Annotated in this window: 46 protein-coding genes and 1 pseudogene; 25 read left to right on the plus strand and 22 right to left on the minus strand. The window is 60.5% G+C overall.

Annotated features, from left to right (window positions below; all coding sequences use genetic code 11):
* The coding region (locus VGL22_RS13600) for a LacI family DNA-binding transcriptional regulator (protein ID WP_465267475.1) at positions 1 to 1,078 on the minus strand (1,078 nt) is incomplete at its 3' end.
* 177 nt (positions 1,079 to 1,255) lie between these two features.
* Here VGL22_RS13600 and VGL22_RS13605 point away from each other — a divergent pair.
* Positions 1,256 to 4,888, plus strand: a complete 3,633-nt coding sequence (locus VGL22_RS13605) for an outer membrane beta-barrel protein (RefSeq protein ID WP_465267476.1) — start codon at positions 1,256 to 1,258, stop codon at positions 4,886 to 4,888.
* 370 nt (positions 4,889 to 5,258) lie between these two features.
* Here the strand turns inward: VGL22_RS13605 and VGL22_RS13610 are convergent, their stop codons facing one another.
* Positions 5,259 to 6,335 carry a GGDEF domain-containing protein gene (locus VGL22_RS13610; RefSeq protein WP_465267477.1) on the minus strand — a complete coding sequence of 359 codons (1,077 nt, stop codon included), beginning with the start codon at positions 6,333 to 6,335 and terminating at the stop codon, positions 5,259 to 5,261.
* Between the two features lie 484 nt (positions 6,336 to 6,819).
* Here VGL22_RS13610 and smc point away from each other — a divergent pair, with 484 nt between their 5' ends.
* Positions 6,820 to 10,641, plus strand: coding sequence for a chromosome segregation protein SMC (gene smc, locus VGL22_RS13615; RefSeq protein WP_465267478.1), 3,822 nt, complete (start codon positions 6,820 to 6,822; stop codon positions 10,639 to 10,641).
* Positions 10,642 to 10,760: 119 nt separating this feature from the next.
* Here smc and VGL22_RS13620 read toward each other — a convergent pair whose 3' ends face one another.
* Positions 10,761 to 11,081 (minus strand): hypothetical protein, encoded by a 321-nt coding sequence (locus VGL22_RS13620; protein WP_465267479.1) that lies wholly within the window; start codon positions 11,079 to 11,081, stop codon positions 10,761 to 10,763.
* Positions 11,082 to 11,088: 7 nt separating this feature from the next.
* Between VGL22_RS13620 and VGL22_RS13625 the strand changes: the two genes are divergently transcribed.
* Positions 11,089 to 11,232, plus strand: a complete 144-nt coding sequence (locus VGL22_RS13625) for a DUF6496 domain-containing protein (RefSeq protein WP_465267480.1) — start codon at positions 11,089 to 11,091, stop codon at positions 11,230 to 11,232.
* Between the two features lie 82 nt (positions 11,233 to 11,314).
* Here the strand turns inward: VGL22_RS13625 and VGL22_RS13630 are convergent, their stop codons facing one another.
* Both VGL22_RS13630 and VGL22_RS13635 read right to left on the minus strand, forming a co-directional pair.
* Positions 11,315 to 11,665, minus strand: a complete 351-nt coding sequence (locus tag VGL22_RS13630; RefSeq protein WP_465267481.1) for an energy transducer TonB — start codon at positions 11,663 to 11,665, stop codon at positions 11,315 to 11,317.
* Between the two features lie 99 nt (positions 11,666 to 11,764).
* Entirely contained in the window at positions 11,765 to 12,361 is a 597-nt protein-coding gene (locus tag VGL22_RS13635) for a class IV adenylate cyclase (RefSeq protein WP_465267482.1), read from the minus strand.
* A gap of 101 nt (positions 12,362 to 12,462) precedes the next feature.
* Between VGL22_RS13635 and VGL22_RS13640 the strand changes: the two genes are divergently transcribed.
* Positions 12,463 to 13,509 carry an L-threonylcarbamoyladenylate synthase gene (locus tag VGL22_RS13640; protein WP_465267483.1) on the plus strand — a complete coding sequence of 349 codons (1,047 nt, stop codon included), beginning with the start codon at positions 12,463 to 12,465 and terminating at the stop codon, positions 13,507 to 13,509.
* Positions 13,510 to 13,632: 123 nt separating this feature from the next.
* Here VGL22_RS13640 and VGL22_RS13645 read toward each other — a convergent pair whose 3' ends face one another.
* The 7 genes and pseudogenes from VGL22_RS13645 to VGL22_RS13675 form a co-directional block, all read right to left on the minus strand.
* A complete protein-coding gene (locus tag VGL22_RS13645) occupies positions 13,633 to 13,986 on the minus strand; it encodes an RNA chaperone Hfq (RefSeq protein ID WP_465267484.1) in 354 nt (117 codons plus the stop codon).
* 327 nt (positions 13,987 to 14,313) lie between these two features.
* Positions 14,314 to 15,414: a DNA polymerase III subunit gene (locus VGL22_RS13650; RefSeq protein ID WP_465267485.1), complete on the minus strand. Its 1,101-nt coding sequence runs from the start codon at positions 15,412 to 15,414 to the stop codon at positions 14,314 to 14,316.
* 162 nt (positions 15,415 to 15,576) lie between these two features.
* A complete protein-coding gene (purU, locus tag VGL22_RS13655) occupies positions 15,577 to 16,446 on the minus strand; it encodes a formyltetrahydrofolate deformylase (protein ID WP_465267486.1) in 870 nt (289 codons plus the stop codon).
* A 151-nt stretch (positions 16,447 to 16,597) separates the two neighbouring features.
* Positions 16,598 to 17,113 (minus strand): hypothetical protein, encoded by a 516-nt coding sequence (locus VGL22_RS13660; protein ID WP_465267487.1) that lies wholly within the window; start codon positions 17,111 to 17,113, stop codon positions 16,598 to 16,600.
* Positions 17,114 to 17,287: 174 nt separating this feature from the next.
* On the minus strand, positions 17,288 to 17,446 hold the full coding sequence (locus tag VGL22_RS13665; RefSeq protein WP_465267522.1) for a helix-turn-helix domain-containing protein: 159 nt from the start codon (positions 17,444 to 17,446) through the stop codon (positions 17,288 to 17,290).
* Between the two features lie 72 nt (positions 17,447 to 17,518).
* A pseudogene (locus tag VGL22_RS13670) lies at positions 17,519 to 18,742 on the minus strand (sigma-54-dependent transcriptional regulator); the annotation flags it as partial.
* A gap of 66 nt (positions 18,743 to 18,808) precedes the next feature.
* Complete coding sequence (locus VGL22_RS13675; RefSeq protein WP_465267488.1) at positions 18,809 to 19,675, minus strand: sensor histidine kinase; 867 nt, start codon at positions 19,673 to 19,675, stop codon at positions 18,809 to 18,811.
* Between the two features lie 353 nt (positions 19,676 to 20,028).
* On the opposite strand from VGL22_RS13675, the gene rph reads away from it, so the two are divergent.
* A complete protein-coding gene (gene rph, locus VGL22_RS13680) occupies positions 20,029 to 20,784 on the plus strand; it encodes a ribonuclease PH (RefSeq protein WP_465267489.1) in 756 nt (251 codons plus the stop codon).
* A gap of 60 nt (positions 20,785 to 20,844) precedes the next feature.
* The gene (locus tag VGL22_RS13685; RefSeq protein ID WP_465267490.1) at positions 20,845 to 21,402 is read left to right on the plus strand and encodes a cupin domain-containing protein; all 558 of its coding nucleotides are present in this window, start codon (positions 20,845 to 20,847) and stop codon (positions 21,400 to 21,402) included.
* An 84-nt stretch (positions 21,403 to 21,486) separates the two neighbouring features.
* On the opposite strand, the gene VGL22_RS13690 is transcribed toward VGL22_RS13685, so the two are convergent.
* From VGL22_RS13690 to VGL22_RS13700, 3 genes are all read right to left on the minus strand, one after another.
* On the minus strand, positions 21,487 to 22,680 hold the full coding sequence (locus VGL22_RS13690) for a zinc-dependent alcohol dehydrogenase (protein WP_465267491.1): 1,194 nt from the start codon (positions 22,678 to 22,680) through the stop codon (positions 21,487 to 21,489).
* 95 nt (positions 22,681 to 22,775) lie between these two features.
* The gene (locus VGL22_RS13695; protein ID WP_465267492.1) at positions 22,776 to 23,423 is read right to left on the minus strand and encodes an SRPBCC family protein; all 648 of its coding nucleotides are present in this window, start codon (positions 23,421 to 23,423) and stop codon (positions 22,776 to 22,778) included.
* A 73-nt stretch (positions 23,424 to 23,496) separates the two neighbouring features.
* Positions 23,497 to 24,279, minus strand: a complete 783-nt coding sequence (locus VGL22_RS13700; RefSeq protein WP_465267523.1) for an SDR family NAD(P)-dependent oxidoreductase — start codon at positions 24,277 to 24,279, stop codon at positions 23,497 to 23,499.
* Positions 24,280 to 24,359: 80 nt separating this feature from the next.
* Here VGL22_RS13700 and VGL22_RS13705 point away from each other — a divergent pair, with 80 nt between their 5' ends.
* From VGL22_RS13705 to VGL22_RS13720, 4 genes are all read left to right on the plus strand, one after another.
* The gene (locus VGL22_RS13705) at positions 24,360 to 25,379 is read left to right on the plus strand and encodes a DUF72 domain-containing protein (protein WP_465267493.1); all 1,020 of its coding nucleotides are present in this window, start codon (positions 24,360 to 24,362) and stop codon (positions 25,377 to 25,379) included.
* A gap of 72 nt (positions 25,380 to 25,451) precedes the next feature.
* Positions 25,452 to 26,222, plus strand: a complete 771-nt coding sequence (locus VGL22_RS13710) for an SDR family NAD(P)-dependent oxidoreductase (protein WP_465267494.1) — start codon at positions 25,452 to 25,454, stop codon at positions 26,220 to 26,222.
* Between the two features lie 2 nt (positions 26,223 to 26,224).
* Positions 26,225 to 28,063 carry a glycoside hydrolase family 15 protein gene (locus VGL22_RS13715; protein WP_465267495.1) on the plus strand — a complete coding sequence of 613 codons (1,839 nt, stop codon included), beginning with the start codon at positions 26,225 to 26,227 and terminating at the stop codon, positions 28,061 to 28,063.
* Between the two features lie 259 nt (positions 28,064 to 28,322).
* On the plus strand, positions 28,323 to 30,272 hold the full coding sequence (locus tag VGL22_RS13720; RefSeq protein ID WP_465267496.1) for a CocE/NonD family hydrolase: 1,950 nt from the start codon (positions 28,323 to 28,325) through the stop codon (positions 30,270 to 30,272).
* Between the two features lie 88 nt (positions 30,273 to 30,360).
* Here the strand turns inward: VGL22_RS13720 and VGL22_RS13725 are convergent, their stop codons facing one another.
* Positions 30,361 to 31,248 carry a winged helix-turn-helix domain-containing protein gene (locus tag VGL22_RS13725; RefSeq protein WP_465267497.1) on the minus strand — a complete coding sequence of 296 codons (888 nt, stop codon included), beginning with the start codon at positions 31,246 to 31,248 and terminating at the stop codon, positions 30,361 to 30,363.
* A 165-nt stretch (positions 31,249 to 31,413) separates the two neighbouring features.
* Here VGL22_RS13725 and VGL22_RS13730 point away from each other — a divergent pair, with 165 nt between their 5' ends.
* A complete protein-coding gene (locus VGL22_RS13730) occupies positions 31,414 to 32,241 on the plus strand; it encodes a hypothetical protein (protein ID WP_465267498.1) in 828 nt (275 codons plus the stop codon).
* The gene (locus VGL22_RS13735; RefSeq protein ID WP_465267499.1) at positions 32,238 to 32,936 is read left to right on the plus strand and encodes a CDP-alcohol phosphatidyltransferase family protein; all 699 of its coding nucleotides are present in this window, start codon (positions 32,238 to 32,240) and stop codon (positions 32,934 to 32,936) included. Before VGL22_RS13730 ends, VGL22_RS13735 begins: the two co-directional genes overlap by 4 nt.
* Before the next feature lie 66 nt (positions 32,937 to 33,002).
* On the opposite strand, the gene VGL22_RS13740 is transcribed toward VGL22_RS13735, so the two are convergent.
* Together VGL22_RS13740 and lysA are read right to left on the minus strand one after the other, a co-directional pair.
* Entirely contained in the window at positions 33,003 to 34,571 is a 1,569-nt protein-coding gene (locus tag VGL22_RS13740; protein ID WP_465267500.1) for a carboxylesterase/lipase family protein, read from the minus strand.
* Positions 34,572 to 34,737: 166 nt separating this feature from the next.
* Positions 34,738 to 36,033, minus strand: a complete 1,296-nt coding sequence (gene lysA, locus VGL22_RS13745; RefSeq protein WP_465267501.1) for a diaminopimelate decarboxylase — start codon at positions 36,031 to 36,033, stop codon at positions 34,738 to 34,740.
* A 71-nt stretch (positions 36,034 to 36,104) separates the two neighbouring features.
* On the opposite strand from lysA, the gene VGL22_RS13750 reads away from it, so the two are divergent.
* Together VGL22_RS13750 and VGL22_RS13755 are read left to right on the plus strand one after the other, a co-directional pair.
* The gene (locus VGL22_RS13750; RefSeq protein WP_465267502.1) at positions 36,105 to 37,172 is read left to right on the plus strand and encodes a hypothetical protein; all 1,068 of its coding nucleotides are present in this window, start codon (positions 36,105 to 36,107) and stop codon (positions 37,170 to 37,172) included.
* A gap of 737 nt (positions 37,173 to 37,909) precedes the next feature.
* Positions 37,910 to 38,944 (plus strand): hypothetical protein, encoded by a 1,035-nt coding sequence (locus tag VGL22_RS13755; protein WP_465267503.1) that lies wholly within the window; start codon positions 37,910 to 37,912, stop codon positions 38,942 to 38,944.
* 149 nt (positions 38,945 to 39,093) lie between these two features.
* Here the strand turns inward: VGL22_RS13755 and VGL22_RS13760 are convergent, their stop codons facing one another.
* Complete coding sequence (locus VGL22_RS13760) at positions 39,094 to 39,963, minus strand: DUF4097 family beta strand repeat-containing protein (protein WP_465267504.1); 870 nt, start codon at positions 39,961 to 39,963, stop codon at positions 39,094 to 39,096.
* 401 nt (positions 39,964 to 40,364) lie between these two features.
* On the opposite strand from VGL22_RS13760, the gene VGL22_RS13765 reads away from it, so the two are divergent.
* The 4 genes from VGL22_RS13765 (at position 40,365) to VGL22_RS13780 (ending at position 44,665) form a co-directional block, all read left to right on the plus strand.
* Positions 40,365 to 41,453 carry a hydrogenase small subunit gene (locus tag VGL22_RS13765; RefSeq protein ID WP_465267505.1) on the plus strand — a complete coding sequence of 363 codons (1,089 nt, stop codon included), beginning with the start codon at positions 40,365 to 40,367 and terminating at the stop codon, positions 41,451 to 41,453.
* 6 nt (positions 41,454 to 41,459) lie between these two features.
* Positions 41,460 to 43,172 carry a nickel-dependent hydrogenase large subunit gene (locus VGL22_RS13770; RefSeq protein WP_465267506.1) on the plus strand — a complete coding sequence of 571 codons (1,713 nt, stop codon included), beginning with the start codon at positions 41,460 to 41,462 and terminating at the stop codon, positions 43,170 to 43,172.
* A gap of 4 nt (positions 43,173 to 43,176) precedes the next feature.
* Positions 43,177 to 43,893 carry a Ni/Fe-hydrogenase, b-type cytochrome subunit gene (gene cybH, locus VGL22_RS13775; RefSeq protein WP_465267507.1) on the plus strand — a complete coding sequence of 239 codons (717 nt, stop codon included), beginning with the start codon at positions 43,177 to 43,179 and terminating at the stop codon, positions 43,891 to 43,893.
* Positions 43,894 to 44,122: 229 nt separating this feature from the next.
* Positions 44,123 to 44,665 carry a hydrogenase maturation protease gene (locus VGL22_RS13780; protein ID WP_465267524.1) on the plus strand — a complete coding sequence of 181 codons (543 nt, stop codon included), beginning with the start codon at positions 44,123 to 44,125 and terminating at the stop codon, positions 44,663 to 44,665.
* A gap of 347 nt (positions 44,666 to 45,012) precedes the next feature.
* On the opposite strand, the gene VGL22_RS13785 is transcribed toward VGL22_RS13780, so the two are convergent.
* Entirely contained in the window at positions 45,013 to 46,380 is a 1,368-nt protein-coding gene (locus VGL22_RS13785; RefSeq protein WP_465267508.1) for a hemolysin family protein, read from the minus strand.
* Positions 46,381 to 46,610: 230 nt separating this feature from the next.
* Between VGL22_RS13785 and VGL22_RS13790 the strand changes: the two genes are divergently transcribed.
* A complete protein-coding gene (locus VGL22_RS13790) occupies positions 46,611 to 47,813 on the plus strand; it encodes an efflux RND transporter periplasmic adaptor subunit (protein ID WP_465267509.1) in 1,203 nt (400 codons plus the stop codon).
* A gap of 359 nt (positions 47,814 to 48,172) precedes the next feature.
* Entirely contained in the window at positions 48,173 to 49,006 is an 834-nt protein-coding gene (locus VGL22_RS13795) for a DUF4097 family beta strand repeat-containing protein (protein WP_465267510.1), read from the plus strand.
* Between the two features lie 87 nt (positions 49,007 to 49,093).
* Here the strand turns inward: VGL22_RS13795 and VGL22_RS13800 are convergent, their stop codons facing one another.
* Positions 49,094 to 49,462: a HesB/IscA family protein gene (locus VGL22_RS13800; protein WP_465267511.1), complete on the minus strand. Its 369-nt coding sequence runs from the start codon at positions 49,460 to 49,462 to the stop codon at positions 49,094 to 49,096.
* Positions 49,463 to 49,828: 366 nt separating this feature from the next.
* Between VGL22_RS13800 and VGL22_RS13805 the strand changes: the two genes are divergently transcribed.
* Positions 49,829 to 50,101 (plus strand): hypothetical protein, encoded by a 273-nt coding sequence (locus VGL22_RS13805; protein WP_465267512.1) that lies wholly within the window; start codon positions 49,829 to 49,831, stop codon positions 50,099 to 50,101.
* A 206-nt stretch (positions 50,102 to 50,307) separates the two neighbouring features.
* Here VGL22_RS13805 and VGL22_RS13810 read toward each other — a convergent pair whose 3' ends face one another.
* Positions 50,308 to 51,474: a VWA domain-containing protein gene (locus tag VGL22_RS13810; protein WP_465267513.1), complete on the minus strand. Its 1,167-nt coding sequence runs from the start codon at positions 51,472 to 51,474 to the stop codon at positions 50,308 to 50,310.
* Between the two features lie 128 nt (positions 51,475 to 51,602).
* Here VGL22_RS13810 and VGL22_RS13815 point away from each other — a divergent pair, with 128 nt between their 5' ends.
* From VGL22_RS13815 to VGL22_RS13830, 4 genes are all read left to right on the plus strand, one after another.
* Positions 51,603 to 53,522, plus strand: coding sequence for a SpoIVB peptidase S55 (locus VGL22_RS13815; protein WP_465267514.1), 1,920 nt, complete (start codon positions 51,603 to 51,605; stop codon positions 53,520 to 53,522).
* A 102-nt stretch (positions 53,523 to 53,624) separates the two neighbouring features.
* Positions 53,625 to 54,632 carry an NAD(P)-dependent alcohol dehydrogenase gene (locus VGL22_RS13820; RefSeq protein ID WP_465267515.1) on the plus strand — a complete coding sequence of 336 codons (1,008 nt, stop codon included), beginning with the start codon at positions 53,625 to 53,627 and terminating at the stop codon, positions 54,630 to 54,632.
* Between the two features lie 165 nt (positions 54,633 to 54,797).
* Positions 54,798 to 55,169, plus strand: coding sequence for an RNA-binding S4 domain-containing protein (locus tag VGL22_RS13825; RefSeq protein WP_465267516.1), 372 nt, complete (start codon positions 54,798 to 54,800; stop codon positions 55,167 to 55,169).
* A gap of 169 nt (positions 55,170 to 55,338) precedes the next feature.
* On the plus strand, positions 55,339 to 57,591 hold the full coding sequence (locus tag VGL22_RS13830) for a hypothetical protein (RefSeq protein ID WP_465267517.1): 2,253 nt from the start codon (positions 55,339 to 55,341) through the stop codon (positions 57,589 to 57,591).
* Positions 57,592 to 57,671 lie beyond the last annotated feature (80 nt).

The raw sequence follows: 57,671 nt of genomic DNA on the forward strand, positions 1-57,671 counted from the left end.
TCGCGGCCGCGGGTCCGGTAGACATCCGAACTACCAGTTCGGGGGCCGGCATGTGGAGGCGCGGCTCGTCCGGCCTGGTCGCTCCTGTTGCGCTGCCCCGTGCAATCCCGTTGAGGGCCCATTCCGCCACTTCGATGCCCATCTCTTTGAGCGGCTGGCGGATGGTGGAAATCGAGGGGGTAGCTACTTCAGAAGGGAGAATGTCATCGAAACCCATTACAGAACAGTCCTGGGGCACGCGGATACCGGCTGCAGTGAGTCCGCGGACCACACCAAGCGCGGTGAGGTCGTCGAACGCCAGCACAGCCGTGAATGGCCGGCCGGAGGCCAGCATCTGGCGCGTGATGTGCAGACCTCCTTCGAATCCGGAAGCTGGATCGGCGAGAGCGGGAAGTTCGAAAACGAGTTGCGGGGCGATGGTGATGCCTTGTTCCCGGGCCACACGCTGGATTCCCTGCCAGCGCGGCTCGGAGTCACACATCTGCTGCGGGCCGCGAATCACGGCAATGCGGGTGTGGCCTAATTCGCGGAGATGGCGCATCGCGAGTGCTCCCCCGGCTTCATTGTCGACCAGCACCGAGTTGATGCCGCGGGCGGTCAGGTCGCGGCCAAGAATAACAATGGGCACATTGTTTTTGCGGACATCGCCGAGCAGGTTGGTTTCTTCAAAGACCCAACTGGCGATGACGATCACGGCTTCAGCGCGGCGCTGCAGGGTGAGGTGGAGATAGTTGTCGAACAGGTCCCGCCTGGCCTGTGCGTCCATGGTGAGCGGGAGGTAGCCAGTCTGGTCGAGGCGCTGATGGATGCCGCGCAGCACGGGGATGCAGAAGGGGTCGGATAGATCGAAGGCGAGGATACCGATGGTCTGGGTGCTGCGTCGGCGCAGGGATTGCGCATAGGCGTCGGGGTGGTAGCCAAGCTTTTTGGCAATTTCGCGGATGTGCTTGCGGGTTTTCGGCGCGACCTTCAGGGAAAGCGGAGTTTCGCGGAGAACGATGGAGACGGTGGACACGGAGAACCCGCTGGTGCGGGCGATGTCGAGCAGCGTGACATGACCGGACTTTTGTTGGCTCACAACCCACTCCCTTCAGAGGTTCCTTCCGTGGTTGAGACTGAAATGTTGCGCGGCGAAAAGGGGATTTGTTTTGAAACGATATCGACGAGAAGCCTCTTGACACTTCATACACCGGGACATATATTCAGTCAACGTTATTCAAACGTTTGAATATACACCGGGAGACGCACAATGAGAATGAAAAAACAAGAGCAGAAATCAATTCTCCACTTCTTCCTTATCATCCCTCTGCTCCTTGGAATGACTACTTCTCTCAGCTCGCAGGGCGGTCGCGGAGGCCTCAGCGGCCTCGTCTCCGATACCACGGGCGCCATCATTCCCGGGGCTGCGGTAACCGCGACCAGCGTCAGCGGTGGAACCACGCTCACCACCCAAAGCACGGCCGCCGGATTGTATTCGTTCGTCTCGCTGGCCCCAGGAGCGTACGAAGTCCGCGCCAGTGCGAAGGGCTTTGAGACGATGGTGCAGAAGAAGGTAACGGTGAGTTTGGACCAGGTGACCACGGTCAACTTCTCCATGCGGGTGGGCTCCGTGAGCGAAGTGGTAACGGTGACGGAATCGACCGCTCTGGTGGACACTAGCAACTCGACGGTGGGTCAGTTGATCGGCGCTGAGACTATCGACCGCGTGCCGCTGCTGACGCGCAATGTGTTCGACCTGGTGCAGTTGAGCGCGGGCGTAACGCCGGCCAATGGGGCGCCCAACTCGTCGAGTTCGCAGCAGATTACGAGCATCTCGAACGGCCGACCGGGTATCGATGTGTCTTCCTACACCATCAACGGCGCCATTGTGGGCTCGGTGTATTACATGGTTGACGGCAGTCCGCTGGGGATTGCAGAGAACAACGCGGGTGCGATCATGCCAGCCTTGGAACTTCCCGAGGACGCAGTCGAAGAGACACGCGTGGAAACGCAGAATACACCCGCTTCGTACCAGAGCGGCGGCGCGGGCGTGATCAGTCTTGCCAGCAAGTCAGGCGGCGAGAAGTTTCACGGCACCGCCTTCGGCGTCTTCCGCCCGAACATCATGGCCGCAAATGAATTCTTCAACAAGCAGACCGGCGCCGGCACCCCGGACTTCCATCGCTACCAGGAGGGCGGCTCCATCGGCGGCCCCATCAAGAAGGGCAAGCTCTTCTTCTTTGGCGACTACGAGGCCACGCAGCAGCAGTCCTACGATGGTTCGAACTTCTTCACGGTGCCAACAACGGCGGAGCGCACGGGCGACTTTTCCGCGGATCCGTTTACGATCTATGACCCTACGCGCCCTGACAATCCCGATGGCACACGGCAACCCTTCGCGGGGAACAAAATCCCCAATCCAAATGCGACGGCGCTGGCTTTCCTTCAGAATTTTCCCAAGTGCAATTTCCCTAGCCCGGACACCTGCGACGCACACGGGGGGGTTATCCCCAACTTCTTCGCGCCGGGCACCGATCCGTTCGACGCGCATAGGTTTGATGTCCGCATGGACTGGCTCCAGAGCGACAAACAGCGCATCTTCGGGCGCTTCTCATTCGACCGGCTGTTCACGGCTGGCGTGAATGCGTTCAACAATATGTGGGATCTGTATTACGCGCAGAACATCACCAACGGCCGCAACATCCTGATTGCCGACGATCTGACGCTGAATCCAACAACCGTGGTGCAACTGCGGTACTCATTTACCCGCCACTATGAGAACCAAAGCGGCGATCCACGGCAGAACGGCTTCGACATCACCACGCTGGGCTTCCCGGCGTCCCTGGCCGCGGAACAGCACTACAAGACCCTGCCGATTATCGAGTTCTGGGATGTGGGCGGCGGAATTGGCGGGACAGCGAACTGGAATACGTTCCAGTATGCCAGCCAAAACAGCGATGCCACTGCCTCCATTACCAAGATGTGGGGCAAGCATGAGTTCAACACCGGGTTCGAATGGATGAAGCGGTACCTGAATGTTGGACAGCCCCCGGCGTCGTCTGGTGATTATGCCTTTGACATTTCCGCCACCGATGATTCAGTGAGCACCGCGAACGGCGGCAGCGACTTCGCATCTTTCCTTGTCGGCATGGGATCGACGCCGGGCAGCGAAGGTTACAACTTCACCAAGGACCTGTTTGTTGCTGAAACCAGCCCCTATTACGCGACCTTCGTGCAGGACACGTGGAGACCGAGCCCGGCTCTCACCGTGACCGCCGGGCTGCGGTGGGACATTTTCGGCAGCCGCAACGAGCGGCACAACCGCTTGGAGTACTTTGAGCCAGACGTGACGAGCACCGCGAACGGCGTGCAGTACAAAGGCGCCGAAGTGTATGTGAACGGCGGCAACCGAGCGCCGTTCGACACCAACCTGGGCGACTTCGGACCCAAGCTCGGAATCGCGTGGCAGCCGATCAAGCGGCTCGTGGTGCGCGCAGGCGGCGGCTTCTACTACGGTCCCAGCACGCACATGGTGGCGGGCGCTTCGCAGAATAGTGACGGCTTCGCCTCAGTCACCAACTGGCAATCCACCTGCTACAACGCGGACGGCAACACCGTCTTCAACGGGTCGGCGGCATGCGGAACCAACCTCTCAAGTGGCGCGGACAACTTCACAGTGCCCTACTCGGTGAGTAATCCTTTTCCTGACGGAGTGGTTCCGGTGTTCACCTCCGCTCCCGCCGGACTGGCCAACAACCTTGGCCAATCGCTGAGCACCGTGCTTCATACGCAGCGCACGGTCACCACCTATGACTACAACTTCGGATTGGAGTATGAATTTCCGCATCAATTTGTGTTGAGCGCAGCATACGTGGGCAGCCGCGGGCTGTTTCTGCCGCTGGGCGGAGCGGATCTGAATATGCTCGACCTGGGCACGATCGGAAAATATGGGGCTTCACTTTGCGTCGACACGTCCGACCCGGCCTGCCAGATGTTGCCGAACCAGTGGGGCTCGATTCTGCCGCCCACGAACGCGAACTATGGATCCGACACTGTTCCCTTGTGGGTTTCGCTACAAGAGTATCCGCAGTTCGGTAATGGCAGTTATGGCGGCGGCAACGGCGTCAACGTCTCCGGCTATCCAGGAGGCGATTCGTCTTACAACTCAATGCAGACTAAGCTGCAGAAGCGGCTCACCAGCCACTTCACGCTGCTGACCTCATTTACATGGGCCAAGCTGATGACGGACGATGGCAATCCGCCGTTGAGCTTTGTAGGCTCGCACAACGGGGCACCCCAGGACTGGAAGAACCTGAGCCTTGAGCATTCGGTTAGCCCGCAGGACGTGAAGTATCAGTTCACCAGCACGGCATCTTACGATCTGCCGGTAGGCAAGGGGCGCGCTGTAGATCTCGGCAGCCTAGGCAATGGCTTCGTGGGCGGATGGACCGGCAATTACATTCTCTATCTCAGCACCGGCATTCCCATCGCGTCGCCAGGCTCGGGCGTGCAACCTTCCTACTTCAACCAGCGCGCCGACATGACGTGCGATCCGAGCAAGGGCGCTCCGCACTCGCAGTCCCACTGGTTCAACTCCAACTGCTTTGCCGTCCCCAACAGCCCGTTTGTGGCGGGGAGCGCGCCTGCCTATATGGATCATGTCCGGACCATGGGAGCGCAGAACCTCGACCTCTCCCTTTACAAGAAGTTTTCGTTTGGAGAATCGAAAGACCTGCGCTTCGAAATCGCTTCCTACAACGTGACCAATCACGCGCAGCTCGGCATGCCGGGCGTGCCCAGCATCACGGACGTGCAGACGCAGCCGGATATTGCGGCGGCGTTCGGGCAGATCACGTCCACCGTAAACAGCCCGCGACAGTTCCAGTTCGCCGCGCGGTTTACGTTCTGAGCACCTGCTTTATTGGTGAAAAGGCATCGCACACGCAGCGAGGCCTTCTCTTTGGTAGGCGGGTCAGGCGGTACCGAGCTTCGAAACAGGACCATCACCGATCATCCTGGGAACTCGTGGAAGCAGTCTCGCTGGGATAGTTGTCGGCAAGGATCAGTGCGCGCCCTGCCCATCTACGTGCGCCACGCGCACTCTGCCATCATTCTCGTAACGCCAGGGGCTGGTAAAGCCGAGTTGGTTGAAGTAGAAGCCCACCGAAACCCGACGTCGGTTACATGCAGGACGGGCGGGCGAACCAGTCTGTCATCCTCCTCCTACTGTACCGGCAGACGCACGAACTAACTCGAGAAAGCTCCGGCTCAGCGATTTATCAGCCTGCGTTGGACTCCACGCGGTTGCGACCAGCGGTCTTAGCCGCGTAGAGAGCTGCGTCTGCGCGCTCGATTAGCCGCGGGGATTCCTTGTCTTCGCGGCTGGGCTGTTCGCAGGCCACGCCAATGCTAATGGTAACCGAAAGTCCAGCACACGGAGTGTCGGCGACGGTACGACGCAAACCTTCTGCCAGGCCTGCAGCCTCAGCTAGGCCCGTGGCGGGCAGCAGGATGGCGAACTCCTCGCCACCATAGCGGGCGCACGTGTCGCTGCCCCGAATGGTGCGATCAAGCGCCCGACCAATGCGGCTGAGCACCTCGTCACCGGTCGCATGCCCGTGCTGATCGTTGATGGCCTTGAAGTGATCAACGTCGATCATGAGGAGCGACAGCGGTATGTGGAGGCGCTGGGCCAGTTTCCACTCTTTCCGAAGGCGCTCTTCGAAAAGGCGCCGATTACCCAAGCCGGTTAAAGCGTCCGTACGCACCATTTTGCGCAGGCGGTCCTGGCTCTCGCGGAGGCGTATTTCGGTCTGTGTGTGCCGGCGAGCGGCCTCTTCGAGTTCCTGCACTTGTTTCCGGATCAGAAAAAGCGAGGCTACTTGGCGGGCGAGAACGCGCAAGGCGACGGCGTCTTCGTCCGAGAGTTCGCGCGGCTGGCGATCAATCACGCAGAGGGTGCCCAGATTGTGTCCCCCGGGGCCTGTGATGGGCATGCCGGCGTAGAAGCGGATTCCCGGATCTCCCGTCACAAGTGGGTTGGTGCTAAAGCGGTCGTCCTCACGGGCATCCGGAACAACGAACACCTTGTCGTCGAGAATGGCATGTGCGCAGAACGAGACCGAACGAGGGGTCTCCGCTGCTCCCAGACCCACCCTCGCCTTGAACCACTGGCGATCTTCATCGACCAGGCTGATGAAAGCGAGCGGAACCTGGCACACGAACGCGGCGAGTTGGGCAAGATCGTCGTAAGCGGCCTCCTGCGGCGTATCGAGGATCGCGAGGCTGCGCAGGTCTTGGAGACGAGCCTGCTCATCAAGTGGGACGGGAGCAGCAGTCAGGGCAGAGCCTTCCAAAGTAGATATCGAGAGATTCTCGTTATTGTGATCCTAAATGGAGGGGACTAAAGTCGGCGTCATTATGGGGTGAGCAAGCAATCGTTTGCCGGCCCCCAATGCGTCTCTTGCATGCGTCCGTCTCTTCACCATTGGGGGTAACCAACATGAGTCCGCTACCCGCGGTGCCCTGTTGAAAACCTGGGCGGAATTCAGGTACAAGAGCGGTAGAGAAGCCTAAACTAGACCTAATCTGCCGGAACTTTGATTCCGTACTACCTTATCCACAAAAACCCGCTTGAGACCAGTTGACCCGACGTTTGGGGCTTCGTAGAGTCTCAATCAAAGGCAATCCGAACCTTCATTGAGTGGAATAGAGGTTGCCTGGCGGGCGTTGCGAAAACCTGGGCCCGAAAAAGCATCGACATTGGCAGCGGAAGACCTGCCCTGACACATTTGCCGAAAATCAGCGAGAGCACTTAACCGACATCCCCATGGAGTAGACATGCTGAAACTGAAAAAAGTCCAGATCCTCGGCTTCAAAAGCTTTTGCGACCGCACTGAATTAACAGTAGCGGGCACGGGCATGGCCGTGGTTGTGGGGCCTAACGGTTGCGGCAAGTCAAACATCCTGGACGCCGTGAGCTGGGTCCTCGGCGAGCAAAGCGCCAAAACGCTGCGCGGCACGCACATGTCCGACGTGATTTTTGCCGGTACCAGAGATCGCAAGGCTTTGGGCATGGCGGAAGTCACGCTAACCATGGTGGACCCCGAAGCGTATGAGGGTCCGGTACCGGTGCAACCGGAGATCATAATTGATCACGACGGGGCCGACTGGGACGAGGAGGAGCTGCGTCGGAAACGGGCAGCCGAATCCGAAGAGGCTGCGTCGGCCGAGCAGCCGGGACAGGTTCGGGACGAGGACGGCGAGGAGACGGTTCCGCAGGCAGTGGAGAGCTCCCAGGAGGGCCCTCAGCCCGTTGTGTTGAAGATCCGCCGCCGCAAGTTTCAGCGGTCGTTTGCCAAGGGCGAAGTCGTGATCACGCGGCGGCTGTTCCGTACCGGCGAGAGCGAATATCTGCTGAATGGCAAACTATGCCGCCTGCGCGATATCCAGGACATCTTCATGGGTACGGGGCTGGGTCCGGAGAGTTACGCGATCATCGGACAGGAGCGGATCGGGCAGCTATTGAGCTCCAAGCCGCACGACCGGCGCTCCATCATCGAAGAAGCGGCGGGCATTACGCGCTTCAAGACCAAAAAACGGTTAGCCGAATTGCGGCTGGAATCCGCCAAGCAGAACCTCGCGCGCATTGACGACATTTTCGAAGAAGTTACGCGCCAGATGAACTCGCTGAAACGGCAGGCGGCCAAAGCCGAGCGGTTTGGGCAGGTTCGCGATGAGTTGCGCGCCAAGCTGCGCGTGGTGCTGGCCAGCCGCATGGCGCACATGGATGAGGAGCAGGCGCGGCTTGACCGCGAGATCGCGGAGCTGACGGAGAAGATCAACCTGTCCGCGGGCGAAATTGGCGACATGGAAGCCAGCCAGCACTCCATGACGGAACGCGGATATGAGATTGAGAAGAGTGGACATGAGGTCCAGACGCGCGCCAACAGCGCGGCGGTTGAGTTGGAGCGCGCCGCGGCGCGGGAGCGCTCCAACACCGAGCGCATAGCGGAACTTGAAGCCCGCATGGCCGCCACCGCTGCCGAAGGCGAGCAGACGCGCACCCAGCTCGGCGGCCTCGTTGAAGAGCGCGCCCAGCAAAAGGAGTTTCTGGAGACCGCGGCGCACGAAGCGCGTGAGTTCCGCGAAAAGGTGGCAGCGCGACAGCAGGAAGCACGCGGCGCGCAGGAAGAGGTCTTCAGCTCCGAGCGGCAGGTAGAGGCCCTGCGGCGGCAGGTGATGCAGCTTCTTTCCCTGGCAAACAATGCGCGGAGTTCAACGGCACAGGGCGAAGAGAGCCTGGCAGCGCTGGAGCGCGAAGCAGAGCGGCTGGATGCCGAAATGCAGCAGTCCCGGAATGAGCTGGAAAGCCTGGGCGTGCAAAAGGGTCAGGCCCGGTTGAGCTTCGATAACGCCACGCAATCGCTGAAGGAAATTGAGGCGGACATCGTCGCCATTCGCGAGTCCCTGCAAGCCAGGCGCGGCGAAGAAAATGCGCTGCGCACGAAGGCAAACCAATTGCGCAGCGAGCACGCTTCCCTTTCCGGACGGCGGAACTCGCTGGAGAATCTCATTCGCAATCACAGCTACTCAACCAATACCGTGCGGCAATTGCTCAAGCCGGGTGCGCTCGGCAACGGAATGGCGCCGGCTGGAACGCTAGCAGATTTTCTTGAAGTGAGTGGCGAGCATGAAGACGTGGTGGATGAGTTTCTGCGCGAAGAACTGAATTACCTGGTAGTGCATAGCTGGACCGCGGCCGAAAGCGGAGTAAACCTTCTAAAGTCCGGCGTGGATGGACGCGCAACCTTCCTGGTCCATCCCGAGAATCCCGCGGCATTGGAAGCGCGCGCGGATGCGGAAGAGTCAGTGAACGAGCCCGGCGTGACCCCGTTGAAGGATACGATCCGCGTTCTGAACGGCTTTGGACGATCGCTGGAAGCAATTCTGCCGAAGCTGAAGAACGGCTACATCGTAGAAGAGACGGCCGTGGCACAACGGCTTTCAGAGCAGTATTCAAAGGCGTTCTTCCTGACGCCGGGAGGCGAGTGCTTCCACAACACCACGGTTACTGGCGGCAAGCCGGCATCAGAAGGGCCGCTGGCGTTGAAGCGCGATCTGCGCGAGACCGAGAAGAAAATGGAAGCGCTCGAAGTACGGCTGCGCGAGGCCGATGTGCAATCCGCGGAATTGACTCACAGCATTGAAGACCTCACTCGACGGCTCGAAGTGCGCAACGAGGAACGGCGACAGGCGGAGCGAGACACGGCGAACCAGGGCGCGGCATTGAAACAGATGGAAGCCGAGGTGCAGCGCATCGACCGCCGGGTGCAGGAATGGACGCTGCAGGCCGCGCGAAACAAAGACGCGCGCGAGTCCAAGCGGGCGCTGATCGACCAGAAGCACGAGGAACTGCGGCGTCTGGAGGCGGAACACAGCCAGGCAGAGCTGGCACTGGATACGCAGCAGGCAGCGCTTACGGAGATTCGCGAAAAGCGCGAAGGGCTCCAACAGGACGCCGCGCAGCTCACCGCAGAGCTGGCCGGTTTTGAAGAGCGACGGCGGGGAGCTGAAGCTTCGTATCAGCGCATCGAGCGGCTGTATGCTGATCTCGAACGGCGCATCCAGTCAATTGAGCAGCAGCGTGCAGCTTCCGAAGCTGAGCGCGAGCAACGCATTCGCGAGAGTGAAACGCTGGCAGCCAGGCAGGAAGAGCTCACAGCGGTGCGGAACGAAGCAACGGCACAGGCCGAGGCACTGGCAACCGAGGCGCAGGACCTGCGTCATCAGCTTGCTGGTTTTGAAGCCCAGCTGAAAACGGGACGCTTGGCGCTGGATCAGTTGCGCGATGATCGTTCGAATCGGGCCAGCACGCTGGCCAAGCTGAAGTCCGATCTCGAGCATTTGGAAGCGAGCTGCCTCGCAGAAGCGAATGTGGAAGCCGTGGTGCTGCGTGAAGCCAAAGAGATTACGCACATCGAGGGAGAGGCGCTGGCTCAACAGGAAGACGAGTGCCGCGCGCTCAAGCAGAGAATGGATCAGATGGGCCCCGTTAACATGATGGCCCTGGATGAGTATAAGGAAACGGCGGAGCGGCACGGGTTCCTTGAAACGCAGCGTAAAGATCTTGTCGAGTCGATTGAGAACACGCAGGAGACAATCAAGGAGATCGATCTGATCTCGCGGCAGAAATTCGACGAGGCGTTTGCGCGCATCAATGAGAACTTCGCCAATGTATTCACGAAGCTATTTCACGGGGGACAGGCATTTTTGCGGCTCACGGATGCCGAAAATTCTGCGGAGAGCGGATTGGACATCGTGGCTTCCCCTCCAGGCAAGAAACTACAGAACGTGCTTTTGCTGTCGGGCGGTGAAAAGGCCCTTACTGCAATCTCATTGCTTGTTGGTATCTTCCAGTTCCAGCCCAGCCCTTTCTGCGTGCTCGACGAAGTAGATGCAGCGTTAGACGAGACCAACGTGGGACGACTCGCCGACCTTCTGCACGGGCTCAGCAAGGATACGCAGTTCCTGTTGGTGACGCACTCCAAACGCATGATGCATTCAGCGGATATGATCTACGGCGTAACAATGCAGGAGCCGGGCGTTTCAAAGGTGGTGAGCGTGCAATTGAGCCATCATGAGCAGCGGGCCACGGCATAACTCACAGCTTGTTCACACAAACGTGGTGAGATTGCTCCGCGGCTCACCTCCTTTGTGCACATTTCAAACTGGTTGCCTGACCACCATACAACTGTGTCGAATCGCGAGACCATCTGATTTCAAGGGAGGATAGTCATGGCAACCACGAAAGCAGCCAAAAAGAAATCGACGAGCGCAAGAAAAGCATCAAGCACAAAGAAATCATCAAACGCGAAAAAGTCGAGCGCGCGCAAAAGCTCCAGTCCGAAGAAGAGCAGTGCAAAGAAGAGCAGTGCAAAGAAGGCCTCCAGTTCGCGGAAGAGCACGAGTGCAAAGAAGAGTTCGGCACGCAAGAGTTCAAGCGCGAGAAAGAGCTCGACGAGAAAATCCGCGTCGAAGAAAGCGTCGAGCAAATCATCATCCCGGCGCAAGTACTCGCCGTCGGCAGGCCAGGATGTCAAACGCGAGATGCACGAGCTCAAACGCGGCCGGCTGAAGTCGGGACGCAGCGGCAAGAAGGTGACGAACCCGAAGCAGGCAATCGCGATCGGCCTGTCAGAGGCTCGGCGCGAAGGCAAGAAGGTCCCGCCACCCAAGCGGAGTGCGGCATAGGAGCTGATCAGCGCAATGCGAAGGGCGGCATCGGAAAAACAGTGCCGCCCTCTTCGCGATTGCAGCCTTCACCTCAGAATTGCTACTGATTGATCTCGAACTTCACCGACACGTCGACGTGAGTCACGTCGGGCCCCGGCACAAACTTCCATTTGCGGACGGCGTCTTCCGCCGCGGGACTCAAAGACTTGCTGCCGCTGATAGCCTTGGCATCGGTCACCTTGCCATCCGGATCGACTGTGGCTTCCACCTTCACTTCTCCAGTGATCTTCATGCGCTTGGCGATTTCAGGATAGACGGGCGACACGCGCGTTTTGACGGCGCGCTCATCTCCGTGGGCTGGAAGACTCAGGGTCAGAAGCAATACCACAGCGGCAGCATTGCAAAGGGCAGCCGCAACGTGTCGAACAGAGTGAAAGCCATACGGTCTCATGAAAATCCTCCGCGTAAATGTTGATATGCGGAATACATCGACCGCGCGCGCGGGAACATGAGATAAATCAGAGCTGCGCGATAGATGAATGAGCGGATTCTAAGAGGGCGCAGGAAGGGAGTCGCTTCCCTTAATAGCGTCAAAGGTGAGGTGCTCCGCCGTTGAGTGATGCTCATCACGCCACAGTTCGAAGAGGCGCCCGTAGCTCAGAGTCATGGTCTCATGATCGGCAATCCCTAGGCGCGCTGCAACGCGATCGATCCAATCGGGGGAACCCTCGAGTTCAGCGAAGTTGCCGATCGGCGTCTCGTCGATGACACAATGACCTTCGCCATCGCTCCACTCGCTACGCCACTTCTCGTAGTGGAAGGCAGGCATCAGGCCGAGGGAGCGGAAGACCTCCGCGAGCGCATTGCCATCCGCCACTTCAGTCTCAGTCTCGATGCGATGCTTGTGGCGGTCCTCGCCGGGGCGGTCATCGGGAAGCCGCTTGTGCGTGAGTACGTACCGGCCGTTGTAAGTGCGGATGCGGAGGATTTCAGTCCGGCCGCGCATCTGGCGATCGGCCGTGTCGTAGAGCACGTTGCTCTCGAACGATCGAGGTGTATCGAGGTGGAAGCCTGCGGCCTGAAGGCGGGATGCAAGGCCAGCGGTGTCTTGCACGCGGAATTTGATCTCGGTTTCCACGGCTACCATCCTGTGAGTATACGGGACGGCGGGCGGTTGCCTGCCCAGCGACCAAGGGACAGGAAGGATGATAGAGGGAACAATCGGGCGCGGCAGGCGAGAATGGAACAGTGAAGACTTTGCGGCTGGTTCTAAACCCGCAACAACTGAATGGGACCGAGGCCCGCGCGGCCATTGCGCTGGCTGCGGAAATTCTACGCGCCGGCGGCCTGGTAGCGTTGCCGACCGAGACCGTTTACGGGTTGGGTGCGAATGCTCTGGATGCCGATGCTGTGGCCCGGATCTTCGCCGCAAAGCAGAGGCCGGCGTGGGATCCGGTGATCGTGCATGTTGCGGGACCTGTCGAAGACAATGCCATGCTGAGGCCGCTGGTGACTGACATACCAGAGGCAGCACAGAAGTTGATGAACGCCTTCTGGCCGGGCCCCTTAACCCTGCTGCTTCCCCGGTCGACGTCACTACCGGACGCCGTAACCGCGGGACGGCCGCTGGTCGGTGTGCGGATGCCGGCGCACCCGGTGGCGCTTGAGTTGATCAGGCAGGCAGGCTTGCCCGTGGCAGCGCCCAGCGCAAACCTGTTCAGCCACACAAGCCCTACGACGGCAGAGCATGTTCTCGACGATCTCGACGGCTGCATCGATGCAATTCTTGATGCAGGGCCGACAGAGCATGGCGTGGAATCAACCGTCATCGACCCCTGTCAGACACCGACGATGATCTACAGACCCGGTGCAATTACGGCCGAGCAGATCAGGCTCGTAGCCGGCGCCGTGGAAATGCATCGCGCACCTCTCAGGGAGGCTCATGCGGATCGCACGGCCCTGCCGTCCCCCGGCGTTGGGATCCGGCACTATGCGCCGCGGGCGAAGTTGGTACTTGTGGAAGGGTCAGCCATAGCTTTGATGGCTGCGATCCGGCAATTTGGCGGGAACCGAGTGGGAGCGATGTTGCCTTCCGGCTGGAGCGCTCCGCAAGAGGCCTCCGTGTTCGCCTGGGGGCGATGGGACGAGCCAGAGGAACTGGCGGCAAAGCTATATGCGGGACTGCGAGCCTTGGATGCGGTGAAGTGCGAGGTGATCGTCTGTCCCGTGCCGCAGGGGGATGGAATCGCGGTGGCGATCCGGGATCGATTGCGGAAGGCCGCTTTCAGCGCCTAGCGCAGGAGCGGCTCACCTCCCCCTCACCCCCGGAGCGCGAAAACCTCGGAGCGTGGGTGCGGGAGACAGAGGTGAAGGCGCGGGCACCAACGCGCTTTTGGGTGTATAAGGAGCATGGCTCCGCTACATACCGCCATTTTCACCGTGCTTGTACATGTATTTGATAGCGGATTTGAACACCAGAACGCGTTGGCGGCCGCGGACCTTCAACGTGTGGCGGTCGTACCACTCAATGCAGCCCTCAATCTGCTCGCCATCTTCGAGGACAATGACCATCGGGGTCTGCGACTGGATTTGCTTCTGGAGATAGAAAAGTTCGGCCTGACGGTGCTCGGCATCTTCATGGCCGAGGAACGAATATGCGGAAAACCGCGAGCCCGTGGCCGGCACGGCGTGCCTGTTCTTGCGCACATATGGGCGAACTTCACGCGCCAAGGCTACGCCCGCGTCGGCCACAGAAGTAAAGGTCGTACTCATATGTTCTCTTCCTTCCTGAACATGTGAAATGCCAAATGAGCTTTCGCTCCACGGCGGGAATTGAGGGATAAGATGCGGTTCCAGCCGAGGGCGTGAACCCACAAAACGGGGAAAATATTCGCGATGCGAACCCGGACCTCTTCGGAGTGTAGAAACGTCCATGCACGCACGAGCAATCCGCGAGCGGGGAACGTACAGTAGGGTGCTTGTACTAGAAAGATGCGGAACCACGGAGTGAAGTTGTTCTTAATCTTAAGGGGAATTCGAAGCGGCGGGACAAGAACGTTGTGAACCGGCCAGAAACAGCCCAGATCCGGCCGCTATCCTTCAGCGGGCTTCAAGGCTTACGGCCATGGCGTCCAGCGACAGGGAGCGCAGCAGGTTGCGGCGCATGCCGGATTCCACTTGCCCTAGCGCGCGCGCGGCTCCTTCAATCCACTCGACACTGAGGCCCGCGGCCAGCCGCTCCAGTTCCGTGGCCATATCGAGGTTGCGGACGAGGTGTGGCGTTCCGGCGATGACGAGCAGCAAATCCTCCGTTAGAGCGCCCAACGCACGGAGAAGTTTGACGGTTTTCTCCTGCCCGTCGGCACCGGCCCGGTAGGTCTCGGTGGACCGAAACAGCGCCGAATAGTCAGGGTCGCGCAACGCAGTCCGCACGATAATAAGGGCATCCTGGCGGCTGGCGAGGTAGGCTGGCAGATCGAGTTTCAGGGCGCGGCCCACGGCGCCTTCCGCCAGTCGGGCAACGAGCTTGCGATCGCTCGACTTGAGCTCAGGCCGGCGCTGGGCGAGCAAGGCTTCAATTTCGCCGGCCGGGATGGCGCCAAGCCGGTGCAGGACTGCGCGTGAGCGGATAGTAGGCAGAAGTTCCTGGGGGTTCTCGGCCAACAAAATCAGCGATGTGTAGGAGGGTGGCTCTTCGAGGACTTTCAAGAGGCTGTTGGCAGCCTCTTTCATGAAGGCGGAGCAAGTAAAGATCGTGAAGGAGTGCCGCGCTTCGACGGGCGGCCGGAAATAGGCGGCGTGAATGACGTCGCGCACCTGGCCCAGCTTGATCATAAGCTGCGGCGGATCAGGGGGCACCACCAGGACGTCGGGGTGCGTCTGGATCATGATGCGGGTGTCGCGCTTATCGGCGTCGCGCAGGTCATCTTTGGCGGCGACAGCTTCGGCGACGCGCTCTTCGAGGTCACGGGCCGCCTCAATGCGGGTGCAGTTATTGCAACGGCCGCAGAAGTCAGGCAGTCCGTCAGACTCCGTTGGGTTCAGACAGTTCACCGCCTGTGCCAGCATCAGAGCCAGACTGTACTTGCCTGCCCCTTGCGGTCCGGCAAGGATCATGGCCTGCGGGACAAGCCCGCTGCGCACGCCTTCCCGAAGACGGGTGACCGTAACCGTGTTGCCGACGAAGTCGCGAAAGCTCACAGTCTGAGTCTAGTGCATGTGCGGTGCGGATCCCAGCCTCTGCCAGGCGAGCTTGATTGACCGTCAACGTCGTCCATCTTCACCGTGAACCCTGCAGCAGCCGAAGGCAGGCAAGCACGTTGCACGGAGAAATCTCAACCGGGGTGGATGTATTTCCGCAGCTCAATCAAAAACCACGGTCTTGTTGCCATAGCGGAGGATCCTTCGCTCGAGGTGCCATTTGACTCCGCGGGAAAGCACCACTCGCTCCAGGTCGCGGCCCTTGGCAACCAGATCCTCGACCTGCTCGCGATGAGAGATGCGGGCCACGTCCTGCTCGATGATGGGGCCGTCATCGAGGACCTCCGTGACGTAATGGCTGGTGGCGCCAATGAGCTTGACGCCTCGGCTGTGGGCCGCGTGATAAGGGCGCGCTCCGGTAAATGCAGGCAGAAACGAGTGGTGCACGTTGATAATGCCGGAGGGATAATGGGCCACAAACCGCGGCGAAAGTACCTGCATATAGCGGGCGAGAACCACGAGCTCGATCGCATTCAAAGCGAGGAGATCGAGTTCATGAGCCTCGGCTTCGTCCCGGGAGGCAATGGTGACGGGAACGTATTCGAAGGAGATACCGTAGAAGGCTGCCAGCGGCTCCACATCGCGGTGATTAGAGACGATCAGCGGGATTTCGCAGTGCAGCTCGCCGGTATACCAGCGGTGGAGCAGGTCGGCCATGCAGTGCAGGTAACGCGAGCAGAACAGGGCGACGCGCGGTCGCTGGGCGCTTGAGGTCAGACTCCAGTTCATCTCGAGCTCGGCGGCCAAGGGTGTGAAGGCGCTGCGGAAAGCGGCGAGATCGAAAGCGGCTCCGTTGCCGCTGGAGACGTGCAGCGCCCATTCCACGCGCATGAAGAACAGGCCGAGTTCCTCGTCGCGGTGCTGGTCAGCATGCAGGATGTTGGCGCCCTGCTCGTAGAGCACCGAGGAGACACGGGCTACGAGGCCGCGTCGGTCGGGGCAGTCAATCAGGAGAACGGCGGAATCAGGCATGTAGCAATAGATTAAGCCAGAGATCGGGCCACGGGGCGCCGAAAAAAAGGCCGGGATTTCGGGAGCAACATTGAAATCCCGGCCAAGGCGCGTGCTTCAGATCAGCATCATCGCAGCCTCTCGTAGGCATCGCGATTGGCCGCAAAGGAGGTCACTGCAACGATGTCTCGCGGACGGCAGTGGGCGCGGCCAGCTGGCGGCGAAGGTTGCCCGCCAGGTCGGCCACTATACGCAGGCGCTCGGCGACGGGCGAACCGGCGTCACTTCCGGAGAGGGCCAGCTGAGACTGCAGAAGAAGCCCAGCTACGGTGGATTTAAGTTCGGATTCGATGGCGGCGGCGGCGGCCTTGCGGGCGAGACTCTTTTCGCGATCGCGGCGCGTCAGCGCGGCTCGGATGTCGCGGATGACCCGGGCGGCGCCGGAGAGGGCAAAGTTGATCTGCAGTGGAATAGCAAGGCCAGCGCGCTCCCAAATGGCTTCAGCCCCCGCGGGATCGCATTCTGCAATAGTGTCGTCAATCACCACAGCGGAGTACTCTCTCTGGCGCAGGAGGTTCAGGGCCGTCTTGCGTCCTTCGGCCACTTCCACATCCATGCCCAGGTTCTTCGCGATTACGTCTGCGCAGTTGCGCGCGCCTTCCATGCCAGTTACCAGAAGAATGCTCATTTTGAATCCCCAGTCTTCAGTCGACAGTGATCAGTGGTCAGTTATCTCGGGACAGCTCGCAGCCCCGGGGTGAGCCGTCAGCCTTCGGGCGTCAGCCAATACGCTGCACGTTCAAAGTGCAGCGGAGCTGACAGCCTGAGGGCCGTCTCTACTCTTCCTGCCTGAGGGCCGTCTCTACTCTTCCTGCAGTGGGTCGGTGATGCCGTACTCTTTGAGCTTGCGATAGAGAGTGGTTTTGCCGATTCCGAGGAGGCAAGCGGCTTGTAGCTTGTCGCCGTTGAGAGTGCGGATGGCGGAGAGAATGGCCTGTCTCTCCATCTCGGCGAGTGTCATCAGCTCGGACCCGGCAGGCTGCTCCGCGCTATCCCCAGTGGCGGCGCGGCGAACCTCAATGCCATGGTTCTGCAGTTGCGTGGGCAGATCGCCCAGGTGCAGAATCGGTCCGGAGGACATGGTGCAGGCGCGCTCGACCGCGTGTTCGAGCTCACGCACATTTCCCGGCCAGTCATAGCGCATCATCGTGCGCAGGGCCTCGTCACTCAGGGTGAACTTGTGGCCGTGCTCGCGGCTGATGCGGTCGAGAAAGTGTGCAGCCAGCAGAGGGATGTCTTCGCGGCGATCGCGCAGCGACGGAAGCCGCAGGTTCACTACATTCAGGCGATAGAACAGATCTTTGCGGAACTCCCCGCGTTCAACCATGGTAGCGAGATCGCGGTTGGTGGCGGCCACAATGCGAGCCTTGATTGGCACCCGGTGCGTGGCGCCCACCGGTCGGACTTCGCGCTCCTGCAACGCGCGCAGCAGCTTGGCCTGCAAATCGAGCGAGAGTTCGCCGATCTCGTCCAGAAAGACGGTGCCGCCTTCCGCCGAGACCAGCAGCCCATCCTAGGAGCGGTTGGCCCCCGTGAAGGCACCCTTGACATGGCCGAAGAGTTCGCTCTCGATCAGGGTGGGGACGAAAGATCCGCAGTCGACCGGCAGGAACGGTTTTTGCGAATTGGGACCGTAGGCGTGAATGGTGCGAGCGACAAGTTCTTTGCCCGTGCCGCTCTCCCCCAGGATCAGGACGGGATGGGAGCTCTGCGCCACTTTCGACAGGATCCGATAGAGCTTTTCCATTTCACCGGAGTGGCCGATCATGGCGCCGAGTCCCTGCGTAAGGCGGAGTTGTTCGCGCAGCTGGCGGGTTGCCGTATCGGTGAGCAGCGAAGAGGCGGCGCGGTCGAGCACGGTCGAGAGCTCGTCCATGGCGAAGGGCTTCGTGAGGTAATCCGAGGCGCCACAGCGCATTGCTTCGACGGCCGCATTGACCGAGCTGGAGGCCGTCATGGCCACAACGGCAGTCTGCGGATAGAGCAGCTTTACCTCGGAGATCAGTTCCAGCCCGGCCGTGGACGTGTGCGGCAGGTTGGCCAGCAGGATATCAGCGGCATGGCCGCGCAGCATGCTGCGCGCATGGCCAAGGTCGCCCGTGGATTCAACGACATAGCCCAGAGTTGAGGCGATCTCCGCGCAGGCAGAGCGAACGGCAGGGTCGGAATCGACCACAAGCAGATGCAGCGGGGCAGCCGGCTCGCCGGCAACGGACAGAAACTCCAGTGTTTTTGTGTTCAAGACAGTTGCCAGCATTCTATTCGCCTCGTAACTTCCAGATTTGTGACGGTGAGTACGGTTGTTCAGCGGGTTCACGGCGAACTACGCGCTGCAGATTGGCAGCTCAATGGTGAAGCGGGCGCCCCCGCCGGGGTGGTTGCAGGCGCGGATCGTGCCTCCTGCGGCATCAATGAGCGAACGGGTGATGGCGAGTCCCAACCCGTGGTGGGTGAGCGGCCAGCCGCTATCCGACACGGGGTCGCAGCTCGCAGCGCGGGTGGTGTAGCCCGATTCGAAGATGGTCTCGAGCATCTCCTCGCAGATGCCGGGACCTGAGTCTTCAACGCGTATGGCCACGCGGACCGCCCCCGCTCCAGCATCCGGCAGTTCCCGCAAAGCAATATCAATCGCTCCGGCATTGCGCATGGCCTCAGAGGCGTTCTTCACCAGATTGATGAGAACCCGGGTCAGATCTGCGCGGCTAAGCGACACGGGCAGCGCGCCTCCCTCCGTGCGCACCCTGAGGTGAACAGACGCGCCGGTCATGGCACTCAGCAGATCGCGGTTGGCAAGGAGTTCCTTTTCCAGGTTCTCAATGGCGGATTCCGGCAGACTGCCCGCCTGGCTGGTTGTCCCGGCAGGCAGTCGGTTCTGAGGCAGTGATATCGAAACGGGAGCGGAGCCGACCATCTCGTTCTGGTCGAGCACCATAAGCTTCTCGACCAGCCGGCGACTGGCAGCTGCCACAAGGCGCAGTTCGTCGGCGTAATGCCCGTACCCGTTCCTGAGGACCCCGGGTTCGGAAAGCAAATCGCAGTAGAGCGCCAGGGCGGTGACCATGTTACGAGCATCGTGCGCCAATTCAGGAACGGTGCCGCCACGGTATCCCATGCTGGCGAGGGGCTCAACGACCGCTCCGATGCGCCGTTTGGATCGTTTGGTGGTGTAGGTGAAATCAGTGGCTTGCATGAGCTGTTCCTTCCCTTCCACCCTGACTGGCATTTCTGCTGTCGTTTCCCGTTTCCGGCTATTTGCTGCGAGTGGCTGTCCACTCCTAATACACGTGGTGTGCCAAACTAGAACAGTTCCCCTAAGCAGTTTGTAAACAGAACCTTAGAACGCATGAAGCGGCAAAACGGGGCAGAACGGTTTCGCGTGATTTGTTCCAGAATGGAACGCCTTTTGAAGCCATTCAAGATCATGTCATTTAGAATCAGCCGTTTACATGCCTAAACGGAATTGGACTGAAACGGGAACGCCTTTCCCGGATCGGGAAGCATTCCAGGATCGGGCAGGAAGCGCCGCCACTTACAATCGGAATTATGCAAACCACTTACTTCAGGCCCGGCGGCCGGACCCCGCTGCAGCTTCGGCCACTGACCTTAACTCCCAATTTCGTGCAGACCGCGGAAGGCTCGGTACTTGTGAGTCTCGGCAATACCCGGGTGCTGACCAACGCCACCATTGAGCAAGGGGTACCGGGGTGGCTGCGGAACTCGGGGCGGGGCTGGGTGACGGCGGAGTACTCCATGCTGCCGCGGTCGACGGTGACGCGCACTCCCCGGGAGAGCGAGAAGGGCAAAATCGGCGGGCGCACGCACGAGATCCAGCGGCTGATCGGGCGCAGCCTTCGCGGCGTGGTGGACATGCAGGCCCTAGGCGAGCGCACCGTGATATTGGACTGCGATGTCATCCAGGCAGACGGCGGAACCCGCACGGCGGCCATCACCGGCGCGGCTGTAGCGCTGGCGCTTGCGCTGAATGCACTGGTGAAGGCGGGTACGCTGAAAACATCTCCGCTGAAGCAGCTGGTGGCGGCCACCTCGGTGGGAATCGTGGAAGGAACGCCGCTGCTGGACCTATGTTACGAAGAAGACTCGCAGGCCGAAGTCGACATGAACGTGGTGATGACAGCCGACGGAGGCCTGGTGGAGACGCAAGCTACAGCCGAGCGCGGGGCGTTCTCGCGAGCACAGCTAAACCACATGATTGACCTTGCCGAGGCCGGGCTGAAGGAGATCTTCGCAGCCCAGCAAGCGGTTCTGATGCCCAGTGACGGCCAGAAATCTGGTGCTTGACCGCCGGGCACCCTGCTAGACTCCGTGCATTCCCGGAATCCAGACAGGACAAACCCGCCTATGCGCCGTCGATCCTTTCTTCGCGCTGCTCCGGCCGCCGCTCTTGCGAATCTGATCGCGCACCCGGCATTGGCGGCGCAAATCGCCACTCCAATTCCCTCCCCTGATCTTCACCCCGTGGCGTCGGGCGAAGACCGCTTCGGCGCGCTGCACTCGCTCGGCTTTAGCGATCTGGCCTTCAAGGTGGGCACGCAGGAGACCGGCGGTAACCTGTTCATGATTGAACACCGCAATCTGCGTCCCGGCGGCCCGGCGCTGCACCTGCACCTGAACCAGGAAGAGTGGTTTTACGTGATGGAAGGCGAGATTGCGTTCGTGGTGGGCGAAAAGAAGCTCACTCTGAAAGCCGGCGAATCCATCCTGGCCCCAAGGCGCATTCCGCACACGTTTTCATCCGTTGTTGCGGCCGGCCATTTGCTGATCGGCTTCGCGCCCGCAGGGAAGATGGAACAGTATTTCCGGGATGCCAAACAGGACGGCGCGCTCGCCGCCACCCCCGAATACATGAACCGATACGACATGCAGTGGATCGGCCCGTCCCCGTTCCGCCAGGAATAAAAATCCCCAATCTTTACGCACAAAATTTGAAAGGCTCCTCAATCAGTCGTGAGGAGCCCTTCTGTTTCCAATGGCAACGCCTGTTTACGCCGCCTTTCTCTCCGCCCAGGGATCAATGACGATCTTCGTCACCTGATCCTTCTTATCGCGCCAGATCTTGTACATATCGGGCGCTTCGTCGAGCGTGATCCTGTGCGAGATGAGAAAGGTCGGATCGATCTGTCCCTTCTCGATCCGCTCCAGCAGGGGTTTCATGTACTTGTGCATGTGCGTCTGCCCCATCTTCATGTTCACGCCCTTGCCGAAGGCCGCGCCGAACGGCACCTTATCCAGGAACCCGCCGTATACGCCCGGAATCGAAAGGGTACCGCCCTTGCGTACTGCCTGGATCGCCTGCCGCAACACGCCCGGCCGGTCGGTCTCCATGAACAATGCCGTCTTGATCTTGTCGTACACGTGCTGCGCATCATTGAAGTGCGATTCGAGTCCGACCGCATCGATGGCCCCATCCGGCCCGATACCTCCGGTCAGATCCTTCAGCGCTGTCAGCACGCTCACGTCTTCCTCGCTATAGTCGACCGTGATCGCGCCGAGGTTCCGCGCCAGTTCCAGACGCTCCGGGAAGCGGTCAATCGCGATGACCCGCGCCGCCCCCATCATAAACGCGCTGGCAATCGCGAAAAGCCCCACAGGCCCGCAGCCCCACACCGCCACGATGTCGCCTTCCTGAATATTTGCGTTCTCCGCGGCCATGTAACCAGTCGGAAAAATGTCCGAGAGGAACAGCACCTTGTCATCGGGGAGATCGCTTTCGATCTTCAGCGGCCCCACGTTGGCAAACGGCACGCGTACATACTGCGCCTGCCCGCCGGCGTAGCCCCCCATCATATGGGAGTAGCCAAACAGCCCCGAACCGGAGTATCCGTACATCGTTTCCATCAGGTGCGCATTGGGATTCGTGTTGTCACAGGCGGACCACAGCTTCTTGCGGCAGAAAAGGCAATTCCCGCACGCAATGGTAAATGGAACCACCACACGGTCGCCGCGCTTCAGGTTCGTGACATCGCGGCCCACTTCCTCCACCACGCCCATGAACTCATGGCCCAGAATGTCGCCCTGCTCCATGGTCGGAATGAATCCATCGAACAGGTGCAGGTCCGACCCGCATATCGCCGTACGCGTGATCTTCAGAATCGCATCATGCGGGTTGAGCAGCGTCGGATCCGGCACATTCAACGTCTCCACCTTGCTCGTTCCCATCCAGCAAACTGCCTTCATCGTTCACTCCTTTTGCAACTCGTTGTCGATCCTGACCCGCTCCGCCCGCCAACTTGTCATCCTGAGCGCAGCGAAGGACCAGCTTTTCCCCTCGACTAACTCGCTCGCTTCAGTCCCGGCGGTGTCTCGATGTGTTCGCCGTAGACCTCAGCCTTGAGATTGCCGCTCATGCCGCGCGGACCGTGCGACTGGCCCTGGACGCGCGGAATCTCGCCCGTCTCCATGAACGCCTTGAAGTGGCGCAGGTTTTCGATAACCGACTGCTTGGGATTGCGATTGCGCACCGTGTCCAGAGCGGTCTTCAGCTTGCCCTGTCCAAACTGCTGCAGGTGAGTAATCAGACATCCACGGGCACCCGGCGCTCCTTCAAAGATCACCTCGCCTGCGTTGTAGGAGTCGCCCTCCACCGTGCGCCATGCGATGCGTTTGCCGGGCTCATCCTGCATCAGCTCTTCGTCCCACTCAATACTCTTTCCATCCACTTCCATCACCCAGTGCGAGATCTTGGGCCCCGTGATACGGACCTCCTTGATCTGTTCCTGCCACATGGGTATGGCGTTGTAGTTCCGCCACAACTCGTAGCAGTCCAGCGGGCTGGCCTGCACCAGCGCCGCTGTGCGCACCCAGGTCTTGCCGTCCTTATCCGCCGGTGGGGGCATGTAACGCCCGTTTTCCATCACTCCGGCGCTGCCCACCCGCGGCAGCCCCTCACGATTTGGAGTCTCCTTCAATGCATCTGCCATAACGTCTCCACAAACCAGATTTGTCATTTTGGGCGGCAGCGAAGAACCCGCTTTTCACCCGCCCGGCTTGCCCTCACTTCTCGTTCAGCGGCTTGGCCATCTTCTCGTGCATGGCTCCCTTCATCTCTCCGGGAATCGCATTGGCCATCTTGCCTTCAATCTTGGTCTTCAGCGACGCCGAGTACACGTGATCCTTGCCCGCGAACAGCGCCTCAATACCTTCCTTCGCCACGTCCTCCGGCTGGCTTTCCTTCTTGCCTCCGCTGCCCACCTGGGTGTTGTCCATTCCGGCGCGATGAAAGAAATCCGTATCTGTCGGGCCAGGCTGCAGAGCCGTGACCGTCACGCCCGTGTCCTTCAGCTCGAAGCGGAGGCTATGCGCAAACGACAGCACGAACGCCTTGGTAGCCGCATACACCGCCTCCCGCGGCGCCACCATCTCGCCCGCAATGGACGAAGTGAATAAAATCTTCCCCTCACCGCGCTCGCTCATCTGCTGCACCACATACTTGGCCAGGTGCACGGTGCTTGCGCAGTTCAGGTTCACCATGTTCAGCTCTTCATCCAGGTCCGTATCCTTGAACAATCCGCCCAGGCCCACGCCGGCGTTGATGCAGGCTACGTCTACCGGCCGGCCCAGTTGCTCCACCTGCTCCCAAAGCTCGTCCACCCCATCGGGAGTGGCCAGATCCACACTCGCCTCCACCACGTTGCGCCCGAAGGCCCGCAGGTTCTGTGCCGCCTGAGCCAGCCGCTCTCCCGCAGAGGCCACCACAAGGTCGTATCCCCTCCGCGCCAGCTCGCCAGCCAGCTCATATCCGATTCCGCTCGAAGCACCTGTCACAACAGCAAGCATGCGCACTCTCCCTCTCCTGCGATCCACACAACCGAATGCTTCCCGGTTCGTGCATTTTCCAATTCCATTCGCTGTGATGCATGAAGCTCGAAAAGAGCAGCCACCCCAATCAATGCCAGCGGCTGACATCTCTGTGGCCGCGCTTTCCCGCGATTCCGCAACAACTTACCCGCATCCAAATTTGGGAGATGGCAACCTTTCTGGCAGCTCAGGGTGACATTCGCATCGGCATCTCCGGCTGGCGCTACAAAGGCTGGCGCGGCAGCTTTTACCCCCCCGGTCTGCCCCAGCGCGCCGAGCTCGAATACGCGGCCCGCAAATTCAACTCCATCGAACTCAACGGATCGTTCTATTCACTACAACGCCCCGAGCACTTTGCTCGCTGGTACGACGAAACCCCGCCCGGCTTTATCTTCTCGGTCAAAGGCTCCCGCTACGTGACCCACATGCTTCGCCTGCTGCGGATCGAAAGTGCGCTGGCAAACTTCTTCGCGCAGGGCGTGTTACGGCTGAATGAAAAACTGGGCCCCATCCTCTGGCAGTTCCCGCCCCAGATGAAGTTTGATCCAACTCGCTTTGACGCCTTCTTCTCGCTCCTGCCGCGAACCCAAAACGAAGCCGCCGATCTGGGCCGCCTGCACGATCACCGTCTCGATGGCCGCTCCTGGCTCGACGTCGCCAAAGATCGCCCCATCCGCCACTGCGTGGAAATCCGCCATGACAGCTTCGTCTGCGCGGATTTCATCGCCCTGCTACGCAAGCACCGCATCGGCCTTGTCGTTGCCGATACCGTCGACTGGCCCCTCCTTATGGATATCACTGCCGATTTCGTCTATTGCCGCCTGCACGGTAGCGAGCAGCTCTACGCCAGCGGCTATGAGTCCAAAGCCATCGCCCAATGGACCGACCGCGTCTACCGCTGGGCCACCGGCCAGGAGGTCCATGACGGCCAAAAAGCCTGCCTCAAAGACGCCCGCCCGCGCCGCACCCGGGACGTTTACGTTTTCTTCGACAACGACGCCAAGGTACGAGCGCCGTTCGATGCTCAGGCACTCATCAAAGCCGTCTCACAGAAAAAGCCCTTTCCGCTTGCATCGTAATGCGATGCTTCCCCGAACCTCCATGCATCTAAACACGAGGTAGCATTCATCCCTCGTTCTTGAGGAGTAACTATGCGTGGTCTGAAAGCAAAGGTCGCCATCGTCACCGGAGCTGGCTCCGGCATCGGCCAGGGAATCGCAAAGCGCCTCGGCTGCGAAGGCGCCAAGGTCATCGTCGACTACGTTGGCACCCCGGAAGGTGCCGAGGAGACCGAGCGCGCCATCCAGGCAACCGGCGGCGAAGGCGAAATTGTCCGCGCCGACATCACCCGACTCGACGACGTCAACTGCCTTATCGATACTGCCTGGGACCGCTTCGGCTCCGCCGACATCCTCATCAACAACGCCGGTGTCGAAAAGAAGTCCGAATTCTGGGAAACCACCGAAAAAGACTTCGACGAGGTCATGAACGTCAACCTCCGCGGCGCCTTCTTCCTCACTCAGGCCTTCGTACGCCGGCTGCGAGATGCCAAAAAGCCCGGCCGCATCGTCAACATCAGCTCCGTGCATGAAGATATGGTCTTCCCCGGTTTCGATTCCTACGTCTGCAGCAAGGGCGCCTTGCGCATGCTCATGCGCAACCTCGCCGTCGAGCTTGGGCCCCTCGGCATCACTGTCAACAATGTCGCCCCCGGCGCCATTGCCACCCCCATCAACAAGTCTCTGCTTGAAAACAAGCAGCAGCTCAGCGCGCTCCTCAACAACATTCCGCTGGCTCGCATGGGCACGCCGGATGACGTCGCCGGCCTCGTCGCTTTCCTCGTCTCCGACGACGCCTCTTACATCTCCGGGTCCACGTTCGTCGTCGATGGCGGCCTCATGCGCAATTACCGCGAACAGTAACCATGCCCGCACGCATCGAGAACTACGCGCTCATTGGCGATTGCGAATCCGCCGCTCTGGTCGACAATCGCGGCTCGATCGATTGGCTCTGCTGGCCCAACTTCGCCTCAGAGGCCTGCTTCGCCGCCCTGCTCGGCACCCAGAACAACGGCTACTGGTGGATCCGTCCCGATGATGGCGAGTGGACCACCACGCGCCGCTACCGCGACCACACCCTCATCCTTGAAACCACGTTTCAACACGCCGAAGGTGAATTCCGCCTCATCGATTTCATGCCCATCCGCGAACGCCACTCGGATGTAGTTCGAGTCGTCGAGGGCCTCGAGGGAAACGTACGTTTGCGCATGGATCTGGCCCTGCGCTTCGACTACGGCCGCACCGTTCCCTGGGTCACGCGCCTTCAAGACGGCGTGCGCGCCGTCGCCGGCCCGAACCTCACCACGCTGCACGCTTCCGTTCCCGTGCACGGTGAAAACCTCACCACCGTCGCCGAATTCAACGTCAGGAAAGGCGATCGCATCTGGTTCACTCTCACTTACGGTGAATCACACGACCCCGACCCCGATCCCATCGACGCCGAACAGGCCCTCAAAGACGCAGAGCAATTCTGGTCCTCCTGGGCCGGCCGGCTCCAGTACGAAGGTAATCATCGCAACATCGTGGAGCGCTCGCTGATCGCGCTCAAAGCCATGACCTTCCGCCCCACGGGCGGGGTGGTCGCCGCCATGACGACTTCCCTTCCCGAATTCATCGGCGGAGTGCGAAACTGGGACTATCGCTACTGCTGGCTCCGCGACACCACCTTCACGCTGCTCGCACTCACCGCCGGAGGCTATTACGAAGAGGCTGGCGCATGGCAGGACTGGCTCCTGCGCGCCCTCGCCGGCAGCCCTGATCAGGTGCAGATCATGTACGGCCTGCGCGGCGAACGCCAGCTCGTGGAGTGGGAGGCCAACTGGCTCCCCGGCTATGAGAACTCCAGCCCCGTGCGCATCGGCAACGCCGCCTCCGGCCAGGTCCAGCTCGACATCTATGGCGAAGTCCTCGACTGCTTCTTCCACGCGCAACGCAGCATGGGCCGTCACAGCGAACAGGATTTCCGCATCCTCGTACTCCTCCTCGAGCACCTGGAAACCATCTGGACCGAACCCGATGAAGGCATTTGGGAAACACGCGGCGGCCCGCAGCAGTTCACTTACTCCAAAATGATGGCCTGGGTAGCATTCGATCGCGCCGTCAAGCTGGCCGAAAACCTTAGCTACCGAGCCCCTCTCGACAAGTGGAAGCAGATCCGCGATCAGATCCACCAGCAGGTCTGCCATCGAGCCTTCAACAAGAAGAAGGGCTGCTTCGTCCAGTCCTACGGCTCTGACCAGCTCGACGCCGCTCTGTTGCTCATGCCACAGGTGGGCTTTCTCCCCGGAAGCGATCACCGCGTACGGGCCACGGTCGAAGCCATCGAGCGCGAACTCATGCCCGACGGCTTCGTTCTCCGCTATGACACATCCAAGGTCAACGACGGACTTCCCCCCGGCGAAGGAGTCTTCCTCGCCTGCAGCTTCTGGATGGTCTCCAGCCTCAAAGCCATCGGCCGCGAAAGCGATGCGCGCAAGCTCTTCGAACGCCTCCTCACGCTGTGCAACGATCTAGGCTTTCTTTCCGAGGAGTACGACCCGAAGCATAGGCGCCTGGTGGGCAACTTCCCCCAGGCCTTCTCCCACATCTCTCTCGTAGTCGCCGCCAACGACCTCGAGCGCCGCGACGAAAGCTCCAGCCGCTGCCCCGATACCCCCTCCACCTCCTCGACCGCCGCACCTTCCTCCCAGACTTTGTCATCTTGAGGAGCGCAGCGACAAAGGACCCGCTTTCGATAGTTTTGTCATCCTGAGCCGCAGGCGAAGGACCCGCTTCGCTTTGTTCTTTCCGGACTCAGCGCGGACTTCGCCTGCCCCATCCTGTCGCCTTTTTTCTGGCGACAGGTGGGAAACCAAGCTTCACCAGCCGGTGGCCTTGTTCTGCCTAAACTCCCGATCCATTGCCCGCGCCTCCCTGCGATAATCTCGAACAAAGCAGCAGCCACTCCAGCCGAGGTCCCGCCCGATGCCCGACTGTCGCACCTCTATCGTCCTAGCCTTTGCGCTCCTCCTGCCTTGCGCCGCCATCCAGAGCCAGACCGACAAGGCCCAATACCCCGACTACCCCAGCGAAACCCCCGCCAACCTCCAGCCCGTCACGTCGAGCTTCAACTACGACCGCCGCACAGCCGAAATCCCCATGCGCGACGGCGTGAAGCTGCATACCGTCATCCTCATCCCCAAAGGCGCCGCGCACGCGCCCATCCTCCTAACCCGCACCCCCTACAGCGCCGACGCCCAAACCACCTACGCGCCGAGCACGCACATGGAATCCATCCTCTGGGGCTATGACAATGCCGTCGATGTGATCGTGCAGGGCGGCTACATCCGCGTCATTCAGGACATCCGCGGCAAATACGGCTCTGAAGGCGACTACGTCATGAACCGTCCCATGCACGGCCCGCAGAACCCCACCCCCGTCGACGAATCAACCGACACCTACGACTCCATCGACTGGCTGGTGAAGAACACCCCCGAATCCAACGGCAAAGTCGGCATCCTCGGCATCAGCTACGACGGCTTCCTGGCTCTCACGCCGCTGATCCACCCGCATCCCGCTCTCAAAGTCGCAGCTCCCATGAACCCCATGGTCGACGGCTGGATGGGCGATGACTGGTTTCATAACGGCGCCTTCCGCCAGCAGAACATGCCTTACATCTACGAGCAGGCCGCCACCCGCGCAAACACCGCCAAGTGGTGGAGTGGCAGCTTCGACGACTACGACGTCTACATGCGTCCCGGCTCCGCAGGCGAACTCGGCAAACAGCGTGGCCTCGAGCAGATCGGCTTCTGGAAAAAAGTCCTCGCCCATCCCGCATACGACGCGTTCTGGTCTGACCAGGCCATGGACAAACTCCTCGCCGCCGACTTCAAAGCCGAAGGCATCAAGGTCCCCTTCATGCTCGTCCATGGCCTCTGGGACCAGGAAGACATCTACGGCCCCATGGCGGTTTATAAGGCCGTCAAACCGCTCGACAAAGACAACAAAGTCTTCCTGACCCTCGGCCCCTGGTATCACGGCCAGCAGATCGCCAAGGGCAGCTCACTCGCCGCCGTGCAGTTCGGCAGCGACACCGCCGCTTGGTGGCGTATGCACGTCCTCGCTCCTTTCCTGGCGCACTATCTCAAGGACGATGCCAGCTCCATGAATGTCGCCCCGGTGACCGCATATGAAACCGGCGAAGATGACTGGCAGAAACTGAACGCTTGGCCCGTTGCACCGAAGATGAAACCCCTCTACCTGCAGTCGGATTTCAAGCTGAGCTTTACCGCGAACGCAACTAACTCCGCTGCCTTCGACGAATACATCTCCGACCCCGCCAAGCCGGTCCCCTTTCGTGCCCGCCCCAACCAGCCCGTCGGCTATGAGCCCCCCGTCACCACCTGGGAGTACTGGCTCGTCGACGACCAGCGCGAACCCTCTGGCCGCAGCGACGTCCTCACCTATACCACGGACGTTCTCACTGCACCCGTCCACATCCAGGGACAGCCCCTAGTCAACCTCATCGCCTCGACCTCCGGTACCGACTCCGACTGGGTCGTCAAGCTCATCGACGTTTACCCCGACGAGTACCCCGCCAACCCGCAGATGGGCGGATACCAGCTCCCCATTGGCATGGACATCATCCGCGGCCGTTATCGCGAGAGCTTCACTACTCCCAAACCCATCGAGTCCAACAAGCCCCTCGCGTACCGCTTCAACCTGCCGCCCGCCAACCACGTATTCCTGCCCGGCCACCGCATTATGGTGCAGGTGCAATCCAGTTGGTTCCCTCTCTACGACCGCAACCCGCAAACGTACGTCGAGAACATCTTCTGGGCCAAACCCGACGACTACAAAAAAGCCACCCAGCGCGTCTATCACGAGCCAAGCAACGCCAGCGCTGTAGAACTGCCTGTTGTCGATCAGCCCTGACTGACTGGATTTGTTATTCCCACACCTGCTCGCATCCACGACGGGGGCCTTAGGAATGCGACCCGCCCAAAGCCCGTTGCGCTCTGATTCAGGCAACACTTTCCTGCGCGGCTCCAGCCCCCATCAACACCAGCGAGCGCTGCACGAACGGCGCGTAAACCAGCAGCGCCGTGCAGGCCAGGGCCAGGCCGAAGTTGATGTGGTGCAGCAGCAGGAAGGGCGAGAGCGACCAGAGGACGTCGGCAAATACAAGGAACACCCAGATCTTCAGGAAACGCGCGCGGAAGCCGGGGGCTCGAAACAGAACCGCGCAAAGCAAGAAGGCGCGCGCCGGGATGAGGATCGCGGCCGACACTACGAGCACAACATACACGTGCACGGCGCGTGGAAGCGGCGCCAGCAGGTCCTGGATTTCAGCCAGATTGGCTAGCGCGCCAATGTAGAACCCCAGGTACATGAGTTGGAACAGGAGAAACAGTGCCTGCACGACCGGCCGGGAGGCTCTTGGCAAGTCGCGTGGAGTGGTCAGAATTCCCGAGAAAGCAGGCTCAGGAGCCGACCTGGAGTCGGGTTCCTCGGCGGGCACAGACAAGGCCCGCTCGGACCCAACGGCCTCTGCGTCAACCCCGGTGGATTCGATCCGCTGGACCGACGCAACGAAGCGGTACCCCCGGCGGGCCAGCGTTTCGATGAAGCGGGGGTTGGAGGCTGAGTCGCCCAGGGCCTCACGAATACGGTTGATGGCGGAGTTCACGCCGTGCTCATAGTCAACGAACGTGTCAGAAGGCCAGAGGGTGCGCGCAATCTCCTCCCGTGTGATCAATTCGCCGGAACGTTCCAGCAGGATGAGCAGAAGCTGAAAAGGCTGATCGTTCAGCCTGACGCGGATCCCCTTGCGCCGCAGTTCGCCCGTCACGGCATCGGCTTCAAAGACGCCGAACCTGTAGCATTGCGACGAGGGTGAACTGCTGGGCATCGATCCTCAGTTTAAATGATCCCTGCCAAAAAGAAGCGCCCTTAGGCCCGGCGAGAACTTTCCGCAACCTCCTCACCTCGCTGGGTTTATCCGGTGAGGAACATTCGCGGGGCGGTGAGGTTCGATCCATTGATCGCCCGCCCCCACAGATGCAAGATCGGAAACATGAAACGGATGACCGGAAGGCAGAGTTTTCGATGGTTGCACGCCGTGGCGCTCCTCGTTGCGGTTCCCCCTGTGGCGATTCACGCCCAGGCGCCCGCCGCAGCGGAAGCGGGGTTCACCACGTACGTTGGCACGGTGGAGAGAAGACTGTCCGAGGAGCACCAGGCGGACCGAACCTTCCTCGCTGGTACGAGCCTTAGCCGGGCAAAGCACGGCGAACTGGTGATCGAAAAGCTCATGCCCGACAAAGATGCCGATCCCCCCGGTGCCATGCTGCACGACTGGCGGGGAACGGCCTTTGCGCCTGGAGCGACGCCGGAAGCTTTCGAGCGGCTGATGCGGAACTTCTCTGCTTACCCGCGGGTGTATGCGCCCCAGGTGATGGGGGTCGGTGTGGCCGCGCGTGAAGGCGAACAGTACAAGATCACCATGCGAGTGGTGCAGAAGCACGTGTTCACAGTGGTGATGGACACCGCCTATCACGTTACATTTGGGCGCCGGGATCCAACCCACGGCTGGAGCGCGTCCCGAAGCACGAAGATCCGGGAGATTGAAAATTCGGGAACAGACAAAGAACGGGCACTGGGACCGAAGGAGGAACACGGGTTTTTGTGGCGGATGAACACCTACTGGACCTATGAGGCACGCGACGGAGGCCTCTATCTCCAGATCGAGTCGGTATCGCTGACGCGGGCAATCCCGCCCGGGCTGGGCTGGGCCGTGCGGCCATTTGTAGAATCCGTACCGCGCGAGTCGCTGGAGTTTACGCTGCGGAAGACGTGCGAAGCACTGGAACAGCAATCCGGCAATTGGGCAGGTCGCCAATGATCGCCCAACCGGTGGTCACAGGCATGCAGGGGTCACTCCGCTCCGCCCAACGCGTGAATCGCTCGATGACGGCTGCGGCGGAGAAGCGAATGCTCGAGTGGATGGCGCGCAGGGCGCCGCACTGGGTAACGTCAGACCGCTTGACCTCTCTGGGACTGGCGGCACAGGTGGGCGCCGGCGTGTGCTACGCGCTGGCAAACTGGAACCGGCTTTGGCTTCTGGGCGTGTGCGTGTGCCTGGCGATGAACTGGCTGGGCGACAGCATGGACGGAACTTTAGCGCGGGTGCGGCGGCAGCAGCGCCCCCGGTACGGGTTCTACGTGGATCATGTGGTGGACATCTTCGGGGCTGTGGCGATGATGACCGGGATGGCGCTGTCGGGCCTGGTGCATCCGCAGGTTGCGATCGCGATGCTGATCGCCTTTCTGCTGCTTTCCGCAGAAAGCTATCTGGCGACCCACACGCTGGGGCTGTTCCAGATGTCGCAGGGAGTTTTCGGGCCAACGGAGATCCGAATTCTGCTCGTCATCGGCAATCTGGCCCTGCTGCGCAGCCCATTCACACAGCTATTCGGGCACACAATTTTGCTGTTCGATCTGGGAGGAGTAATCGCCACCGCCGGCATGACCGCCATGGCCCTGATCACCACCGCGAGACACACCGCGGAGTTGTACCGGCAGGAACCGCTCCCCTGAATCTGCTGCTCTAAGAGCGAAAGGGTCGCGACCAGCGCGACCCTTTCGCAAACCGCTGAACTCGCCTTAGTTGAAGTGCAGCGGCGGCATGCCCTGCTTGAGGAACTCGTAGCGCGGACGCAGTTCGTCAGGACCCGAGGTGATGGTGGAGTTGAGATGGATGAGTGGGTAGCCATCCTCGTTGTACTTCGGCCATTTCGGCATGTCTCCCCCATTGGGGTCGCCCGTTTTGGCAAAGTTCGTCCAGTAAGTCATGAACTGGTCGCTGAGAGTCTTGTCCTCCGGACGAACCGTGTAGCCGGGACGCGTATCCAGCGTGCCGAACACGTACTCGATGTCGTCTGAGTGGAAGGCAAAAGTGCCGGGGTGGAACTTGCTGGGAGGCGCCGCAAGCTCAAAGTGATAACGATACACAGGCGAGTCCCCGCTCTTGCGATGTGCTTCCAGCCACGCCCAGGTGCCATAGGCGATGAACTGGTCGCCGCCAAAATCGATTGCAGAGCGAAGCGCCTGTGCATCGGTATCGCCCGGATAGAGCTTCAGGAACTCGTCGGCACGTTCTTTGAAGTTTTTCTGCGCCATCTCCTTCCACTGCGCAACAGTCATGCCGCGCATCGCGAAGAAGTTCCCCTCGTCGGCGTTCCATCCTGCGATCAAAGGAACGTGGGCCTGCTTGCCTGCCGCGTAGGTGTCGCCAACCGGCTCAGTCAGCACCTTTCCGTCCACGTCAGGCGGAAAGCCGACGCCCGGCTTCTTGCAGGCATCGAGGATCGTCTGCGTGGGCAGCGCGCGCAACTCGGCAAGCGACTTGACGTTGAGTGTGGACACCCACTGGGCGTCCTTCACTTCGCGATCGGCCAGCGAATCGTAGGCAAGCGTGTTACGCACCACAGCGCCGCCGCTCTCACCAATTGCCTTATGAAACAGACCCTGCGCCATCGGCGAGGCCATCAGCGTACTGACCGCGAAGGAGCCGGCGCTCTCACCGAAGATGGTGACGTTGTTGGGATCGCCGCCGAACTCGGCGATGTTCGCCTTGACCCACTTGAGCCCGGAAATCATGTCCATGAGGCCATAGTTACCAGCCGAACCGTTGGCTTCCTTGGCAAGATCGTCGGTGGCGAGAAAGCCAAATACGCCCAGACGATAATTGATAGTGACAAGCACCACACCCTTCAGCGGGAGGAAATCACCGTTATGCCGGGGCTCGTTGCTGCCGCCGCCGGAAAAGCCGCCGCCGTGAATCCAGAACATCACCGGGAGCTTGGCCTTGGTGGCAGCGGTAGCCGGCGCATAGACGTTGAGGTACAGGCAGTCTTCGCTGGGGCCGTTGTCCTGAAAAACCATGTCCTGGAACACCGGATTCTGCGCGCAGTGCGCGCCGAACTTGGTCGCGTCGCGATCGCCCTTCCACTTGGCCGCGGGCTGTGGCGCCTTCCAACGCAGGTCCCCGGTCGGGGGCGCGGCATAGGGCAGTCCGAGCCACGCGCGGACCTTGTCACCGTTAATGGTCTTTCCGTGGGCTTTTCCCTGCTCTGTTTTGACAGTGAGTGGATCAGCCTTGGCGGTCATCGACAAGCCCAGCAGCGCAACCGCTGCCAGAGCACACGCCGCCTTCATACCAAAATTCATCATGAATTTCCTCCGGTTGATAACGATAAAGGGACGGAGGGCGGGGAGGGAAGGTTTCAAGGGCGGGAGCGAGGAAAGGAATCATCAAAGTAGCGAGGAGTAGCTCGACAACAGCGCTGCCCCCGCTCTGCTCAGTCCGCATGTATTAAATTCTGTGTTCGAATCCGGTCTACACAATCTCGGTGGCCAGTAAATCCGCCATCGTCTCGCGACGTTTGATAAGACGCGCACGCTTGCCCTCTACCAGCACTTCCGCAGGACGCAAACGCGAGTTGTAGTTGGAGGCCTGCGCCATCCCGTAAGCGCCGGCATCGAGCAGCGCGAGCAGATCGCCGGGCTCAACTGGCGCAAGCTTGCGGTCGCGGGCGAAGAAGTCGCCCGACTCGCATACCGGGCCAACAATATCGACAGTTCGCGCCCGGCCAGGGCGCAGCCTGACGGGAACAATCTCGTGGTGCGCCTGGTAGAGCGCCGGACGGATGAGGTCGTTCATGGCGGCATCCGCGATGACGAAGGTCTTGCGGCCATTCTGTTTCACGTTGAGCACCCGCGTGACCAGCGCGCCTGCCTGGGCGACCAGGAAGCGGCCCGGCTCAAGCAGCAACCGGCCTTCGAAGCCATTCAGCGCTGAGTTGATCGCCGCAGCGTAGCCGGCCACGCGCGCTGCGGGATCGGAATGGCCTCCATGATAATCAATGCCGAGACCACCGCCGGCATCGATGGAACATAGGTCGATTCCGTCGCGGCGAAGCTGGCGTACCAGTTTGTGCACCCGCTCAAGCGCGGAGCCGAAGGGCTCTGCGGAGCGGATCTGAGATCCGATGTGGACGCTGATCCCGTGCGGCTCGAGCCAGCGATTCCCTTTCACCGACGCATACAACGTCGCAGCGCGCTTGATATCGATGCCGAATTTGTGTTCGCGAAGGCCGGTCGAAATGTAAGGGTGCGTCTCCGCGAACACATCCGGATTAACGCGCAAGGCAAAGCGTGTCTTGCGCTTCAGTTTTGCGGCGCGTGCGGCAAGCAGCTCGAGCTCACCTTCGCTCTCGACATTGAACTCGAGAATGTTCGCAGTCAGCGCCTGATCGATTTCCGCTGCGGTCTTCCCTACTCCCGAGAACACGACGCGGTTTGCAGCTTCCGGTGCGGCGGCCAGAACGCGATCAAGCTCGCCTCCCGATACGATATCGAATCCGGCGCCGTGGTCTGCGAGCAGCTTGAGGATGGCGAGAGAGGAATTCGCCTTCACCGCATAACAGACAAGGTGATCACGCCCGGCAAGCGCGGAGTGAAACATCTGCAGGCGCTCGACAATTTGGTCTGCAGAGTACACATAAAGCGGCGTGCCGTACTTCTTCGCCACGACTTCGAGAGAGATTGCTCCGCAATGCAGCGAAGAGTGTGAGTCGGGCCGATGAAATGGACGCGCCGGGCTAACTGCCGAAGTGATGGTATGACGGGGCAAGATAAGGTCCTGAAAAGAATTTGGCTAGTTTGAGCCTACAGCATGAGAGGCATGTACGATGGGGTCACACCATGGCCTCAGAATCTCAACGCGGTACGCTGACCATGCTCACGGAGAAATTCTTCTGGCTGGAGATGGGTCGCAGGCTGAAGCGTGTGCACAAGGATCGCCGCGCTCGAAAGCAGGTTTTCAGGCTGCTGTTCCCTCTGCTGATCCTACTGCTGCTGATCGCATACCTCGCGTTCCTGATCGGATCTGGCGCATGGCTGTTCCTCCCCATCGTAGTGCCTGTGCTATGGTTCCGTGCCACGCAGGCAAAGCGCGATGCCGAGCCGATGCACATTGCACCCGCGCCTGATCTTCCTGCGGAGTTGAGACCGGAGACCTTGGCAGCCCTGAGGAAACATTTCGCCGAACTGGGGTTGGTGTATGCGGTGCTTCTGGACCGGTCGGGCAGCGAGCAGTTTTTAAAGGAACAGGCCTTACCCGAAAGCATGGAGATCACATCACGACGCGTCCATATCAACCTGCTGAAGCACCATGCGTTGTGGGAGCGTATGGCGGCGGCGGATAGAGACGCCATCATGCTTCCGGATGGACACTGGACAGCCGAGATGGTCAACCGGATCACGACCGGCATCGAGCCGCTAAGGCTGCTCCGATGGCTTGTCCGATTGGACTTCCGGTTGCCGCAAGTTGGCCAGCATCTCTATGGCGATCGGTCGATCGCTCATGAACTAGTGATGGATCCGGGACTGCTGTTGAACGGAAGCGCCCTCGCGGATATCGACCTGATCCGCATAGCCCGCGATGACGCGGCGTTGTTTAGAGCCCGGTGCGTCGCCGAGGCCGTGTGCCGCGGCTATGCGGGAGTTCAAGACGAAAACACGATGCGATGGGCAGAGCAGGTCTCGCGGAACTTGCGTGGAAAGCAGAGCGAGGACCTGGTGCTTGGAGACAAGCTTGTAAGTGAGTCGGACAGGAGCCAGCTCGAGTGGGCAGGACTCCTGGCCACGGTTCGGTCTGGGTTCCTCGATGAGGTGATTGGAATTCTAGAGAACGGCCGCGTTCCGGCACCGCCGGTCAGCACAATATTCGCGCGCAATGAAGCGGCGTCTGCGGCGGGGCCGGCCGCGTAAGTAGATGCTGTAAATAGAAGTCTAAGTAGATGATCCTCGATACAAACCTTCTATGACTCTCCAGGGCATCGTGTTCAACTTTCGAGCGATGCGGCGAACTCTGCCCCATCCCGCACGATGAATCTTCTGGCCTGGCTGTGCGTCAAATTGATATTCAACCCCAGTCCAAGTACAGACCAAGTACAGCCCATGTGCAGCCCAAGATGCAGACTCGCGCAGCCACACAAACATGCGATCTGCTGCCGCAGTACCACCATCGTGTTACGCAGGACTTACACGATGACCGTGAAAAAATTACCGGATGCAGGTAATGTTTCCAGGGATGCCTGATCGATGTTGAAATTATTCATTATTTCGGGCGATTCGCTTGCCTGCACGCGTCAGAGATGCAAGGATGTTGTTGGGCGGGATCGCAAAGGTTGCCTGCAACCGAAAGTAGTTGTGGAAACGCTCTCAGGCCGGAATAGCTGATACACGTTGATCGAGACAGCCCGGCATGATCAAGGCTCCCAGAGACAGACATTTAAAGAGTTGGCGGGCTTAAGCCCCTTCGTACGGTCCCCGTAAAGTTGCTCTTGTACACTTCACCGGACGCGCTCAAGGCACCACAGTAGTTGTAGATGTGATTAACAAAAAGAATGTTGCCGAGCTCCGGCGATTTTCAAAACGAAGACTCAAGCACGGACCCGGACTTCGTTAGCTGCACCAAATTTATCTTCCCTAAAGGGTTCCCCAGAATGCAGATCCTCAACAAGTTCTTTCTTGCTTCTGCCGTCCTCGCCTCGCTAGCAGTTCCAGCGTTTGCAGGTGTAACCGTTGCCAGCCCCACCCCCCGTGAGTCGGTGAATACATCCTTTGCGCTGTCAGCCAATGCTTCCCTTTGCAGCAATCAGCAGGTGGGAACAATGGGTTACTCGTGGGACAGCAACTCCGCCACCACCACGGCAAGCGGCAACGCCATCAGTAAGACCGTCTCGGCTCCATCCGCCGGCACGCATACTGTGCACGTGAAGGCGTGGGGTCTGCGCGGCTCGGTCTGTGTGGCCGACGTGACCGTTTCAGTAAACGCTCCCGTCAGCACCGGCACGCCTCTGAGCGTTCCCTCCACCGCGGTAAAGGTGAGCGCTCTGCAGGCACTGAGCAACTGGAAGAGCGAGCACGACGCCGGCACGTCCGGTACTTCGACCGGCAAGATGAGCATGGCGAGTTCGCCCGCGAAGAGCGGCAACGCGCGGAAATTTGTGACTGCGTTCAAGAACTATGCCGGCCATCGCTACACAGCCTCGATCGCGGATGACGTGAAGGCAAAAAACTTTTTGTACGACGGATGGATCTTCCTTCAGAACACCGGCAGCACGGTGGCCAACATCGAAATGGACTTGAACCAGGTGATGTCGAATGGCCTGACAGTCATCTTCGGTTTCCAGTGCGACAAGTGGTCGGGCACATGGGACTACACCGCCAACCATGGCACGGCGAGCGCGCCGGTTGATACGTGGGTTCACTCAGCAGCCAAGTGCAGCCCGGCAAAGTGGGCGCAAAACCAGTGGCACCACGTCCAGATCCGCTACTCGCGAGATGATTCAGGCAATGTGACATATCAGTCAGTGGCGCTCGACGGAGCGGTGCAGAATATCAACGCCAAAGTTTTCTCGGCTTTCAAGCTAGGCTGGGCACCCACCATCCTGACCAACTTCCAGGTTGGCGGATTGCTGAGCGGAAGCGGCAGCTCGACCGTATATCTGGACGAGTTGGCGCTCTATCGCTGGTAAGTGTACTTTGCACTGACACTGCCAGGGCGACCTGGTAAGCCTCGGAATAATAATGACCAGCCGGCCCTGTGCACTGTATGTGAACAGGGCCGAGGTATTTTGCACGCGTGAGATGGGGCGGTGCGCCTGCGGGGCCGGGCAAGCTGGTTTTAAAGCGAGGCAATGGTGACGTTGCCGTCGCTGGTGTGAATGCTCAGAGGGACGCCGCCGCCATTGATGCGTCCGCGGAGGTTGTGGCCGGAATCGCCCTTGGAGTTGTAGCCGTCCATAACCAGCGGCAGATCGCACTGAATGCGCCCATCCCCCGTGTGCACTTCAAGATCTGCTGCGAGGCTGCGCGGAACGTGGATCTGCACGCGACCATCGGAGCTCTCAACGCGTGAGGCGGTGGTAAGTTTCGTGCCCTCATTCATGGTGAGCTCCAGACTTCCGTCCGAGGTGTGCACCTGCAGGCCGGTGAACTGACCGTCGATGTGAACACTCCCATCGGAGGACCGCGACTCAAGGGTGCCGCTGACGTTGTGCAGCCGGATGGAGCCGTCGCTCGACGTGAGGCGAACAGCGCCTGCAACGTCGGAAAGATCGACCGAGCCGTCGCTGGTACGTAGCTGCACTCCGCCATTGAGCCCCGTAACCTTAAGGCTGCCGTCGGAAGTGCGACCGTCGAGATCGAGCGTAGAGGGAGTCTCAACGAAAACCCGCGGCTCGCGGTGCGCTCCCATCATCATGTGCATATGGGTCTTCTCGCGCAGTTCGAAATTCACATGGTCGCCTGTCTGCGCCTCATTCAATGTGTATTCGCCAATGTGGCGGTCGTTCCATTGAACCCGGATGCGGATCTCCTTGCACTGTCCGCAGGACGTGACCTCGGTGGATGCGTCGCCAGTGCTGAAGCTCAGTGACGGCTTTCCGCCGACCGGGTAAGTCTTCTGCCAGTCCGATTGCGCGTGAACCAGGGGAACGCAGGCAAACAAACCGACGGCAGTCAGGGTGAGGGCGGCTGGGCGCAAATGGGGCATGGGAGTACCTCTGAGGGAACCATACGCCAGTGGACCGAGGTTTGTTCCGGATGCGGAGGTCAATTTGGAGGCAGCAGGTTTGCCTGGCTGCTGTACCGACGTTCCCCCGAACATAGGCTTCTCCGCCGCCCTTCGCGATGAATACAGGGGTGGCGCGGCGCCCCTCAATGCCGAGCGCGCTCACGGAGAATCAACCATTCGGCAGCAGTCTCCTCACTGCTGAGCATCCTCCGCGAAGACCTGCCTGGTCCGAAACTCAATTCGCACCCCGATGAACAAACTATTGTGATGCCGCGCACAGTCGACGGTGTTCTATATCGCGTACCGTCGCAATGTCATCGGCGGGAATGTGTGCTGAATCACAAAGAATCTCGCCAGTCGGAATCGCAAGCGAGGTGCTCATGGGCAAAACCGTTTGGCAATCCATGCAGGAAAAGGGCTACAGCCGCCGCCAGTTTCTCCAGTTCTGCGGCGTCGCCGCCACTACCATCGGGCTGCAAAAGTCCGGCGTGGCGCAGGTGGTTTCAGCCTTCGAAAAGAAGGAAAAACCCGCCATTATCTGGCTTCATTTTCAGGAGTGTACCGGCTGCAGTGAGTCCTTCCTCCGGGCTTCGCATCCCATCGTGGCAGACGCTCTCCTGGATGTGATCAACCTCAACTACCAGGAAACCCTGATGGCCCCCTCCGGCTTCCAGGCCGAGAAGAGCCTCACGGACACCATGCGCGATCAGAAGGGCAAGTACATCCTGCTCGTCGAAGGCGCCGTGCCCACCAAAGACAAGGGCGTCTACTGCATGATCCGCGGCAAAACAGCCGAGTCGATCCTGCAGGAAGTTGCCGCCGATGCCGCCGCCGTGGTCGCCTGGGGCGCTTGCGCATCCTTCGGTGGAGTTCAGGCAGCAAAGCCCAATCCGACCGGTGCCCACGCCATCAGCAAGCTCATCAGCAAGCCGGTGATCAACGTGCCCGGCTGCCCGCCCATCCCCGATGTCATGATGGCGGTTGTTTCGCATCTTCTGGTTCTCGGTCAGATTCCCGAACTCGATTCGCTCGGCCGCCCCAAAGAGTTCTATGGCCGCCGCGTGCACGACACCTGCTATCGCCGGCCCAATTACGACGCCGGTCTGTTCGTTGAATCCTTCGACGACGAGAATGCCAGGAAAGGCTACTGCCTTTACAAGATGGGCTGCCGCGGCCCGGTCACTTACAACGCCTGCTCGGTGACCAAGTGGAACGAGGGCGTCAGCTACCCCATCCAGTCAGGCCACCCCTGCATCGGCTGCAGTGAGCCCGGCTTCTGGGACAACGGCCCGTTCTACCAGCACCTGGCTTCGTTTCCAGGCTTCGGTATTGAAAGCACGGCGGACACCATCGGCACCGCTGTGGGCCTCACCACCATTGCCGGAGTCGCCGCGCACGCCGTCGTTACCAACATCCGCAAGCACAAAGTCATTGCAGAAGTGCACGCCGAAGAGCAGAAGGAATCGTGAGGAACCATGGCACGAATTGTCGTTGATCCCGTAACTCGCATTGAAGGCCACCTGCGCATTGAAGCTGTGGTGGAGAACGGCGTCATCACCGACGCCTACAGCGCAGGCACCATGGTGCGCGGGCTTGAGAAGATCCTCATCGGCCGCGACCCGCGCGATGCCTGGGCCATTACCGAACGCGTCTGCGGCGTCTGCACCACCGTGCACGCGCTGGCCAGCGTGCGTGCGGTGGAAGACGCCCTGGGTATCTCCGTCCCTCCCACGGCCGAACTGATTCGCAACATCATGTCCGCCACGCAGTACGTGCAGGACCACGTGATCCACTTCTATCACCTGCACGCGCTTGACTGGGTCGACATTGTCAACGCACTCAAGGCTGACCCTAAGAAGGCAGCCGAGATCGCGCAGTCCATCTCCAAATGGGACAAGAACACGCCAGGCTATTTCTCTGACGTGCAGGCTAAAATCAAAGCCTTCGCCGCAAGCGGACTCGGCATTTTCGCTAACGGCTACTGGGGCCACTCGGCTTACAAGCTGCCGCCTGAGGTGAACCTGATCGCTGTCGCGCACTATCTTGACGCGCTCGAGTGGCAGAAGGAAATCGTCAAAATCCACGCCGTCTTCGGCGGCAAAAACCCGCATCCAAATTACCTCGTCGGCGGCGTTCCCTGCTCCATCGACGTCAACGAAGTGGCAGCTATCAACGGCGAGCGCCTCAACCTGGTCTCGCGCCTCATCTCCCAGGCCGACGAGTTCGTGAACGAGGTCTACATCCCTGACCTGCTCGCAGTGGCCGGCTTCTACAAGGATTGGGCCAGTTACGGTGGCGGCCTCAAGAACTACCTCAGCTACGGCGATTTCCCGACCAGGGGCTACAACCAGCCAGAGTCATTCAAGTTCCCGCGCGGCGTAGTCCTCAATCGCGATCTCAGCCACTTGCATCCGGTGAACGCCAAAGACACGCAGGAGATCAAGGAGTACATCGCGCACTCCTGGTACGACTACGAAGGCGGCAATACGCAGGGAGTACATCCATCGGCCGGCGAGACCAAAATCAACTACACCGGTCCGCAGCCTCCGTTCGAAACCCTTGCCGGCTACGAGAAGTACTCGTTCCTCAAGACTCCGCGCTGGAAAGACAACGCCATGGAAGTAGGGCCGCTGGCTCGCGTCGTCGTTGGATTGGCCGCCGGCAGCACGGACATGAAAGAACTCGTCAACATGGTGCTGGGCAAGCTCAATGTGCCGGTCGCAGCGGTCTTCTCGACGCTGGGACGCACAGCCGCACGCGGCATTGACGCAGCGCTCACCATGGCGTGGCTCAAAGAGTTCAACGGCGAGCTCATTGGCCGCGTCAAGACCAACGAAGTCTCCACCTTCAACAACGCGCGCTGGGATCCCAGGACCTGGCCCGAAGAGGCTGAAGGCGTCGGACTCGTCGAAGCTCCGCGCGGCGCGCTGGCGCACTGGATCAAGATCAAGAACGGCAAAATCGACAACTACCAGCTCGTCGTTCCAACTACATGGAACGGCTCGCCGCGCGATGCAAAACAACAGCGGTCGGCCTTCGAGGAATCGCTCATCGGCACGCCCATTGCAAAGATCGATCAGCCTGTCGAGATCCTGCGCACCGTCCACTCCTTTGACCCGTGCCTGGCCTGCGCCGTGCATCTGTACGATCCGCAGGGACGTCACCTTCACCAGATTTCGTTTGAGTGAGGCCATGAGCACTCCGAACATTCCGCTTGATAAGTTTGCCCACGGACATCCAGTGGAGTACCGGCGCGTCTATGTATGGGAACTGCCGGTACGCGCCTATCACTGGATTAATGCCATTACCCTGACCCTGCTGATCATCACCGGGTACCTGATCGGCAAACCCATCCGCGCATTCGCCGCAGTGGAAGCCTATCAGCAGTACTGGTTCGGCTGGATCCGTTTCATTCACTTTGCGAGCGCGTATATATACGCGTTTAACTTCCTGGCGCGTATCTATTGGGGCTTCGTCGGTAACAAGTACGCAAAGTGGAACAACTTCTTCCCGCTGACCCGGAATCAACGACGGGAAATCGTGGATGTCGTCAAGACCGACGTGCTGCAGACCAAGCTGCACGGCGCCATCTCCACCGGCCACAATTCCCTGGCCGCTTTCATCTACTTCCTGACCTTCCTGGCGTTCTGCGCCCAGGCAATCACGGGCTTCGCGCTCTACTCCAGCATGAGCAACTCGTTCATCCCGCGCCTGTTCACCTGGATCGTTCCGCTGATGGGCGGCGAGATGGGCGTGCGTCAATGGCACCACATGTTCTTGTGGTTCTTCGTCACGTTCATCGTGGTGCACATCTATTTGTCCTTCTATCACGACTACATCGAAGGCCGCGGCACCATCTCCTCGATCGTCGGCGGCTGGAAGTTCGAACGCGAAAAGACCGAAGACTAACCCTCTGTGTGCCCCACCCTGACCACACCTTCATCCTGGTTAGGGTGGGAGACCGCACTACCTTGAAGCTTTGTCATCCTGACCCTGAGTGAAGCGAAGGGGAAGGACCCGCTATTGCTTTTGCGTTTCCTTTTGCTTTCGTTGTTGTGATAGTGGTTAGAGCGGGACGCCACCCGCTCCAAACCTTGTCATCCTGAGCGCACCGAAGCACCCGCTTTCGCCTTTGCTGTTGCCGTTCTTTCTTTCATTCCCGGAGGAAATCTGCCTTTCACCTCCCAGAACCTGCCACGAGCATTCCCGGAGGCCCGCCATTCCCCCGTTCACACTCAAAACCCTCATCCTCGGCCTCGGCAACGTCATCATGGGCGACGAAGGCGTCGGCGTCCACACCGTGCGCGCCCTCGAGCAGCAACCCCTGCCGCCTGATGTGGAATGCCTCGACGGCGGCACCGGCGGCTTCATCCTCCTCGAACCTCTCCAACAGGCCGACCGCATCTTCCTCATCGATGCAACAGCCGACGAGAACCCCTACGGCACAGTCACCCGCACGACGCCCAGGTTCGTAAAGGACTATCCCCCTACGCTCACCGCGCACGACATCGGTGTCAAGGACCTCCTCGACGCGTTTTACATTCAGGGAGGCAGTCGCGACGTCATCCTCTACGCCATCAGCATCGACCCCCGCCAGCCCATCTCCATGGATCTATCCGAGGAATGCGAGCGAGCACGGGATGAGGTGGTGCAGCACATCCTCGCCGAACTCAACGTGTAAGTCAGCTGCTTGTGATCCTGAGCAGCCTCACTTGCGTGACACGTCCCGATGTTCCCTGAGAATTGGCTTCGCAAGAACGTCGTCGACGAATATTCAGCATGACTCGGGCATGGGAACAAATCGACGGCGGTAGCGATATCGGTGTTGGACGTGAAAGCCTCTGCGATGTTCAACGGAGATCCAGAACCTGACATAGTTGAGCATTGGTGCTACACCCGCTATGTCATCGACGGGCGCCACAAGATCGCGGCAGCTCGCCGAGTGTCGATGCCAATACGTCTCGTGAGCTTCACATCGGCTGCAAAAAACTATGTTCGCGCGAGCAGTTGAAAACAGCTATTAAAGCATCAAGCTGATTTCGAGCTCTCCAGCGGTTCCACCCGCACCTTGCTGATCCTTCGTCCATCCATCTCCGCCACCGTAAGCCGGCGCGTCTCGTAATCCACTGACTCCCCCGGCGCGGGGATGTGCCCCAACCGCGTGAGCATGAATCCAGCCAGCGTCTCCACGCCTCCATCGCGCGGCAGGTCCCATTGCATCTGTGTCTCCAGATCGCGAAGGTTCGCGCCTCCATCCAGCACAAACACACCCTTGGCCCCCATTATCAGCGGCCGCGCCGGATCGTCGAACTCGTCGTCGATCTCTCCCGTCAGCTGCTCGATGGCATCCTCCGCCGTCACCAATCCCACCGTCGATCCATATTCATCCACCACAATGGCAAGATGCCTCCGCCGCTTCTGAAACTCCCGCAGCAGGTCCAGTGCCGACTTCGTCTCCGGCACCACCAGTACCTCGCGCATAATCTGGCTCAGGCGCAGTTGCACAAATGGAGTAACCGGCGGCGCGACTCCGCGCTGGCCGCCCCGCCGGAAGAACATCAGCCGCGACAGGTCCTTGGAATACACCACGCCCACAATATGCTCCGGGCCGCGCGATTCGTCGTACACCGGCACACGCGAGTGCAGCAGTTCGATCACCCTGGCAGCAGCTTCCTCGATCAGCATGTTTGAGGGCAGTGAGAGAATTTTCTGCCGCGGTGTCATGATCTCGCGTACTGGAACATCGTTCAGCTCAAGTGCGCGATGCACCAGCGTCTCCTGGAACCTGGGCAGCACCCCCATGCGCCGCGCCGCCGTGGCCAGCAGCTTGAGTTCCTCCGGCGAGTGGACTGAAGCCCGCTCGGTCACCGGGATGTCGAACCCCCTCAGCACTACACCCGCCGACCGGCTCAGCAGCCGCACTGCCGGCCGCGCCAGCCGCATAAACAGCAGCATCGGCGGCGCTACCGCAACGGCCAGCGCCTCGGCCCTCCGCAGCGCCAGCGACTTCGGCACCAGTTCTCCCGCCACTACATGGAAGTACGTGATGGCGCAGAAGCCCAGCGCCACTGCGGTCAGGGACAAAACGTGCGCGTAGAGGTGGGCGTGCGACGGCGGATCCGGAAGCATCCCAAATAATGCCAAAAATCCTTGGGAGGCCAGCGGCTCGCCAATCCAGCCGAGCGCCAGAGAGCACAGCGTCACACCCAACTGCACTGCGGGTAGAAAGTCGTCCAGATCGTGCTGCAGCCGCCTGACTGCGCGCGCTCCCGGCACCTGCGCTTCCAGCAGTTGCTGAATTCTGGTGTCGCGGACCGACACGAGAGCGAACTCCGCGGCCACAAAAAATCCGTTGGCCACAACGAGCATGGCGACAGCGACGCATTGCAGCAGCACAGGCCCGTGCATCTCGTTCAGAGAATAGCATTTGGTGCGAGGCTGGACATCGGCGCACGCCCAGGGGAACCAACTTTGGTGCCGCTGCGTATCAGGCTGCATGCGCAGACAATGTCTGCCGACAGAGCGCCGCTCGCCTGGCTGGTCATCGCTCCAGGTGCGGGACCGCAGCGTCCTTTCGTAATCCTCAACGTCCGTAAATTGCGGCCTGAGCCGCGGGGAGGTATCCAGTGGCTGCGCGGAAAAGCAAAAGAATCTGGATTTGGGTCGTCGCCATTGCGGTGGTCATCATCGGCGCGGGCGGAGTTGCCGTCGCACGCATGGTGTCGGGCGGCTCCATTGACCCCAACAAAATCGCCAAGGTAATCCGCGGGGACGTTGCACGCTCAGTGATTGCAACAGGTAAGATTCAGCCCATTACCAAGGTGGAAGTCAAATCCAAAGCCTCCGGCATAGTAGAAAAGCTCTTTGCCGACATCAATAACCATGTTCACAAAGGCCAGCCGCTCGCCGAACTCGATCAGCAGGAGATTCTCGCCCAGGTGGAAGCCCAGAAGGCCGCGCTCGCCTCCGCTGAAGCCAACGTCGGCACCTACGAAGCCAACATCGAGCAGGATAAGGTCAATGCCGCCGCCCCCGATCTGCCCATGTACAAGCAGACCCTCGACCGCAACCTGCAGATGGCTAAGGAAGGCGTGGTCAGCCAGCAGGCGCTCGACAACGCCAACAAGGACTATCTCGCCGCGGGCAATAGGCGTGACGGCGCCCGTGCCCAGATCGTGGTCGACAACGCCAAGCTGAAACAGGCCCGCGCCCAGGTGATGCAGAGCCAGGCCAGCCTCAAACAACTCCAGGAGCAGCTCAGTTACACCACCATCGTTGCACCCATGGACGGCGTGATTCTTTCCCGCGACGTGGAGATGGGCGACGCCGTCAGCTCCATCCTCGTGCTCGGATCTACCGCAACCCTGGTCATGACGGAAGGCGACACGACGCAGGTTTACGTGCAGGGCAAAGTAGACGAAGCCGACATCGCGCACGTCTACATGAACCAGGCCGCGCGCATCAAGGTGGAGAGCTTCCGAGACCGTGTCTTCAACGGGCGTGTTACCAAAATCGCCCCGCTCGGAGTGGAAAAGGACAACGTAACCACCTTCGAGGTGCGCGTCTCCATCGACAATCCTGGCGGCGAACTGAAAGCCAACATGACGGCCAATGCCGAGATCCTTCTCGACGAGCACAAGGGTGTCCTTAACATTCCTGAGAACGCCGTGATGTATGACAACCAGAAGAATGCATCGGTCGAGGTGCCCGACAAGAGTCAAAAAGAAGGCAAGCGCAAGGTCTCCGTCAAGGTCGGACTGTCCGATGGGTCGAAAACAGAGGTTCTCAGCGGCCTGAAGGAAGGCGACCAGGTGGTCCTGCAGCAGTAAAGCTCTGGTCCGATGACCAGGGAATCAGGTTTCAGATGGTCGGCTTGCTTCGTCGGCTTGATTCGTCGGCTTGATTCATCGGCTTGATTCATAGAAGCGAATGTCCACCGCAGCACACAGCTGTTCGAAATCGAACATCTCAAGCTGCGGTGCCGTTACCTTAGCGAGCAGCCAAAACGCTGAATCCAAAGTCGTTGCGCTTGCCGGCCGTTTGGCAGCTCCGTTGCACCCAAGCGCATGGAACAATTTGCCTGAAGAGACCGCACCCGACCTTCGTTGTCGACCAGTCAGAACCGGGATCGCCTGATCACTGACCTCTCGATTACAGACACCAACTACTCACGCACCGAGGAACAGACATGAAGAAGATCGCAATCGCAGCAGCAGCGATGCTTGCTCTGGCCACCATTCCCGCGCTGGCTTCTGAAGCCACGTTCGATCGCACCCTCACCGTGAACGGCCGCGTGGAGCTCAACGTAAGCACCGGGTCCGGCAATGTCCATCTCACCCAGGGTTCCGGTACGCAGATCAAGATCCACGGCCATGTAAAGTCCAACTGGGGCGGCAGCGAGGAACGCGTACAGCAAATCGCCTCCAACCCCCCGATTGAGCAGACCGGCAATATCATCCGCATCGGCGCGCATCACGAGAACCTGCATAACATCAGCATTGACTATGACATCGAAGCTCCGGCAGATGCCTTCCTCGAAGCCGGCTCCGGGTCCGGCAACGTCACCGACGATGGAGTCGGTCAGAATGCCAAGCTCAGCAGCGGCTCCGGCAACATTCACGCCACCGGGCTTAAAGGCAGCTTCAGCGTAGGAACCGGCTCCGGCAATATCTTCGCCGAGCAGTCCAGCGCGGGCGACGTGAAGGCTGAAACCGGCTCAGGCAGCATCGAACTTCGCGACCTGCACGGCGCACTGCGGGCCAACACCGGGTCCGGCGATATCAAAGCTTCCGGTTCCCCCAGCTCCGACTGGAAGCTCGGAACCGGCTCGGGCAGCATTGAACTGTGGCCCGGCACCGGCGGCTTCACCCTTGACGCTTCCACCGGCTCGGGCACCGTTCACAGTGACCGTGAAATGTCGGTTCAGGGCTCCTTCGATAAGCACCATATCACCGGCAAAGTGGGCGGGGGCGGCCCCACGGTGCGCCTCGAGACAGGCTCTGGCGACATTCGCATCCACTGAAACCGCGCCTTCAAACACGCTGCCTGAAGACGCAAAAGCCCGCCACAAGGCGGGCTTTTTGCGGACGGAGTAATCCAAACCCGCAGCTTAGACGTTAAAGGAAGAGCCGCAACCGCAGGTCGACTTAACCTGGGGATTCTCGAACTTGAAGCCGGCGGCCTCGAGCGTCTCGACGTAATCGACGGTGCAGCCGTTCAGGTACATCAGCGACGTCGCGTCGACAAAGACCTTCAGGTCGTCGAAGCTGAAGACCTTGTCCATCATGCCGCCCTGGTTTTCAAAGGCCATCGAGTACTGAAAGCCGGAGCAGCCGCCGCCGACCACGCCAATGCGCAGCCCGGCGGGAATCGGATCCTGGGTCGCCATGATCTCGCGGACCTTCGCGATAGCCTGCGGCGTCAGAAAAAGAGGGGCCTTCTTGGTTTCCTCAACGGGTGTGGTGGCTATGGTGGCCATTTTTTCTCCCAAATCTTGAAATTCTGTCCTGCTTATTACTCTACCGGCCCCGGAACCGGGAAACAAGGCCCGATCGGAGAACCGTTCCATTGGATGCTACGACCCCGTCCCGGGGTTCGGAATCCTTTCGCTTCCTGCCGGATACCCCAAATCCATCCGAACCGGGCATGGGCTCGTCAGGAGTTTTCGGACTGCTTTGATCCTATTGCAGCTTTTGCCCACATCAAACGACAGTGATCTCTGTCACGCTGCGCCCACCCAAGCGGAGCTATGATAGTGCACCGAAAGGCCCCACTACTCACGATCGCCGCGAAATTCCCCTGACGGGGACGCGGGTTCTGGGACCGGCAAGTTCCGGAGGTGGTTATGACGTTTGTACCTGTCATGTGGACGGTCTGGGGTGCCATGGTACTGATCCTGGCATCGGTTTGGCTCTATCGGTCACGGCTCGAGCGCGATGAAGAAGACCAGATCTTCATCGACGACGCCTTCAGCCATGAACGGACGGCTCAGGCCGCCATCGTTGAAAGAGTCAACAAGGTTCAACCGATCCTGCGCGGCATGATGGCGATCACCATCGTAGCCACGCTGTTCGTCATCGGCTACTACATCTACGACATCGTTAACCAGTTCAAGTAAGACTTGATTCTGGAGCGAGCGCTGGAGCGAGGGCTGGAGCCGCCGATTCCACAGGAGTCCGCTCGTTCTGTCTTTCTTTGCGCTCGCGTGCTGAATCCTCGCGTGCTGAATCCTCGCGTGCTGAATCTTGGTGGCGGGCAGGCAAAAAGAAAAGGCGGGACACGGCCCATGGCTGCGTCCCGCCTCCCTCTTCCAGAGCATTGCTCTTACTCGACCTCGGGCCGGGCTTTGTAGCCGTCGCGGGCAATAATGTCGTATTTCAGTGGATGGTGCTTCTCATCCTGGAACCGAAGCGGCTTGCCCTCGTCGTCCACCAGTTCGACCCGCAGTTTGCGGTAGGTGCCATCCTGCTTGGCGTTGCTGGGGTGATAGAGGAGCTGGTACTTGGAGCGGATGTTCTTGTTAATGTCCCCAAAATCCTCCGGCATCTCGGCGACGAAGCGCGGCTGATAGAACTCTCCCCCGGTAATGTGCGCGATGGTCTTCATCTCGTTGTCGGCCTGCAGATAATCCATGTCGCGCATCTGGGAGGTCCAGCCGCCTCCCCCTTCGGTCATGGCGCGCAGCGCACCGCCGGTGGATATCGTGTAGATGGTAATGTCCCTCGTCGCTCTCACCTTCTTCAGCGCCTGATCCCAGGTCAGCTTCGAAAAAGTGTCGCGGCCTGATCCGATGAGGACAATGTACTTGCGGCCTTCAATGCGGCTCAGACGGTCGATGGCCTCTGAGACGGCGTCGAACATGTTCCGCTCGTTGAACCCCGGAATCATGAGCTGCCGGATGGCCTCGAAGACTTGTCCCTTGTCCTTCGTGAAGTCGGTGATAATGTGGGTCCTCATGTCGTACGTCATGAGCGCCGCGTAGTCGTCTGGACGCAGTTGCGAGGCAAACGACCAGGCCGCATTCAGCATGTCGTAATTGAAGGCGTAGGTGTAATTGCTGCCGGCAAATTCGCAGAGCATCAGCACGGTGATGGGAGCTTCCACCCGCTTGAACCCGGTCACCTTCTGTTCCACACCGTCTTCAAACACCTTGAAATTGGTGGGCTTGAGACCCGGCACAAACTGGTGGGTCTTTTCGACGATCACGCCCACGTCCACCGTCACTTCCGGCACTTCGACGCGCAGGTTGTAAGTAGGTACGTTTTCAGGGTTTTTAAACTTCGGCTCAGCCGGAGCGGGCGGCGGAGGCGTATCGGTGGATTCTTTCTTTTTGGGGAGCGCAATGGATCCGTTATCGCCGGTGGGCCCCCCCGAATCAGGGGCCGTCTGATCGGGCTGCTGCGGCTTCTGAGGGGCGGGCGCAGGATTTTGGGCCCCGGCGACTGCGGGAACCAAAGCCAGCGCAGTTGCAACCAGCAAGACAAAAGACAAGACGGGAGAATCAACCTTGATGCGATCGCCGAATCGTGCGAAAGGGTACTTCCTGGGCATGACAACCTCTGTGCTCAACAGCATACGCGGCTCGAATTCATTGTAGATAGAACCAGCAGGACCGGCGAATGTGCCGCCCCCGCGCGTACGGTGCGGGATCAGGTCTGTATCCCGGCTCACGGGATCGGCCGGAACGCCGGTTTACAGTTATAGACGTGGGAAACGGCATGAAGGACAACCGGCTGCGCCTTTTTGCGTCCGCGGCCTTGCTGATGGGGATGGCCTGGCCTGGCTCGCTTTGCTCTCAGTCTGCGGACGTTGCCGCTGGACCTCCGCCGTCAACCGGGGGGTTCTTCCCCCTGAGCGAAGTTCATCGCGGCATGACCGCCATCGCCTGGACCGTTTTCCAGGGCACAAAGCCTGAACCCATGCAGGTGGAAATTCTGGGCGTGCTGAAGGGCGCCCGCGGGCCCGGGCACGACATGATCCTTGCGCAGCTCCATGGCGCCAAGCCTGAGTACACCGGCGTGGTGGCCGGAATGAGCGGCAGCCCCGTGTACGTCGGCGACAAGCTCCTCGGCTCCCTTTCCTATCGCATCGGCCAGTTCAGCAAGGACCCCATTGCCGGCATTACCCCGATTGCCCAGATGCTTGAAGTGCGGGATATCCCCATCGCGGAGCACACCCAGCTTGCGGAATTGCCCAGAGCAAAGCAATCCAGCCCCATGGGAGAAGAGACCGCCTTCACTCCCATGGAGACGCCGCTGGTGATGAGCGGCTTCCATCCAGACGCGATCAGCTTGTGGAAACAGAAGATGGCCGGCACCGGGCTGGAGATGGTCGCTGCCGGCGGCGGCGCAGGATCAAAGCCGGGCAAGCTCGTTTCTGCGGCCGCCGCGGGCATCATTCCCGGCTCCGCTGTGAGCGCGCAACTGGTGCGAGGAGACCTGGAGATCGCCGCCACCTGCACCGTAACCTATATCGATCCCAAACAGTTGCTGGCCTGCGGCCATCCGTTTCTCCAGGCCGGTCCGGTGTCGCTGCCCATGACGGCCACAGAGGTGATAGCGACTCTGGCGTCCCCGCTGAACGCCTTCAAGATTGTCAATACCGGCCAGACCATCGGCGCGTTCACTGAGGATCGCGACGCGGCAATCCGCGGCGTGCTGGGGGCCACAGCGCACATGATCCCCGTCCACATCGCCGTTCGTTCCGGCCAGAAAACGCGGAAGCTCAGTGTCGAGGTGCTCGACCTGCCCTCCCTGACCGCGCAGGCCATGCTGGTGAGCCTTTACGAGACACTGCTGCAGACCAATGAAAGCGCCGCGGACATGAGCTATCACGTAACCGGCAGCATCGACGTGGAAGGATACCCGCCCTCGCCGGTGGACGTGTGGGCTGGCGGCGGAGAGGGGCTGCCGCCGCAACTCGCCGCGGCCATGCTGGCGGGCGACCGCTTCCAGAGACTCTACTCGAACGGAGCGCGCCAGGGCTCCGTGCGTGCTGTCAACTTGAATGTAGAGGCAATTCCCAGGCGCACCTCGGTGGATCTGGAATCGGCCCGATTCACGTCGGGCAATATCGTTCATCCCGGCGACACCGTCACAGTGGAGGCGACCCTCAGGCCGTGGCAGCAGCCGGAGCGCAACGTTCGGGTGGCATTCAAAGTTCCGGCGCGCTTGCAGGCCGGCAATCTGCGCGTGCTGGTGTCAGACTCGGGCACGCTGGACCGCACCATGTCGCAGCCAAGGGTGATGCCTCGCCCCGTGGACATGGAGACCACGCTGACTGAAGCACGCAATCAGCATACCCAGGACCGCATTTACATCAGCTTGCTCGTGCCTGAGACCCAGGCGGGCATGGAGGGCCAAACCCTCTCGAGTGTTCCCATCTCCCTGGCCAACGCGCTGGAACCAATGCGGGCCGCACAGGATGTGACGCTTAATGGAGAGTCAGCCGAGCCGGCCGCCGATGCTCCCGCCGGGGGCGTGCTGAACGGGTTCCAGGTGTTAACCCTGCGCCTTGAATCGGGCGGCGGGGTAGACTAAGCTCAGACGAGCACCTTAAATTTTTGTGAGTTTCCTTTACCCAGGAACCCGGGACGACTGCGGTTACCGGCGTTTCTTGCAAACCAGCGAGGATCCAGAACGATGGCCCCAATACAAGGATTAGCAGCTCACGCGGCAGGAGCCGAGCTTCTGCCTTTTCGCTACGACCCAGGATCATTGGGACCCCATGATGTAGAGATTGCAATTTCGCATTGCGGCATCTGCCACAGCGATCTTCATCTGATTACGAACGACTGGGGCATCAGCCATTTTCCGTTCATTCCGGGGCACGAAATCATCGGAATGGTGAATGCGGTTGGAGCGGAAGTTCATTCCCTCGAGGTGGGCAAGCGCGTGGGGTTGGGTTGGCAGTCGAACTCCTGTGGCGAGTGCGAGTGGTGCACCAGGGGATTGGAAAATCTCTGCCTGAAGTCGGAGGCGACGTGCGTGCACCGGCACGGCGGCTATGCGGACCGGGTACGCGCCAATGCCCGCTTTGTCATGCCCATCCCCGAGGCGCTGGAAAGCGAGAACGCCGCCCCCCTGCTGTGCGGCGGCATCACTGTTTACAACCCGCTCCGCAGCCACGGCGTCAATCCGTCCTCGCGTGTCGGGGTGATCGGCATTGGCGGTCTGGGCCACCTGGCCGTACAATTTGCGCGGGTGTTCGGCGCAGAGGTCACCGCGTTCTCTACGTCCTCGGCTAAGGAAGAAGAAGCGCGCGCGCTCGGCGCTCACCGCTTCGTGAATACTCGTGAGACCCGGGCCCTGAAGGATGTGGCCTGCTCCCTTGACTTCATCGTCAGCACGGTGAATGCGGATCAGGATTGGGGCGTCTACATGCAGGCCCTGCGGCCCAATGGGACGCTGTGCTTCGTAGGAGTTCCGCCATCGCCTGTCACCCTGCACGCATTTCCGATGATCTCTGGCGTTCGGACTGTAACCGGGAGTCCGATCGGGCCCCCGCATCGCATCCGCGAGATGCTGGACGTGGCAGCCCGCCACGGCGTAAAGGCCAAAACCGAGCGTTTCGCCATGGGCAAGGTGAACGAAGCAATCGAGCGAGTCAAAAAGAACAAAGTGCGATATCGCGCCGTGCTCGCCAACTGACGCGGCTCTCACTCCCAGGCGCCGGATCAGTCGACCCTGCTGTGGTCACCCGTTCGCTGACGCAGAGCTTCAGAGCAGCGGGCTGCACTGCAAACAGGATCACATCGCAATCCGGAATAGCCGGATCCCAGCCTGGGGACACGTGTGAACACATCGCCAACATCCATGCGCATCGACAAGTGGCTCTGGGCCGCGCGCTTTTTCAAGACGCGGGCGCTGGCGGCGAAGGCCTGCGACCTGGGCCGCATCCGCTCGCATGGAACCGAGGCCAAGCCGGCGCGCGACGTCAAACCCGGCGAGATGCTGCAGATCAAGAACGAGGGTGGCGACTTCGATGTCGAGGTTCTGGGCCTGAGCGAGATCCGCGGGCCGGCCGCCAAAGCGCAAGCGCTCTTTCGTGAGACCGAGGCCAGCAAGGAAGCACGGGCCAAAGCGGCCGCCGAGCGCAAGGCGATGCAGGAGTTCATGCCCTTGCCCGACCGCCGTCCGAGCAAAAAGGATCGTCGCAGGATCATTCAGTTCCGCGGCGGAAGTTAGCGACCACCTGACCACCTGACGAATCACCTGATCACCTGCCCACCTGACGGACCACCCGCCCCCGACCACCACTCATAACGCCACGTTTAGTAGACTCAACTGCAGCATGGTGATAGCAGCCGGTCAACGTACCCGCATTCCCTCTTTACTTCTCATAGCCGCGGGCACGGTGGTCTTTGCCTCCGCCGCCGGCCTGGCTCCCGCCCGCGCACAAGGAACGCATCTGTGGACGCAATCGCGGATTGACGAGTTCGAAAAAGGCACACCGCTGGGGGTAGCCCTGGCCAGCGACGGCACTCTGCATGAGGCGCCCGGCTTGCGGGAGATTCTCACGACTCCGTCGACGTTCGCGTGGTCGGTTGCAGCCGGCAAAAATGGGACCATGTACCTGGGGACTGGATCGCCGGCAACGGTTCTCCGCGTAGGCCTGGATGGCAAATCGGTGACGCTGTTTGAGACCAGGGACCTCAGCGTCCAAGTGGTGCGGCTGGGACCGGACGGCGCCCTCTACGCCGCCACCATGCCCAGCGGGAAGGTCTACAGGCTGAACCCCGGCGCATCGTCAAAGCAGGATGATGCGAGCGCAACCGTGGTCTTCGATCCCATGAAAGTTCACGGCGCGGAACCGCCCAAGGCTGCGGATGACAAGAGCCCTGACGAGAAAGCCGCAGCAAAGGACTCGTCGAAGTCGCGCTACGTGTGGGACATGACGTTCGACTCAGCCGGCCGCTTGTACATCGCCACAGGAGGGCCGGGCGCTGTGTATCGCGTGGACGCGGGCAAGCCGGGCGCGCAGCCGGAACTCTTCTTCCGAAGCGATGAGCAGCACATCCGCGCGCTGGCCTGGGACAAGAACGGCAATCTCATTGCAGGTTCGGATGGCAGCGGACTGGTCTATCGCATCAGCCCTGACGGCAAGGGATACGTGCTGTTCGAAGCCCCGCGTCGCGAAATTCCGGCGATCGCCGTCGCCGCAAACGGCACCATCTATGCGGCCAGCGTGGGAGACAAGTCGCGCAATCCCCTGCCCCCGCTACCGGTTCAGGGCACGGGCGTGGTCACATTCACGGTCGTGCAGCCAGGCACGGTGCAGGCAGCCAACGCCAGCACTTCAGCACCCGAGGGCACGGAGATCTACGCCCTGAAAGAAGGGCAGGCGCCCCGCAAAATCTGGAGCGGCAAAGATGAGGTAGTGTACTCCCTGGTAGCGGAGGCCGACGGCCTGCTGGCCCTCACCGGCAATCGCGGGCGCGTGTTCCGCATCCAGGAGAACGGCGATTACGCGGATGTGGCCCATCTGGAGGCGCAGCAGGGGCTGGCGATGGCCGGCGGCGCAAATGGCAACGTCCTGATTGCCACCGGGAACACCGGCAAGCTGTTTGCGTTCGGCGCACAGGAAAAGCATGAGTATCTCAGCGATGTGCTGGATGCGGGCGCACTGGCGCGGTTTGGCCGCGTAGAGATTGAGCCCGGGTCCGCGGGTTACGAGTTGATGACGCGCAGCGGCAATGTGGAGCAGCCCGTGCGCGGATGGAGTGATTGGCAGCCGTTGAACGCCGGCACAGTGGCGTCACCGCTCGGTCGATTCCTCCAGTGGAAGGCGGTGCTGCACAAGGGCGGCGCCCTGGGCGGCGTTGGCGTGAATTACTTGGCGGTGAATGCGGCACCCGTGGTAGACGACATGGTGGTAGTGCCGGGCGCACGCATCACACCGCAGGCACAGCAGTCCGGGCAATCGCAGACCGTCAACATCTCCCTGCCCTCAACCAGTGCGGCCGGCACGGTGTCATTCGAAAGCGGAACCCCTGCCAGCTCGATTACGGCTACCAAGGATCGTACCGCCATCACTGCGCGGTGGGCAGCGCACGATGACAACGGCGACGATCTGACCTTCTCGCTCTATCTGCGTGGCGATGGCGAGCACGTATGGCGGCTGCTGAAAGACAACGTGACCGACAAGGCGTACAGCTTCGACCAGACACTGCTTCCCGACGGCGGCTACCAGATGCGCATTGTTGCGACCGATGCGCCCTCGCATACACCGGCAGACGCGCTGAGCGGCGAAAAGATCAGTGAGCGGTTCGAGGTGGATACGACCCCGCCGGTGATCACGGGGCTGAAAGCTGCGGAGGATGCGCCATGCGCCAAAGGCCCATGTGCGGCGCAGGTGACATTTGACGCCGAGGATGACCTGTCGGCGGTAGTAAAAGCGGAGTACTCGCTGGATGCGGGGCCGTGGCAGTATGTGGAACCCGTGGGAGCGCTGTCGGATTCGCGCAGGGAACACTACGATTTTCGCATTCCGGATGCGGCCTTCAACGGCAAGGCGGGCGAGCATTTGCTCACGGTGCGGGTGTATGACCGTCATGAAAATGTAGGGTTGGCGAAGACCATGTTCCAGTCCGCTGGCGGCGCCAAATAGGTTCGTCTTCGGCTGCGCTCGACGTGAGGACCGGCAAGCCGGTCCTTCGCAGCGCTCAGGATCACAAAGTACCTAGGGTG

Origin of the sequence: Occallatibacter sp., assembly GCF_036502485.1 — a bacterium.
Lineage (GTDB): Bacteria > Acidobacteriota > Terriglobia > Terriglobales > Acidobacteriaceae > Telmatobacter.

Coding starts and splice junctions, on each gene's coding strand:
- VGL22_RS13815 (WP_465267514.1), top strand. CDS start 51,603: ATGTGCCGCCCCCGCGCGTACGGTGCGGGATCAGGTCTGTATCCCGGC.
- VGL22_RS13675 (WP_465267488.1), bottom strand. CDS start 19,675: ATGCAAGCCACTGATTTCACCTACACCACCAAACGATCCAAACGGCGC.
- VGL22_RS13800 (WP_465267511.1), bottom strand. CDS start 49,462: ATGGCCACCATAGCCACCACACCCGTTGAGGAAACCAAGAAGGCCCCT.
- VGL22_RS13755 (WP_465267503.1), top strand. CDS start 37,910: ATGCAGATCCTCAACAAGTTCTTTCTTGCTTCTGCCGTCCTCGCCTCG.
- VGL22_RS13720 (WP_465267496.1), top strand. CDS start 28,323: ATGCCCGACTGTCGCACCTCTATCGTCCTAGCCTTTGCGCTCCTCCTG.
- rph (WP_465267489.1), top strand. CDS start 20,029: ATGCAAACCACTTACTTCAGGCCCGGCGGCCGGACCCCGCTGCAGCTT.
- VGL22_RS13760 (WP_465267504.1), bottom strand. CDS start 39,963: ATGCCCCATTTGCGCCCAGCCGCCCTCACCCTGACTGCCGTCGGTTTG.
- VGL22_RS13725 (WP_465267497.1), bottom strand. CDS start 31,248: ATGCCCAGCAGTTCACCCTCGTCGCAATGCTACAGGTTCGGCGTCTTT.
- cybH (WP_465267507.1), top strand. CDS start 43,177: ATGAGCACTCCGAACATTCCGCTTGATAAGTTTGCCCACGGACATCCA.
- VGL22_RS13715 (WP_465267495.1), top strand. CDS start 26,225: ATGCCCGCACGCATCGAGAACTACGCGCTCATTGGCGATTGCGAATCC.
- VGL22_RS13735 (WP_465267499.1), top strand. CDS start 32,238: ATGATCGCCCAACCGGTGGTCACAGGCATGCAGGGGTCACTCCGCTCC.
- VGL22_RS13700 (WP_465267523.1), bottom strand. CDS start 24,279: ATGCTTGCTGTTGTGACAGGTGCTTCGAGCGGAATCGGATATGAGCTG.
- VGL22_RS13630 (WP_465267481.1), bottom strand. CDS start 11,665: ATGAGACCGTATGGCTTTCACTCTGTTCGACACGTTGCGGCTGCCCTT.
- VGL22_RS13645 (WP_465267484.1), bottom strand. CDS start 13,986: ATGAGTACGACCTTTACTTCTGTGGCCGACGCGGGCGTAGCCTTGGCG.
- VGL22_RS13685 (WP_465267490.1), top strand. CDS start 20,845: ATGCGCCGTCGATCCTTTCTTCGCGCTGCTCCGGCCGCCGCTCTTGCG.
- VGL22_RS13695 (WP_465267492.1), bottom strand. CDS start 23,423: ATGGCAGATGCATTGAAGGAGACTCCAAATCGTGAGGGGCTGCCGCGG.
- VGL22_RS13825 (WP_465267516.1), top strand. CDS start 54,798: ATGCGCATCGACAAGTGGCTCTGGGCCGCGCGCTTTTTCAAGACGCGG.
- VGL22_RS13635 (WP_465267482.1), bottom strand. CDS start 12,361: ATGGTAGCCGTGGAAACCGAGATCAAATTCCGCGTGCAAGACACCGCT.
- VGL22_RS13805 (WP_465267512.1), top strand. CDS start 49,829: ATGACGTTTGTACCTGTCATGTGGACGGTCTGGGGTGCCATGGTACTG.
- VGL22_RS13750 (WP_465267502.1), top strand. CDS start 36,105: ATGGCCTCAGAATCTCAACGCGGTACGCTGACCATGCTCACGGAGAAA.
- smc (WP_465267478.1), top strand. CDS start 6,820: ATGCTGAAACTGAAAAAAGTCCAGATCCTCGGCTTCAAAAGCTTTTGC.
- VGL22_RS13660 (WP_465267487.1), bottom strand. CDS start 17,113: ATGAGCATTCTTCTGGTAACTGGCATGGAAGGCGCGCGCAACTGCGCA.
- VGL22_RS13665 (WP_465267522.1), bottom strand. CDS start 17,446: ATGACACTCGCCGAGATGGAGAGACAGGCCATTCTCTCCGCCATCCGC.
- VGL22_RS13690 (WP_465267491.1), bottom strand. CDS start 22,680: ATGAAGGCAGTTTGCTGGATGGGAACGAGCAAGGTGGAGACGTTGAAT.
- VGL22_RS13710 (WP_465267494.1), top strand. CDS start 25,452: ATGCGTGGTCTGAAAGCAAAGGTCGCCATCGTCACCGGAGCTGGCTCC.
- VGL22_RS13730 (WP_465267498.1), top strand. CDS start 31,414: ATGAAACGGATGACCGGAAGGCAGAGTTTTCGATGGTTGCACGCCGTG.
- VGL22_RS13795 (WP_465267510.1), top strand. CDS start 48,173: ATGAAGAAGATCGCAATCGCAGCAGCAGCGATGCTTGCTCTGGCCACC.
- VGL22_RS13625 (WP_465267480.1), top strand. CDS start 11,089: ATGCACGAGCTCAAACGCGGCCGGCTGAAGTCGGGACGCAGCGGCAAG.
- purU (WP_465267486.1), bottom strand. CDS start 16,446: ATGCCTGATTCCGCCGTTCTCCTGATTGACTGCCCCGACCGACGCGGC.
- VGL22_RS13605 (WP_465267476.1), top strand. CDS start 1,256: ATGAAAAAACAAGAGCAGAAATCAATTCTCCACTTCTTCCTTATCATC.
- VGL22_RS13765 (WP_465267505.1), top strand. CDS start 40,365: ATGGGCAAAACCGTTTGGCAATCCATGCAGGAAAAGGGCTACAGCCGC.
- VGL22_RS13770 (WP_465267506.1), top strand. CDS start 41,460: ATGGCACGAATTGTCGTTGATCCCGTAACTCGCATTGAAGGCCACCTG.
- VGL22_RS13820 (WP_465267515.1), top strand. CDS start 53,625: ATGGCCCCAATACAAGGATTAGCAGCTCACGCGGCAGGAGCCGAGCTT.
- VGL22_RS13740 (WP_465267500.1), bottom strand. CDS start 34,571: ATGATGAATTTTGGTATGAAGGCGGCGTGTGCTCTGGCAGCGGTTGCG.
- VGL22_RS13705 (WP_465267493.1), top strand. CDS start 24,360: ATGAAGCTCGAAAAGAGCAGCCACCCCAATCAATGCCAGCGGCTGACA.